This window comes from Paenibacillus plantiphilus, assembly GCF_927798095.1.
Lineage (GTDB): Bacteria > Bacillota > Bacilli > Paenibacillales > Paenibacillaceae > Paenibacillus_Z > Paenibacillus_Z plantiphilus.
In genome coordinates this window covers 1-57671 of the sequence record NZ_CAKMMF010000001.1, presented here as the reverse complement: position 1 = coordinate 57671, position 57671 = coordinate 1, and the positions used below count along the sequence as shown (strand labels likewise).

41 protein-coding genes are annotated in these 57671 nt (G+C 51.8%); 35 read left to right on the top strand and 6 right to left on the bottom strand.

Annotated elements, in window-relative coordinates; genetic code table 11:
• Positions 1-164 precede the first annotated feature (164 nt).
• The 3 genes from aroF to serC all read left to right on the top strand — a co-directional run bounded on the left by aroF (position 165) and on the right by serC (position 4223).
• Positions 165-1226, top strand: coding sequence for a 3-deoxy-7-phosphoheptulonate synthase (gene aroF / locus L6H65_RS00205; protein ID WP_236338204.1), 1062 nt, complete (start codon positions 165-167; stop codon positions 1224-1226).
• A 271-nt stretch (positions 1227-1497) separates the two neighbouring features.
• Complete coding sequence (gene glnA / locus L6H65_RS00200) at positions 1498-2922, top strand: type I glutamate--ammonia ligase (RefSeq protein ID WP_236338203.1); 1425 nt, start codon at positions 1498-1500, stop codon at positions 2920-2922.
• A 212-nt stretch (positions 2923-3134) separates the two neighbouring features.
• Positions 3135-4223: a 3-phosphoserine/phosphohydroxythreonine transaminase gene (gene serC / locus L6H65_RS00195; RefSeq protein ID WP_236338202.1), complete on the top strand. Its 1089-nt coding sequence runs from the start codon at positions 3135-3137 to the stop codon at positions 4221-4223.
• A 108-nt stretch (positions 4224-4331) separates the two neighbouring features.
• Here serC and L6H65_RS00190 read toward each other — a convergent pair whose 3' ends face one another.
• On the bottom strand, positions 4332-5048 hold the full coding sequence (locus L6H65_RS00190) for a response regulator transcription factor (RefSeq protein WP_236338201.1): 717 nt from the start codon (positions 5046-5048) through the stop codon (positions 4332-4334).
• 151 nt (positions 5049-5199) lie between these two features.
• On the opposite strand from L6H65_RS00190, the gene trmL reads away from it, so the two are divergent.
• A complete protein-coding gene (gene trmL / locus L6H65_RS00185; RefSeq protein ID WP_236338200.1) occupies positions 5200-5664 on the top strand; it encodes a tRNA (uridine(34)/cytosine(34)/5-carboxymethylaminomethyluridine(34)-2'-O)-methyltransferase TrmL in 465 nt (154 codons plus the stop codon).
• Between the two features lie 260 nt (positions 5665-5924).
• Positions 5925-6176, top strand: coding sequence for an AbrB/MazE/SpoVT family DNA-binding domain-containing protein (locus L6H65_RS00180; RefSeq protein WP_236338199.1), 252 nt, complete (start codon positions 5925-5927; stop codon positions 6174-6176).
• Between the two features lie 859 nt (positions 6177-7035).
• Here the strand turns inward: L6H65_RS00180 and L6H65_RS00175 are convergent.
• Positions 7036-7788 carry a peptidoglycan-binding protein gene (locus tag L6H65_RS00175; RefSeq protein WP_236338198.1) on the bottom strand — a complete coding sequence of 251 codons (753 nt, stop codon included), beginning with the start codon at positions 7786-7788 and terminating at the stop codon, positions 7036-7038.
• Between the two features lie 233 nt (positions 7789-8021).
• Between L6H65_RS00175 and L6H65_RS00170 the strand changes: the two genes are divergently transcribed.
• Both L6H65_RS00170 and L6H65_RS00165 read left to right on the top strand, forming a co-directional pair.
• Positions 8022-9215: an aminotransferase-like domain-containing protein gene (locus tag L6H65_RS00170; protein WP_236338196.1), complete on the top strand. Its 1194-nt coding sequence runs from the start codon at positions 8022-8024 to the stop codon at positions 9213-9215.
• Positions 9216-9328: 113 nt separating this feature from the next.
• Positions 9329-10444, top strand: coding sequence for a TlpA family protein disulfide reductase (locus tag L6H65_RS00165; RefSeq protein ID WP_236338195.1), 1116 nt, complete (start codon positions 9329-9331; stop codon positions 10442-10444).
• A gap of 121 nt (positions 10445-10565) precedes the next feature.
• Here the strand turns inward: L6H65_RS00165 and L6H65_RS00160 are convergent, their stop codons facing one another.
• The gene (locus L6H65_RS00160; protein WP_236338194.1) at positions 10566-11309 is read right to left on the bottom strand and encodes a DUF2161 domain-containing phosphodiesterase; all 744 of its coding nucleotides are present in this window, start codon (positions 11307-11309) and stop codon (positions 10566-10568) included.
• A 286-nt stretch (positions 11310-11595) separates the two neighbouring features.
• On the opposite strand from L6H65_RS00160, the gene L6H65_RS00155 reads away from it, so the two are divergent.
• From L6H65_RS00155 to L6H65_RS00130, 6 genes are all read left to right on the top strand, one after another.
• Entirely contained in the window at positions 11596-13491 is a 1896-nt protein-coding gene (locus tag L6H65_RS00155; RefSeq protein ID WP_236338193.1) for a PrkA family serine protein kinase, read from the top strand.
• 232 nt (positions 13492-13723) lie between these two features.
• Positions 13724-14176 carry a hypothetical protein gene (locus tag L6H65_RS00150; protein ID WP_236338192.1) on the top strand — a complete coding sequence of 151 codons (453 nt, stop codon included), beginning with the start codon at positions 13724-13726 and terminating at the stop codon, positions 14174-14176.
• Between the two features lie 53 nt (positions 14177-14229).
• Positions 14230-15225 (top strand): globin-coupled sensor protein, encoded by a 996-nt coding sequence (locus tag L6H65_RS00145; RefSeq protein WP_236338191.1) that lies wholly within the window; start codon positions 14230-14232, stop codon positions 15223-15225.
• 217 nt (positions 15226-15442) lie between these two features.
• Positions 15443-16900, top strand: coding sequence for a circularly permuted type 2 ATP-grasp protein (locus tag L6H65_RS00140; protein ID WP_236338190.1), 1458 nt, complete (start codon positions 15443-15445; stop codon positions 16898-16900).
• A 24-nt stretch (positions 16901-16924) separates the two neighbouring features.
• Positions 16925-17950 carry an alpha-E domain-containing protein gene (locus L6H65_RS00135; protein ID WP_236338189.1) on the top strand — a complete coding sequence of 342 codons (1026 nt, stop codon included), beginning with the start codon at positions 16925-16927 and terminating at the stop codon, positions 17948-17950.
• On the top strand, positions 17947-18870 hold the full coding sequence (locus L6H65_RS00130) for a transglutaminase family protein (protein WP_236338187.1): 924 nt from the start codon (positions 17947-17949) through the stop codon (positions 18868-18870). Before L6H65_RS00135 ends, L6H65_RS00130 begins: the two co-directional genes overlap by 4 nt.
• Positions 18871-18993: 123 nt before the next feature.
• On the opposite strand, the gene L6H65_RS00125 is transcribed toward L6H65_RS00130, so the two are convergent.
• Both L6H65_RS00125 and L6H65_RS00120 read right to left on the bottom strand, forming a co-directional pair.
• The gene (locus tag L6H65_RS00125; protein WP_236338184.1) at positions 18994-19296 is read right to left on the bottom strand and encodes a hypothetical protein; all 303 of its coding nucleotides are present in this window, start codon (positions 19294-19296) and stop codon (positions 18994-18996) included.
• 92 nt (positions 19297-19388) lie between these two features.
• Positions 19389-20831, bottom strand: a complete 1443-nt coding sequence (locus L6H65_RS00120) for a SpoVR family protein (protein WP_236338182.1) — start codon at positions 20829-20831, stop codon at positions 19389-19391.
• A 255-nt stretch (positions 20832-21086) separates the two neighbouring features.
• On the opposite strand from L6H65_RS00120, the gene L6H65_RS00115 reads away from it, so the two are divergent.
• From L6H65_RS00115 to L6H65_RS00095, 5 genes are all read left to right on the top strand, one after another.
• On the top strand, positions 21087-22697 hold the full coding sequence (locus tag L6H65_RS00115; RefSeq protein ID WP_236338181.1) for a helix-turn-helix domain-containing protein: 1611 nt from the start codon (positions 21087-21089) through the stop codon (positions 22695-22697).
• A 172-nt stretch (positions 22698-22869) separates the two neighbouring features.
• Positions 22870-23883 carry an ABC transporter substrate-binding protein gene (locus L6H65_RS00110; protein ID WP_236338178.1) on the top strand — a complete coding sequence of 338 codons (1014 nt, stop codon included), beginning with the start codon at positions 22870-22872 and terminating at the stop codon, positions 23881-23883.
• A gap of 387 nt (positions 23884-24270) precedes the next feature.
• A complete protein-coding gene (locus tag L6H65_RS00105; RefSeq protein WP_236338176.1) occupies positions 24271-26292 on the top strand; it encodes a sensor histidine kinase in 2022 nt (673 codons plus the stop codon).
• A 175-nt stretch (positions 26293-26467) separates the two neighbouring features.
• Positions 26468-36121 (top strand): fibronectin type III domain-containing protein, encoded by a 9654-nt coding sequence (locus tag L6H65_RS00100; protein ID WP_236338174.1) that lies wholly within the window; start codon positions 26468-26470, stop codon positions 36119-36121.
• 367 nt (positions 36122-36488) lie between these two features.
• Positions 36489-37460 carry a serine/threonine protein kinase gene (locus tag L6H65_RS00095; RefSeq protein WP_236338172.1) on the top strand — a complete coding sequence of 324 codons (972 nt, stop codon included), beginning with the start codon at positions 36489-36491 and terminating at the stop codon, positions 37458-37460.
• A gap of 329 nt (positions 37461-37789) precedes the next feature.
• Here L6H65_RS00095 and L6H65_RS00090 read toward each other — a convergent pair whose 3' ends face one another.
• A complete protein-coding gene (locus L6H65_RS00090; protein WP_236338171.1) occupies positions 37790-39832 on the bottom strand; it encodes a vWA domain-containing protein in 2043 nt (680 codons plus the stop codon).
• A gap of 438 nt (positions 39833-40270) precedes the next feature.
• On the opposite strand from L6H65_RS00090, the gene L6H65_RS00085 reads away from it, so the two are divergent.
• From L6H65_RS00085 to L6H65_RS00005, 17 genes are all read left to right on the top strand, one after another.
• Positions 40271-42439 (top strand): transcriptional regulator, encoded by a 2169-nt coding sequence (locus tag L6H65_RS00085; RefSeq protein WP_236338170.1) that lies wholly within the window; start codon positions 40271-40273, stop codon positions 42437-42439.
• A 114-nt stretch (positions 42440-42553) separates the two neighbouring features.
• Positions 42554-42979, top strand: a complete 426-nt coding sequence (locus tag L6H65_RS00080) for a membrane-associated protease 1 (protein ID WP_236338169.1) — start codon at positions 42554-42556, stop codon at positions 42977-42979.
• Between the two features lie 115 nt (positions 42980-43094).
• Positions 43095-43550 (top strand): DnaJ domain-containing protein, encoded by a 456-nt coding sequence (locus tag L6H65_RS00075; RefSeq protein ID WP_236338168.1) that lies wholly within the window; start codon positions 43095-43097, stop codon positions 43548-43550.
• Positions 43551-43690: 140 nt separating this feature from the next.
• Positions 43691-44263 (top strand): FHA domain-containing protein, encoded by a 573-nt coding sequence (locus L6H65_RS00070; RefSeq protein WP_236338167.1) that lies wholly within the window; start codon positions 43691-43693, stop codon positions 44261-44263.
• Positions 44264-44300: 37 nt separating this feature from the next.
• Positions 44301-44822: an FHA domain-containing protein gene (locus tag L6H65_RS00065; protein WP_236338166.1), complete on the top strand. Its 522-nt coding sequence runs from the start codon at positions 44301-44303 to the stop codon at positions 44820-44822.
• 13 nt (positions 44823-44835) lie between these two features.
• Positions 44836-45687 carry a PP2C family protein-serine/threonine phosphatase gene (locus tag L6H65_RS00060; protein ID WP_236338165.1) on the top strand — a complete coding sequence of 284 codons (852 nt, stop codon included), beginning with the start codon at positions 44836-44838 and terminating at the stop codon, positions 45685-45687.
• 67 nt (positions 45688-45754) lie between these two features.
• The gene (locus tag L6H65_RS00055; RefSeq protein ID WP_236338164.1) at positions 45755-47689 is read left to right on the top strand and encodes a serine/threonine protein phosphatase; all 1935 of its coding nucleotides are present in this window, start codon (positions 45755-45757) and stop codon (positions 47687-47689) included.
• A gap of 96 nt (positions 47690-47785) precedes the next feature.
• On the top strand, positions 47786-49072 hold the full coding sequence (locus L6H65_RS00050) for a normocyte-binding protein (RefSeq protein ID WP_236338163.1): 1287 nt from the start codon (positions 47786-47788) through the stop codon (positions 49070-49072).
• Positions 49063-49758 carry an iron-dependent peroxidase gene (locus tag L6H65_RS00045; protein WP_236338162.1) on the top strand — a complete coding sequence of 232 codons (696 nt, stop codon included), beginning with the start codon at positions 49063-49065 and terminating at the stop codon, positions 49756-49758. Before L6H65_RS00050 ends, L6H65_RS00045 begins: the two co-directional genes overlap by 10 nt.
• A gap of 26 nt (positions 49759-49784) precedes the next feature.
• Positions 49785-52436, top strand: coding sequence for a molecular chaperone (locus tag L6H65_RS00040; RefSeq protein WP_236338161.1), 2652 nt, complete (start codon positions 49785-49787; stop codon positions 52434-52436).
• Between the two features lie 62 nt (positions 52437-52498).
• Positions 52499-53290 carry a DNA and RNA helicase gene (locus L6H65_RS00035; RefSeq protein WP_236338160.1) on the top strand — a complete coding sequence of 264 codons (792 nt, stop codon included), beginning with the start codon at positions 52499-52501 and terminating at the stop codon, positions 53288-53290.
• Between the two features lie 36 nt (positions 53291-53326).
• The gene (locus L6H65_RS00030; protein ID WP_236338159.1) at positions 53327-53908 is read left to right on the top strand and encodes an RDD family protein; all 582 of its coding nucleotides are present in this window, start codon (positions 53327-53329) and stop codon (positions 53906-53908) included.
• A 59-nt stretch (positions 53909-53967) separates the two neighbouring features.
• Entirely contained in the window at positions 53968-54564 is a 597-nt protein-coding gene (locus L6H65_RS00025) for a hypothetical protein (RefSeq protein ID WP_236338158.1), read from the top strand.
• Positions 54561-55967, top strand: a complete 1407-nt coding sequence (locus L6H65_RS00020; RefSeq protein ID WP_236338157.1) for a phage baseplate assembly protein V — start codon at positions 54561-54563, stop codon at positions 55965-55967. Before L6H65_RS00025 ends, L6H65_RS00020 begins: the two co-directional genes overlap by 4 nt.
• 38 nt (positions 55968-56005) lie before the next feature.
• Positions 56006-56626: a hypothetical protein gene (locus L6H65_RS00015; protein ID WP_236338156.1), complete on the top strand. Its 621-nt coding sequence runs from the start codon at positions 56006-56008 to the stop codon at positions 56624-56626.
• Entirely contained in the window at positions 56623-57150 is a 528-nt protein-coding gene (locus L6H65_RS00010) for a hypothetical protein (protein ID WP_236338155.1), read from the top strand. Before L6H65_RS00015 ends, L6H65_RS00010 begins: the two co-directional genes overlap by 4 nt.
• Positions 57151-57175: 25 nt before the next feature.
• Positions 57176-57577 (top strand): DUF4280 domain-containing protein, encoded by a 402-nt coding sequence (locus tag L6H65_RS00005; protein WP_236338154.1) that lies wholly within the window; start codon positions 57176-57178, stop codon positions 57575-57577.
• Positions 57578-57671 lie beyond the last annotated feature (94 nt).

Genomic DNA, 57671 nt, shown 5'->3' with positions numbered 1-57671 from the left:
TCTTGACGAGGTCGGATTTTTCATGTATATTTGCTTTAGCGATTAAAAGCATAAAAGCTAAAAAGCAAAGAAGCGAAGAAGCAAAGCAGCGAAGAAGCTAAACAGCGTAGAAGCGCGAAAGCAAACATGGATAACTATAATGAAACTCAAGAGGAGTGTTGATAATGATAGCCATTACGAACAGCAACATAACGGAAGAGAGAATTAATGAGATTGTCGAGCAGATTGAGAAGGCCGGCAATCAAGCACATGTATCACGGGGCACGGATCGGACGGTTATCGGTATTATCGGCCAAGCCGAGCCAACGCTGGTCGAGCATTTGCGCCAATTGAAGGGTGTAGAGAGCGTCGTTAAAATATCGAAGTCCTACAAGCTTGCAAGCCGCGACTTCCATCCTGACGATACGGTCATCGAAGTTAAAGGTGTGAAGATGGGAGGCAAGCATCTTGTCATTATGGGCGGACCCTGCGCGGTGGAATCACCGGAGCAAATCGACGAGATCGCTCGGCTGGTAAAGGCAGCTGGCGGTCAGGTTCTTCGCGGAGGCGCATTCAAGCCACGGACAGGACCTTACAGCTTCCAAGGGATCGGTGTAGAGGGACTCGTTATGATGGCGGAAGCAGGCAAGAAGCATGGCCTGTTGACGATCACAGAGGTTATGACGCCGGAATACGTCGATGTGTGCGCGGAGTATGCCGATATTTTACAGGTCGGAACACGCAATATGCAAAATTTCGACTTGCTGCGCAAGCTCGGAACAATCAAGACGCCGGTGCTGCTCAAGCGCGGATTCAGCGCTACATATGATGAATTCCTCAATGCGGCCGAATATATTCTCGCTGGCGGAAATCCGAACGTTATGCTTTGCGAGCGCGGTATCCGCACATTCGAGACGTACACGCGCAATACGCTGGATTTGGCGGCCATACCAGTGCTTCAACAGCTTAGCCATCTTCCGGTCATCTCTGATCCAAGTCATGGAACAGGACGTCGCGAGCTTGTTGAGCCGATGGCCAAAGCTTCGGTTGCAGCAGGAGCGAACGGGCTGATCATCGAAATGCATACTGATCCGGACAATTCCATGACGGGGGACGGTGTACAATCACTGTTCCCGGATCAATTTGCCAAATTGCTCAAGGAGCTTGAGCAGCTTGGAAATTTGGTTGGCAAACGTTTTGATACGCCAAAGGAGCAAGCGGAGCGATTCGCAACATGGATAAAATAAGACATTTTGATTCAACCAAACCTAACATGGGAAACAGCCGCAGTCACCTTGATCTTCAAGGCCTGCGGCTGTTTTATATCTATTTTTGGCAGGGTTGTTCGAATAATTCAACAAATATGTGAAGATACCTCACAGCTCCCTTAAAAAATACCTGACATAGCTATTGACGATTGTTGAGCCGAAATTTTATAATAACGACATAGTTTAGTGCAAAACTTGAACAATAACTGTTCAATACATCGCAAACGTTCGGAAATGGAGGAAAAAATCAATGTCAGTAGAAAAAGTTTTAAACACAATTAAAGAAAATGACATCCAATTTGTAGATTTTCGTTTCGTAGACCTGGGGGGTCGCGCGCATCACATTACTCTTCCTTCGACAGAGGTCGACAGTGACACTTTCGTAAATGGTGTAGCATTCGACGGTTCCTCAATCGTAGGCTTCCGTGGTATTGAAGAGTCCGACATGGTAATGATGCCGGATACGGAATCCGTCTTCATCGATCCTTTCACGGATCACCCGACTCTTAACATAATGTGTAACATTCATACGCCAGATGGCGCTCGCTATGAGCGTGATCCACGCAGCATCGCTCAAAAAGCAGAAGAATATCTGCAAACTTCCGGAATCGGTACAGCAGCATTCTTCGCACCTGAATCCGAATTTTTCATTTTCGACGATGTTCGTTATGACAGCACAATGAATTCTTCTTTCTTCTCGGTTGATTCCGAGGAAGCGGCTTGGAATACAGGACGTAAAGAAGAAGGCGGCAACCTTGGATTCAAAGTTGGCGTTAAAGGCGGCTACGTTCCAGTAGCTCCTGTTGACTCCCAGCAAGATATCCGCAGCGAAATGGTTCGCCTGATGCAAGAAACAGGCCTTCGCGTTGAGCGTCATCACCATGAGGTTGCTACAGCTGGTCAAGCAGAAATTAACTTCCGTTTCGACACGTTGACCAAAACGGCTGACAACCTGTTGAAATATAAATATATTATTCACAATGTTGCTCGCCAATACGGCAAAGTAGCAACGTTCATGCCTAAGCCGCTTTTCGGCGACAACGGCAGCGGCATGCATGTTCACTCCTCGATCTTCAATGGTGACACGCCATTGTTCTACGAGAAAGGCGCTTACGCTAACCTGAGTGAGATGGCTATGCATTATATCGGCGGTATCTTGCACCATGCACCAGCTTTGATCGCTTTGACGAACCCGTCCACGAACTCGTTCAAACGTCTCGTGCCTGGTTACGAAGCACCGGTTAACCTCGTATTCTCCAAAGGAAACCGTTCCGCTGCAGTCCGTATTCCAGTAGCTGCTGTTACGCCTAAGGGCTGCCGCATTGAGTTCCGTACGCCGGACTCCACAGCTAACCCTTACCTCTGCTTCGCAGCGATGCTGCTTGCAGGTCTTGATGGCGTTAAGAAAAAATTGGATCCTAGTGCGCTTGGCTACGGTCCTTTCGACAAAAACATCTATGAATTGTCCGACGAAGAGAAGAAAGAAATTCGTTCGGTTCCAGGTACGCTGGACGAGGCGCTTGACGCTTTGGAAGCTGACTTCGAATTCTTGACTGAAGGCGATGTGTTCACTGAAGAGTTCATTCAGAACTATGTTGCTGTTAAACGTCAAGAAGCAAAAGCTGTTGCAATCCGTGTTCATCCTTATGAGTATGGTCTGTACTTCGACTGCTAATTATTCTTCGATTATTCAACTTTCAGCGAGTTCTCCTTAGGGGGAGCTCGCTTTCCATTTGTTCGCAGGCTGCATGACTTGAAGCGGGGAATAGATAAAAAACCGAATATTATGTTTGTTAAAGTTGGAAGCGTTCGACTTTTCCTACTTGATGCAAACCTCTAAAATTGCTATCATATCCATATGCAAATAGAAGACTGGAGTGAGTGACTGTGACGAAACGAGCATTCAACTTTAATGCGGGACCTGCTGCGCTTCCATTGGAAGTATTGCAGAAGGCTCAAGAGGAATTTGTCGACTTCGAAGGTGCGGGAATGTCTATTATGGAGATGTCCCATCGCAGCAGCATCTTTGAAAAAGTGAACAATGAGTCACAAGAGCTTCTAACAGAATTGTTCCAAATTCCGAACAATTACAAAATCATGTTTCTGCAAGGAGGAGCGAGCACGCAATTCGCAATGATTCCGATGAACCTGCTTAAAGCCGGTCAAGTCGGCGCTTATGTGATGACTGGCAGCTGGGCTGACAAAGCGCTGAAGGAAGCCAAGCTGATCGGCGAAACGGCTGTAGCAGCCTCATCTGAAGCGCATAAGTTCAACCGGATGCCAAGTCTTAGCGATATTGAAATTCCTGCGAATGCAGCTTATCTTCATGTCACCTCGAACGAGACAATTGAAGGAACGCAATTCAAGGAATTTCCGAATACAGGTGATGTAACGCTCATCAGCGATATGTCGAGTGATATTCTGAGCCGCCCTGTTGATATTAACAAATTCGGCCTTATTTATGCGGGTGCTCAGAAGAATCTGGGTCCATCGGGTGTAACCATTGTTATTGCGCGTGAGGATCTTGTATCTGAGAGCCCGAAGACGATTCCGACGATGCTTCGTTATGATACGCATGTGAAGAACAACTCGCTTTATAATACACCGCCATCCTTTGCGATCTATATGGTCGGTCAAATGCTCAAATGGGTGAAAGGTAAAGGCGGCGTTGCTGCTGTTGAACAATATAATGAGGACAAAACAAATTTGATTTACAATCTGATTGATGGCAGCGGCGGCTTCTATCGTGGTTTTGCCGACCCGGCAAGCCGTTCGCGGATGAACATTACGTTCAGAATTCATGATGAAGAGCTGGAGAAGCTGTTCATTAAGGAATCCGAGCAGCAGGGTTTTGTTGGGTTGAAGGGCCATCGCAGTGTAGGCGGCTTGCGCGCATCCACTTATAACGCGGTTCCATTAGAGAGCTGCAAGGCGCTTGCGGAGTTTATGAGCGATTTCCAGAAACGCAATGGTTAAGGGATCGAAAATTTTGCAAGGATTAGCAGCTAACTAAGTAAGAAGACCGCCGGACCTTCTCTTGTGAGGAAGGTCCGGCGGTCTTCTGCATGGTGAATGATTGGCAGGTTATGCGAACGAGGAGTCGACCGCGTTTGGCCCGGTCAGCTTGTAGCCGACATTGCGAACGGTCATAATATATTCAGGCGTCCTGGCATTGCGCTCAATTTTGTCTCTCAAGTGGCTGATGTGCACATCGACAATGCGCGTATCTCCAAGGAAATGGTAGTCCCAAACGCCATGCAGCAGCTGCTGGCGGCTCAGCACTTTGCCGCGGTGGCGGCATAGGAACAGCAGCAGCTCGAACTCCTTGGGCGTCAATTCAACCTCTGCGCCATCAACTCTTACTTCGCGCTGATCGGTGAGTACGCTGAGCCGTCCGACAGCATGGACAATATTATCGCTGGAGCCAGGGAGCGACTGGATGCGTCGGAAGATAGCCTGAATCCGCGACAGCAGCTCTTGCGGGGAGAATGGCTTGGTCATATAGTCGTCTGCGCCATTATCAAGTCCTGCGATCTTGTCTGTTACATCCTGCAGCGCAGTAAGCATGATGATGGGGACGGCATTATTCTGTTTGCGCAGCTCGCGGCATACTTGAATGCCATCCATCTTGGGCAGCATCAGATCCAGAACGATGAGATCGGGGCGAAAGGGCTTGAGCATATCGAACACAGCCTCGCCGTCATGAACGCAGCGGACCTCATAGCCAGCCAGCTTCAGGTTGAACTCTATAAGCATGGAGATGGAAGGCTCGTCATCGACTACTAAAATTTTCTTTTTCATCGTTCCTGTTCTCCTTTTAGGTATGATATTGGTTCTATTATGGCAAGCAACATTATTCACTAGATTAAGGGTACGTTAAACCTGTGTAAAATTGTTGCGATTGGCAGCCTTTTTAATCAGGCGTCTTATAAGGAAGAGGTGCAGCGAATTAATGTCCTTGCATATTGTGCTTGTTGAACCGGAAATACCGGCCAATACGGGAAATATAGCGCGTACTTGCGCGGCAACGGGAACGCATCTTCATCTGGTGCGCCCGCTGGGATTCAATACGGATGACCGAACGCTCAAGCGGGCTGGTCTTGACTATTGGCATGCGGTTAATATTCATTATTATGATTCGTTTCAGGAGCTGCGCGACTTGTATCCAGAGGGCAGGTTTTTCTGTGCAAGCACGCGCTCATCCAAACGATATTGTGAGCATGCGTATGAGGATGGTGATTTCTTCGTATTCGGGAAAGAAACGAAGGGGCTGCCGCAATCCATTCTGGATGCGCATCCCGATACTTGCATCCGGCTGCCGATGACGGACAAGGTGAGGTCGCTTAATTTGTCCAATTCTGCGGCGATTGTTATTTATGAAGCGTTGAGACAGAATGATTTTTTCAGCCTGGAGTAAAATTGCATTCTCCTTCATTCTCTTGTTTAAAGGTTTAGGTGATGTGGGTAATAGGGTATGGAGCGGATGCTGCGGAATGCGCGAATTGGTTCAAGATCTCGCTAGTAGAGGAAACCTTCCCCAGCTACATAGGTTCATTGTTGCAGGATATTAAGAAAATCTAAAGACGGGGAAGGAAAATGGAGCTACCTAGCGAAACTTATACGTGCAATGGTTTCGTATCTGACTTGCATATCATAGACACAGGAGAGGTGAAGTTTTTGAAACCGGCTGGAGTAGTGCGCAAAGTCGATCAACTGGGCCGTATCGTATTGCCCAAATCGCTGCGCAAAAGATATCAGATGAATGAAGGCGACCCCGTGGAAATTCTTGTCCAGGGTGACCATATCATTTTGGAGCGTTACCGTCCGCGTTGCGTGTTTTGTGGGTCCATAAATGAAGTTAGCGAATTTAAAGAGCGTTATCTTTGTTCCGAATGTATGAGCGATATGTACCAACTGCGTCGCAACTAGTTCCATGACGCAAAAAAAGCTTCCAGTGATTATAAATCGCTGGAAGCTTTTTTTGTGAGGATTAAAGTCCTTTGGTCTTATCGTCATTGTAGGACGAAGTGAGAATAGCGACGAGGAACAGTACTGTAACCGTCGTTATGATTAGAAAGTTAATTGTCATTCTGCACACCTCCCATACACCCTTTTATTATACCCAAGTAGGTTGAAAAAGAAAATGCGCAAAGTTGTGAACAAGTTGTTACACTGAATTCAAGGGATGTTACAGTTATTTGGTGAATACATTAACGATAAGCATAACAAAAATTTCTTCATAATGTAGCGTTTAAATGATTCATAGATTGTAGCATGCTAGTCGTACGAGTTTGAGGTGATAGAGCATGATTTCCGAGTTAATTATTTATATCCTACTTATTGCATGGCCTATATTGATTTTTTTTATGCTGTACAAAGATACTCTTTGTAGTGATAAATTTTGTGCTATAAATAAATTCGTCGCAGGATATATTTCTGACGAATTTACGTACCAGGCGGTGCCGACTATATTTCATATTCGCATTTATCAAAATTAGAGGGAGGCTGCCACATCGTAAGCAGGAAATAGCGTGTTATCGCTTCAACAAAGGCTGATCGGGCCACTCTCTATACCGTTTTACAACGGATGAGGCAGCATGCCGGGATGACCATCCATTCGCGTGAGAATGGATGGTCATTTTTTGCGTGCGCCCAGCATGGGCTCTAGTAGCCGCGACCGATTAATGGCGAGGCTGGAGGGGTTCGAAACGATATATTTTTGCTGAGGAGCAATAAAACGGTTGGTTACATAATGGAGTTCCGTTATTTCGGAAAGAATAGAGGAACGTTAATTGCATGTATGGATATGGAAATGATCCTGATGATGGGCATCAATAACAACTTTTCCTGAGGTTAGTCCATGCTTGGTATGAAAGATGATTCTTTTAACATTAGAGTGTGCGATACATAGTTCAAGCCATTTTTTTTCTTGTGCAGCTGTCATCCGATTATTTCGAATATCCATTTCTTTTCCGGATTTATGGGTCGAGTGCTCGGGTGACTGTACGCCGTCAATTAGCGAAGCATCATTCACCTCGATTTTTTTGCCGGTGTTCAAATAGAAGTCATACCCCAAAGCATGCAGCGTATCTCTAGTCGTGCTCGTTACCCAACTGTAGTCGAGCTTATATGCGGCATCTGCGGCCAATCCGTTTGGCGTGTCATTGTAATTCATGTAGCCTGGAGCGGACTTGAGGACCCTTACCCAGCCTTTTGAAGAAAGGCCGATTGTCCGGTGCATCGCATTTCGCGAAGCTGCACCATAAATGCCATCTGTAATCAAGTCCTCGTTTCTTTGGAAAACGGCTAGATTCGCTCCTGTGTCGGCATCGAATAAAGGGGATGTATTGCCGGACAAAGACGCAATTCCCGTCCAAAGATCGGAAGGAGTGCTTTTTCTGTAGGTTCTCAGATTGTCTTTAAGAATGACTACCTGAGCATGTGAAACGCCCTGGCTATACGAACTAAGAAAGCTTTTGGTGAAGTATGCATTTGAAGCGCTAGTACCGACTGCTGCAACATTATTGTGACCTGCTGCCATATATCATCATTCCTTCCTTAATGTTAACGTCGGGGCTAACGTATGCATTCCCGAAATGCATGCATTAGCTTTCGTTACTGATAAGAAAGTGCAATCAGGCAAGCAAATAACAACCTGATGACGGGATTCTTACATAGCCAAATTTCAATATAGAGTCGGCATAATCAGACTGTTGCCCCTTCACCCTTTTGAGCGTAAAATATGTCTTATGAAATAGAGGAGGCGAACGTAAGGTGGAGTATCGGTTTGCGAGACGGGTAGAAGCTCTTCAATCCTCAGTTGTTCGGGATATTTTGAAGCTGACGCAAGGGAACGAAATTATTTCATTTGCGGGCGGTCTGCCTGCGGAAGAGTTATTTCCTATAGAGGCGGTGCGTGAAGCGGCCGACCGCGTATTCACGGAGGGCAAGGGCTCGCTGCAATACGGGCTGACAGAAGGATATTTGCCTCTGCGGGAACAGCTGTGCCAGCGAATGGCAGAGAAGGGGATGACGGTTGCGCCGGATGAAATGATTCTAACGACTGGCTCCCAGCAGGCGATTGATCTGATCATTCGGGTTATGACTGAGCCTGGAGATGTAGTGCTGGTAGAGAATCCGACTTATCTGGCATGTCTTCAAGTATTCAGCTTCAGCGGACTTCGCGTTATTGCGGTCGAAAGTGACAAGGACGGCATGGTGATGTCGGAGGCGGAGCGGCTTATTCGTGAGCATCAGCCCAGAATGGTATATGTCGTTCCGACTTTCAGCAATCCAACAGGCCGAGTCTGGAGCTTGGAGCGTCGTAAAGGTCTGCTTGATCTATGCGCGCGATATGGTGTGCCGATACTGGAGGATGACCCCTACGGTGAAATCCAATTTGATATCAACGCGAATTTCCCAACTTTATTCTCCTTGGCAGAGCAAGCGAAAGTAGGCGGGGTGCTCTATACGAGCACATTCTCGAAGACGGTAGCTCCTGCGCTCCGAACGGGCTGGGCAATGGGGGATCGCAGTGTCGTTGCAATGATGGCCAAGGCGAAGCAGGCTGCAGACCTGCATTCCAGCTCGCTGGACCAGCAGACATTGGATCAGTTGCTTCGCCACTTCCCGCTTGATGCGCATATCCGCAAGATTGCCGATAATTATGGCGCACGAATGCAGCATATGCAGAAGCTGCTGCGTGAAAGCTTGCCGGATATAACATGGGTAGAGCCGCAGGGCGGCATGTTCCTATGGATGCAGCTGCCGGAAGGATTGGATGCAGAGGCGCTGCTTCGCTGTGCGGTAACAAAAGGCGTTGCATTTGTGCCGGGCGCGCCTTTCTTTGCGGAGGAGCCGCAGCGCAATACGGCGCGGCTGAATTTTACTTATACGCAGGGTGAAGTGATGGAGCTCGGCATAAGACGATTTGCTGAGGCTGTGAGCGAGTTTGTAGCTCGCTGCTAGCCATTCATTCCACGAATGTGAAGGCATCTGGTATCTTCCTTGTTATGAGGCGGATACCAGTTTTTTTATAAGTCATTTTTTGCCGTGACCATAACAAGAGGGAGTAGTCAAACATGCATATTTCCAAGAAACAAGTGACGATTATTATTATATTGGGGATTCTGTGCATGGCGATTTATTTGATTGCCAGCTATGAGAAGCCGACATATGCGCCCCTCAAAGAGGGTGGCAAAGGGGCATTAAGCTCATCCGCAGCGCTGACCAAACCGATTCCGAAGAAAACGACGCCGGATATCGAGCTGACAGGAATGGATCATGTCGTACATAAGGTGTTTTACAGTGACAAGCCTACGGTTTTGTTGTTTTTTGCATCGTGGTGTCCTTATTGCAATGAGGATGCGCCGAAATTGGTAGAGCTCCAGGAGAAATACAGGGACAAGGTGAACGTCTATGGCATAAATGTTATTAATCGAGATGAATATAAGGAAGTTGCAGCATATATCGACAAGCATGAGATCACTTACCCTGTTCTGGTGGACAAAAAGGATGAATACTACAATTATTACGGTCATGCGGGCTTCCCTTCATTATTCTTCGTGGACAGGTACGGCGAGGTCGTTGATTCGATCATAGGCTCAGCGGATTTTGATTTCATTGAGGATTCCTTCCAATACCTGATTGATGTTGATGAGATCGGGCAGGCATCCTTGAAAAATTCATTGCGGGAGGAGAGCTTCGAGGATGAGTCCGCGGAGAAATACTTGACTCGGCTCGATGAGGATTTCGACGAAAATCTTGCAGCGAGAGAACTAAAGGCTCAAATGGTTGATGTCGTTAAAGCGTTCGGTGCTATGCTGAGAGAAAAGGATAGCGCGGAAATGGAAACGGTTATCGATAGCATGGTTGTCGAGAGAAGCGCATCTGATGAATTGAGCGGTCGCAAAGCGAATAAAGAATTGTTTGAAAAAGCGATGGTTGACCGTTTGGCACTCGACAGCCAGGACGAGGCTGAGAATGAGTATGCTTCTGACGCATGGAGTGAAGAAGTCAAGCAATTGTCAAACATTAGCTTGGGAAAGCTTGTCTCTGTTGAATACGCCAAGGATGATTCGGCAGCGCAATTCTATTATTATCATAAAGGCTCTGACTATATCGCTTATGTTGAGTTCATTAGATCGGGAGATTCCTATCTATTGAATGAGGTGGATGTGTTTAAACCATCAGAGTAATGAGGGTGATAGGAGCTTCGCAGAGGTTCGGGATATGGACAAGGCTGTCTCATCAGCAGTTAATCTGCTAATGGGACAGCTTTATTAAATTTACACTGTAAGATGGGAATAAGGCCGCCGATCATTCCTTCGCTCGCTGATTTGCCTCCGGAGATTCCGCCCCCGCCCAGCTATTAATGATAGCGGCGTATTCGGCAACGGCCAGCTCGCCGTCAGCCTTCAAATGGTAGATGCCTCGTTGGACTCTTAGAAACCAGCCGTAATAATCCTGCTGAAGGATTTGGGGCGCACGGGCAACTCCTGTCAGCTCTGCCACCTTGCGAGGAGCCAGTGGACCGTTCGTATGAAGCGCCCAAGCGATCCGCAGCGCTTTCTCTCTGTAAGCGGTGACCAGCTTGCGCCTTGTGCTGCCGCCTATATTGTAATCGCCGCTTCGTTCTCGAAATTCATTCAATAGTCGAGTTTGACGCTTGCGCCGTTGTCCGCGAATGGGCGGATCTCCTGGCTGGCAGAGCAGCTCAATGACTGGCGCCTTGGTCTTGAAGAAGGTGATGGTCATCAGGCCAAGCCCCAGCATGCGGCAGAGCTCGGTCAGATCGCCGAATCGTTGGTTGTGAGCGCCGCTCTTCTTCCGATTGCGTTCGATCGCAAGCATCACCTGACCACTCAGCCGCAGTCGTTCGATGCCCTGCAGCAGCAGGGATAGGGTGAAGGTCTTCTTCATCTCGACAAGCACCGTTTCGCCGCTATCGGGGTGTATCGCGACAAGGTCGCAATGCATAATTTCGCTCTTGACCTCATAGCCCTGCGCTTCAAAATATTGCTTAATCGGTTGATATAGCTCAGTTTCGTGATTGACTGCCACCTGCAAGCGCTCCTTTCTTAGCAAAGTATATCATATTCCGCTGCGGCTGTTGACCGTCTGGAAGCGGAGGGCCTGTCATGCTCCGCTTGGTCGTAATTTGTGCTGGAAGTGCGAATTATGGGGAATTGTCGTCGAAAATATAGGGCAATTATCGGAGCGAACACGCATAGAAATGTAGTACTTCAACAATTTATCGAGCAGCATCGCTGGATGGATGGTTTGATAGATGGTTATCCGCACGGCATATGGTTGCGTGGAAGCTGCTAGTATCGGGAGGAGGTACGGCATGGACATTTTGAAGAGAATATCGGCGTACAAGGCGGAAAGCGAGAAGCTTGGGTGGACCGGCACGTTCAAGGAATACATCGAAATGTTGAAAAGAGATCCGGCTCCAGCTATGACTGCGCATGCTCGTGTCTATGAAATGATCGAGTCTTACGGGGTGACTGAGGAAGGCGGTAATAAGAAGTATAAGTTTTTTGAGCAGGAAATCTTCGGTCTGGATCGTTCGGTCGAGAAGCTGGTGGAGGAATATTTTCATTCGTCGGCTCGTCGTCTTGATGTCCGCAAACGAATATTGCTGCTGATGGGACCGGTCAGCGGAGGGAAATCAACGATTGTCACGATGCTTAAACGCGGTCTCGAACAGTTCTCAAGAACAGAGCGAGGCGCGGTCTACGCGATAAAGGGCTGTCCCATGCACGAGGAACCGCTTCACTTGATTCCGCATGAGCTGCGTTCGGAAGCGGAGAAGGAGCTGGGCGTACGTATAGAGGGCAACTTATGTCCATCCTGTCAGATGAGGCTGCGCACAGAGTTTGGCGGCAATATTGAGAACGTTATGGTGGAGCGTGTCATTATCTCTGAGGAAAGCCGTGTCGGTATCGGTACCTTCAGTCCTTCCGATCCGAAGTCTCAGGATATTGCTGATCTTACGGGCAGCATTGATTTCTCGACGATAACGGAATTCGGCTCTGAATCTGATCCGCGCGCTTATCGGTTTGACGGCGAGCTGAACAAGGCGAATCGCGGTTTGATGGAATTCCAGGAGATGCTGAAATGCGATGAGAAGTTTCTGTGGAACCTGCTCTCGCTAACCCAGGAGGGGAATTTCAAGGCGGGCCGATTCGCGCTTATTTCGGCAGATGAGCTCATTATTGCGCATACGAATGAATCGGAGTACAAATCCTTTATCAGCAACAAGAAGAACGAAGCGCTGCAGTCGCGGATGATCGTCATGCCGATCCCTTATAATTTGAAGGTGTCGGAGGAAGAGAAGATCTATACAAAGCTGATCGGCCAGAGCGATATGAAGCATATTCATATATCGCCGCATGCGCTTCGAGCCGCCGCTATATTCTCTATTCTGACCCGATTGAAGGAAACGAAGAAGCAGGGTATGGATTTGGTGAAGAAAATGCGGATGTATGACGGTGAGGAAGTGGAGGGCTATAAGGAAGCCGATCTGAAGGAGATGCAGAGCGAGTACATTGAAGAGGGGATGTCGGGCATTGATCCCCGCTATGTCATCAATCGGATTTCCAGCGCTCTTATTAAGCAGGATCTGCAGTGCATCAATGCGCTTGATGTGCTGCGCGCACTCAAGGAAGGCCTGGATCAGCATCCGTCCATTACGAAGGATGAGCGGGAACGGTATTTGAACTTTATATCCATCGCCCGCAAGGAGTATGACGGCTTGGCGAAGAAGGAAATTCAGAAGGCTTTTGTTTATTCATTTGAGGAATCGGCGAGAACGCTGTTCGAGAACTATTTGGACAATATTGAATCGTATTGCAACTGGGCGAAGATCAAAGACCCGCTGACAGGCGAGGAGATGGACCCGGATGAACGGCTTATGCGTTCTATTGAGGAGCAGATCGGTATTTCTGAGAATGCAAAGAAGGCGTTCCGGGAAGAAATATTGATCCGAATCTCTTCTTATTCACGCAAAGGGAAGAAGTTTGAATACGCCAGCCACGAGCGGCTGCGCGAGGCGATCGAGAAGAAGCTGTTCGCGGATTTGAAGGATATTGTGAAGATTACAACGTCCACCAAAACGCCGGACGAGAAGCAGCTGAAACGGATCAATGAGGTGACGAAGCGGCTGATGGATGAGCATGGCTATTGCTCGGTCTGCTCCAATGAACTTCTTCGTTATGTCGGGAGCTTGCTCAACCGTTGATTGAAGCAGGGATTGGCTGAAGCGATGCTGTAGAACACAGATGTGTTCACAGCATCGTTTTTTGTGCTGTGCAGTTTGGAAGGGGAAATTCGTTCGGCTGAATTGAAGGAGACGCAGGGGGGAAAGGTGTAGAAATAGCAAGAGAAGGGGGATATAATAGGAACATAAGTTCTTGTTTGGGGTGTGGGCGTGAATGGTTGGCGCTCTGACTCTGGCAATGGGGGTGGCGGATATGTATATGTTGGATGCAGCGGGTGAGAGGGCAGAGGTGAATATCGAGGAGGTTTGCATGATCGTGCCGAGAAAGGAAGGACCGCTGTTTATTACTGCGGACGGAGCTGCGTATCGCTTCCCGCAGACGACACGGGAGCTGGTGGGCTTGTTCGGAGACTTGGGCTTCGAGCTAATTGACCGGAATGCGATTATTAATATGAATAAAGCCGTTCGCTTCGATGCTGTGGATCGCAAGGTGTATTTCAATGAGCATGACGGCGGAGACGAGCATTTCTATGCAACGGTCTCGGCCGCCAATCAGAGGAAGGTGAATCATCTCATTCGGGAATCCAGCGCAGCCGCTATGGAATATACAATGTCTTGCGTTATGTATCAAGGATGGGGCGGGATTATGAACGTTTGCGTACAATTGCTCATAAAAGGTAAAGGTTTGTATGCAATTTGTCGATAATGTTTCTATATTACTTTCTTTAAGTATAGGAATTGAGGGGGACAACAGACAGCATGATTCAGATTTCAACGGAACGTAAGAGACAGCTCGATTTTACCGGAATTACTGAAGCGGATCTGTCGCTGTTGGCGCAGCATCGCGGAATTTTCAAAGAGGTATGTCATGAGGTTGTTGACCGATTCTATGCGCGGGTCGTGCAGCAGCCAGAGTTGAATGCAATCATAACCAAATTCAGCACGATTGAACGGCTGAAGGAGACGATGCGCGTCTACTGGATGTCGTTAACAGAGGGTGTGATTGATGAGGTGTTTATCCAGAATCGGATTCGGGTCGGAGCGGTTCATTCCAGAATTGGTTTGACGACGGACTGGTACTTGGGCTCCTATATGATTTATTTGGATATATCGACTCAAATTTTCCAACAATCATTGCCCGATAAATGGACAGCGATTATGCATGCCCTATCCAAAATGTTCAACTTCGATTCGCAGCTTGTATTGGAAGCTTATGAGGAGCTGGAGCAGGAGGAGATGAGACAGCTTGCTGAGGAACGCAAGCGTGTTCTGCAATCTGTAACGCAAGCCGTTCAGGATTTGGCCGGCATGATTGTGGAGTTGGATGAAAGCGCTCGCTCCATTGCAGAATCGGCTGTGTTGACGGCAGAATCGCAGGACAATTCGCATAGCTTGCTTGGCGAGCTGAAGGAGGATATGGATTCCATAGGCGAGGTCGGGGTTCTCATTAAGCGTATTGCCGATCAGACTCACCTGCTTGGTTTGAATGCGGCGATAGAGGCTGCTCGCGCAGGTGAGCAGGGCAGAGGATTCGAGGTTGTTGCCAATGAGGTGCGCAAGCTCGCAGCTTCGTCGCGAGAGGCGATGGGGAGTATTCAAGAGCGGCTGGAGCAGATTGAGAACAAGGTAAGTCATGTCCGCAAGGAATCACAGCAAACGTCTGATCAGGCAAGAGATCAGGCTGCGAGATCAGAAGAGCTGGCTTCCTTCGTTCATACGATTGAGAAAATATCGAATGATCTGAAGGGACTTTAAGCGGCGAAGCTGTTGCGATTAGACGACAGAACAAGGCTGATAGATATCGGCCTTGTTTTTTGTGGTTTTAATGTTAGATAAGTTGACATATAAATCGTTATTAGGTATGATTCAGGTAACATAACTCAAGGTTTAACGAAAATGAAGTGCAAAATCCGAACATTATATAACATCTATATTACATTAAGTTGACATTATGGCTTTGGGGGCGGTTGACATGTCCATGGCGGCGCATTCGCAATTTCATTCCTATGATTCACAATCCTTCTATGATGAAATGTTCGACAAGGAGTCATCGGTACGGACGCATTATGAAGGTGTTCATCGGCTATTCGGCCGTCTGAAGCCGTCTGAGCTTGCTGCCAAGCATGCGACCCTCCAGCAGCGCATGATGGAGGAAGGCATTACTTTTACGCTATATGCGCACAATCAGGCCGAACCGCTTGAGCGGACGATTCCGTTTGATTATATTCCGCGCATTATTCCCAAGCATGAATGGGAGGAGATTGAACGAGGGATGAAGCAGCGAGTGACGGCGCTGAACGCTTTTATCCGCGATATTTATCATGAGGGCAGAATTATTAAGGACGGGGTTGTACCCAGGGGGATGATTGTCGGCAACAAATATTTCAGGCCTGAGATGGCAGGGCTTGATGTGCCGCAGGACATCTACATGACGGCATCCGGCATCGACCTCATCCGCGATGAGAAGGGGAAATACTACGTTCTTGAGGATAATCTGCGCACACCGTCGGGCTTCTCTTACCTGTACAAAGGCCGAAGCCTGATGAGCGAGCTGTTTCCTGATTTGTATCTGTCCAGCCGTGTGGCTGATATTGAACGGAGCCTGAATGTTTTTCTAAGCTCGCTTCGCAGTCTGGCGCCATCGGGCAAGCGTGACCCGTTCATTGTTCTCTTGACGCCGGGAGCTTATAATTCGGCCTATTATGAGCATACCTTTCTGGCGCAGCAGCTAGGTATTCATTTGGTTGAAGGACGGGATCTCGTCTATAAGGATCATAAGATTTATCTTCGTGACCTGAGAGGCCTAAGGCAGGTAGACGTTATTTATCGCCGGCTTGACGATGAGTTTCTCGACCCGCTTGCTTTTCAGCCTGATTCGCTGCTTGGCGTGCCTGGGCTTATGAATGCTTATCGGGCAGGCAATGTGGCGATTGCGAATGCGCCTGGGACCGGTGTGGCTGACGATAAGGCGGTTTATGCGTTTGTGCCGGACATGATTCGTTATTATTTGGCAGAGGAGCCGATTCTCCATAACGTGCCTACGTATATTCTCGCTCGCAAGGAGGATCGCGATTATGCGCTGGACAATCTGGATCAGCTTGTGGTGAAGGAAACCTCGTTATCCGGCGGCTACGGAATGCTGATCGGACCAGCGGCTACGGGGAAGGAGATCGCAGCGTTCGCTGACGCGATTCGCCGCGACCCCAGTCGCTATATCGCTCAGACGACGATGAAGCTGTCGCGTTCGCCGGTTATGATGGGCGGTGCAATGGCGCCAAGACATATTGATTTGCGCGCTTTCGTGCTGATGGGCAGTGATGCGCATGTGATTCCTGGAGGATTGACGAGGGTCGCGCTGACGGAGGGCTCGTTAGTTGTGAATTCTTCACAAGGCGGCGGTGTCAAGGACACATGGGTATTAAGTCAATAACCGACTACAATGGAGGGATGAATCATGCTGAATCGCAATGCGGAGGCATTATTCTGGATTGGACGGTACATGGAGCGAGCGGAGAATCATGCGAGGCTTATTAATGTGCACTATCACCTGCAGTCGGAAGGAATAAGCGCGGGCGTTCTGCAAGCGGGAGCGAATGCAGATGCGAATGCGGATGCTAGTCCAGGTACAATGTGCAAATGGGAACGTATTGTAGATGCCCTTGGCAGCCGGAGCGTTTACGAGGGGCAGCATGACTCTTATAAGGAGAGCGATGTCGTTCATTATGTAACACTTGACCGCGACAATCCCAATTCTCTCGTCGTCTGTGTCAACCATGCAAGAGGGAATGTGCGCACGCTTAGGGAAAAGCTGCCGAGCGAGCTGTGGGATGTGACGAACGGATTATATTTGTGGCTTAGAGAGAAGGGAACGATCGATTTCTCGCGTGAATCGGCGCATCAGTTTTTTGGACGGATCAAGGAGTGGACTGCGCTCTTCCAAGGGGTATGCCAGTCGGTCATGCCGCGTGAGAACGAATGGCATTTCATCGAATGCGGACGGTATTTGGAGCGGACGGAGAATACGCTGCGCATTCTGCAATCCATCAGTCCGCACGGAAGCATCACGGATAACAAGGCGGCTGATGAAGCGGAGCTCGTCTATCCGCTGCTGCAGGCTGTGTTGAAGTCGGTGAGCGGCTATCAGGCATTCCGCAGATATTATGCCGATGGTGTTTCTCTGGATGCTATCATTGAATTCCTCGTGCTGAACACGGTATTTCCCCGCTCGGTTCATTACGCGCTGCATGCGATGGATGAGCATCTGCGCGGCATTGAGCTGCTGGACAAGGGACTCCGCACAGCGCATGACCGGATTATCCGCCAGGTCGGGAAGCTTAAGGCGGAGCTGGCATGCTTGGAGGGGGAGGAGCTTTCTCTAGATAGCGAGAGGGAGGTAACGAAGCATCTGCTGCAGTCTACGCAGCAGCTCGGCATTACGTTTGCGGGAACCTTTTTTCGCGTGGGGGAGGTTAGCGCATGAAGCTCTGCATCACGCACACGACACAATATACGTACCAGTCAGCGGTGTCGGACAGTGTCAATGAGGTACGGCTTACGCCATTCACGAATGAGCAGCAATCCTGCTTCCAGCATGCCATTCATGTTGAGCCGAATGCATCTCTGTTCAGCTATGAGGATTATTTCGGCAATCGGGTTCACGCATTCGCAGTTAATGAAGCGCATGGGCGGATGATGATTCGGACGCAGATGACGGTGGTGACGAAGGAAGAGGCGCAGCCGGAGATTAAGGAAGGCGGGATGAGCCCGGAGGAAGAGTGGGCTTGGCTTGCGGCGGATGAAGCGGGGAATGGGTTCGCGGAGTATTTGCTGCCGACTGACTATACAGCTATAACGCCTGAAGTAACCGCCTATGCAGAGTCAATTGCCGCTGGAGGGATGAATCGCTGCGGACCGTCGAACATCTCGGATATTTTGGATGCTTCGAATGCTTCGGGGGCAAGTGTATTCGACTGGCTGACCTGTTTGTGCGAACGGATCCGTACTGAATTTGTCTACGATCCGATGGCGACGGATGTGACGACGGTTGCAGGCGATATGTTCGTTCGAAGACGCGGTGTTTGCCAGGATTTTGCCCATCTGATGATTGCTGCCTGCCGCGCTTGGGGCGTACCTGCCCGTTATGTCAGCGGCTACCATTTTGTCGGTGATCTTCAGGGAGGAAGCGCAGATTTCGAGCAAGCAACGCACGCCTGGGTAGAGGCTTATGCGCCCGGCATCGGCTGGTGCGGATTCGATCCCACCAATGATGGACGGGTTGGGGAACGGTACGTCAAGCTGTGCCACGGCAGGGATTACAAAGATATCGTTCCTGTCAAAGGCGTTTATCGGGGCATGGGAGATGCAACGCTTGACGTTATCGTAGATGTTAAAAGGGTGTAGAGCAAGCTGGAGCGCCTATGCTCACGGGTTCGGGCTCGGCGGTGATCGGATGACGAAAGACCTGACAGCGGAAGGTTTAGCCTTACGTTGTCAGGTCTTTCGTCTGTTATTGCGCATAGCCGTCTAGCGCACAGGCGTCTGGGCCGCATAGCGCAGACTCTCATATTTGTTAAGCGCTTCCACGGCTCTTGATAGGTCTTCTTCATGAACGAGCAAGGCCATGCTTCTATTTCTTTGCCTGCTGCTTCTATAGTCGATTGCCAGAACGGCGAAGAGAGAGTGATCCTCTTCGACGCGCAGCCGGCTTTTCACTCCTTTATGCTGCAAATATTCATATTTATCCTGAAGCTCATCCGTCCCATGAGCGTTTGCGGCCAATATTGTTTTCCAGCGGTTTGGTCCGAACAAAATAGTGGCAAGAGACATTGTCATTCACCTCTTCGTATGGGGGTGTTCCCCCTATTTATCTACATCATCATCTACAATTGTGGCTGATGCCATCGACTGACTGAGCGGATCTATGAGATGAATTTACGGCTCGTTTTCTTGCCGTCACAGCTGAATACGATGCGTTTGTCTTCGACGATAGTCTCCAGATGAACCGTTTTGCCCCACAGTTGTACGATATGAGGAAGGGTGCGCTCGACATATTTGAGATCCAGTTCAACATCTTCATATTGATGCAGCAGGAATAGCTCGCCCACTTTATTGAAATCTCCATCTGCAACGACGATGCTCGGAAATCCGCCATTGACTCTGGAATAAACAAGCTGCTCGCGAACAGATTCCCACGCTTTGTCTGTAATTTTCCATTCTGCGCCCTTCTTCTCGAAAATATAGAGGTCCAGGTCGCCAACCAGTTCCTTGGTCAAATAATTTCTTAGAAACGAGGTGTCAGAATCTATCTCTCTTACCTCGAAAATTTTCTCGCGTCCCAAGCCGGGCTTGCGGCCAAACCGCTCCTGCTCCTCCTTGGTCGGATGATCCCAGCGCCGCTCGATATCCTCGAATATTTTCAGTCCGAGATAGTAGGGGTTGAGACTCTGTCTGGACGGCTGGACGACGGATGAATTGAGCTTGGCGAATTCGATCGTCTCCTCGGAGGTCAGGTCCAGCTCGCGCATGATGCGTTGATGCCAGTAGGAAGCCCAGCCTTCGTTCATGATTTTGGTTTCGATCTGCGGCCAGAAGTAGAGCATCTCATCACGAAGCATGGACATAATGTCCCGCTGCCAATCCTGGAGAATCGGTGAATATTCCTCGATAAACCAGACGATATCCTTCTCGTGCTTGGACGGGAATCGTTTCGATTCATTGGACTGCTCTGCGATGTTTGCGGCATGCGTATCGGGATCGAGGTCCCACAGGTCGTCATAAGCGGATTTGGCCGCCGATTTGGTCGCGCTATCGTCTTTGTTCAACAGCTCGATATATCGCGCTTTATCAAGCTGATACGGTTTGATTAATGTGGGGTCAACATGCTCTTGAATGGACAGCACGGCATCGATAAATTTTTCCACAGCTTCAGTTCCGTGAATCATTTCATACTGACTGACACGCTCAGCGGTCGCTGACATGCTCTCGACCATATTGCGGTTGGAATTGCCGAAGCGGGCGTTGTTCTTGAAAAAATCGCAATGTGCGAGAACATGGGCGACGATCAGCTTGTTCTGGATAAGGGAGTTGCCGTCCAGCAGGAAAGCATAGCAGGGGTTGGAATTAATAACGAGTTCATAGATTTTGCTTAGGCCAAAATCATACTGCATCTTCATCTTGTGAAACGTTTTTCCGAAGCTCCAGTGGCTGAATCGGGTGGGCATTCCGTACGCGCCGAATGTGTAAATAATGTCGGCCGGACAAATTTCATACCGCATCGGGTAGAATTCGAGGCCGAACCCTTGCGCGATTTCAGTTATTTCATGAATGGCTCGTTCCAGCGCCTTAATCTCAGTATGATGCATGAGATTGCCCCCCCTTTGAAGTACAATAATAGTGGTACAGTATCTATTCATATGGAAGTTGTGGAGGCGTTATGCTGACATAGCGGTGGAAGGCTGCAATTAACTAATAATGCTTGGTAAGGGTTGTCCATGCGGGGCATTGCAAGATTTGCCTGCAAGATGGTATGATCCATCATAGAAATCAATTTATTGATAATGAGTATCATTATTAATGATAGCAATGACAGCTCCTGCCCGAAGGAAGGTGATGCAATTGTGGGAAAAGCGGTTTATACGTTATCTAAACATTCTATTTGTCTGATGCATACAGTCGGATTGCGAACAAGCGCGAGCACCCGAAAGCTCCGGCTTCGTCCGGCTCCCGTCTACGTTCTTTATTATGTAGCTCGTGGCAGCGGCACTCTCCGCATGTGCGGAGAGACGATTCTTTTTGCAAAACAACAGCTGTATCTTATCCCTCCGCATTCAGGGGCTGTAGTAACCTGCCATACCGAGTCGGTCGAATATTATGTCGTGTCCTTCTCCTTCGTGACGGGCAGATTGCCTGCGACTGTTGAACAGCATAGTAGGGAAATCATGGAGGAGCCGGCTTTACTTCCGGCAGGCGCGCTTCCGCTGCTTCACCCCCCGCAAATTTGCCGATTGATCGAGAAATTGTACCAGGAATCCTGCCGACAGTGTGACGAATTCCGCATCCAGCTTCGATTCCAGGAGCTGCTAATTGCGCTGCTGCAGCAGCTTGAGCGGACAACGGCGGCTCATTCCTCTGAGCGGAGCATAGAGCTGACGATTGACTTCATGGAGAGGAACTTTCATGAGAAGCTGGATGTCAAGCGCCTGTCCGAGATGGCGGGCCTGACGCTTAGCTCTTTCTCCCGGCTGTTCAAGCAGGTGAAGGGGACGTCTCCGACGGAATATTTGGCGGGGATCCGCATGGAAAGCGCCAAGCGGATGCTGGAGCAAAACCGTTACAAAATCAAAGATGTAGCGTCCGCTGTTGGCTATCGGGACGAATTTTATTTCAGTCATATGTTTCATCGCATGGTCGGCGTATCTCCGACGCTGTACATGAAGCAGACCCGGATGAAGGTAGCGGTCGCTTCCTGCCTGCAATATTCGGATTGCCTGCGCTCCCTCGGTATCGAGCCGGTTTCCAGCGTCAACTGCTTCCGCTATCCGGGCATGAGCGAGGAGGAGTATGAGCATATTTACCGGTCCAGAATGGATGAATTGCGGGCAGCAAAACCTGATCTGATTATTTGCGACCGCCACCATGGCCGTTTCGAGACGGAATTCAAGTCACTCGCGAGCCAGGTCGTACTCTTGAAGGAGATGAACTGGCGGGATAATTATGAAAAAATAGCGGAAATTCTCGGACTGCAGGCCGAAATGGACAATCGTCTCCAAGAGCTGGAGATGCGTACAGCGGCAGCGAGACGCCAGCTCCAGTCAGCCTTGCGCGGGGAGTCCTTCATCGTCATTCAGGTGACGCATTTGGGCATCCGGCTGCAGGGCATGGTCGGCCATCCGTTGAATGAGCTGCTCTACAGCGAACTGGGTCTGCTTCCCGGTAAAAATATGCCGATGAGCACCGCGAGTCTGGAGCTTGCCCCCGAATGGCTGCCGCAGCTGGAGGCGGATCGTCTGCTGATTCATATGAACCATCTCCGGGCCGGAAGCGAGCAGATTTATGCGCGGATGGAGAATACTCATGTCTGGCAGACGATCCGGGCCGTTCAGCACAAACAGGTTTATTTCATTCCCAATTGGTTTCGGATGAGCTGGTCGCCAAGCGGTCGGGAGGCTGTATTGGAGGAATTGCTGGAGTTGACGGGCGCAGCCGAATTGACAGGCCCTCAGGCTTGAAGATTTCGGCTGGCAAGCTCGCCTGCCATCGCAAATGAATAAATGGTTTTGGACAAATATCTATATGGACAGTAAACATCTCCTTCATTAAACTTGTAAATGATAATAATAATTATTATCAATACAAAGGAGAGAACCGGTCGGCCTGCCGACGGTTGAAGGGGAGAGAGCAATGAAAACAGTAAAAGTGATGATTGTTGCACTGGCGACGATACTCATTTTGGCAGCGTGCAGCAGCGGGGAGAAGAGCAGCAATGCCAACAAGCCAACAAGCCCGGCAGCTAATCAGAACAAGGAAAAAGAGCCTGCAAAGCCGAACGATGGAGCATCAAGCTCGTTCCCGGTTACGATAAAGCATGAGCTGGGCAGTGTAACGCTGGACAAGGCGCCTGAGAGGGTCGTCTATCTGTTCCAAGGAATGAACGATACGGGAGCTGCGCTTGGCGTGAAGCCGGTCGGTGCGGTTGAATCGGTGTCAGAGAAGCCGTGGTTTGCCTATTTGGGAGATATGAGCGGGGTTGAGAGCGTTGGTGATGAAGGGCAGCCCAATCTGGAAAAGCTCGTAGAGCTGAAGCCTGATCTCATTATCGGCACGAAGGTTCGCCACGAAGCTATCTACAAGCAGCTTAACGCGATTGCGCCGACGATTGTGACAGCGGATCTGGCCGCTTGGAAAGATAATTTGCAAATCGCCGGACAGGCGCTCGGCAAGCAGGCGGAGGCGGATAAGCTGATTGCCGATTGGGACGCTCGGCTGGCGGAATTCCGGGAGAAGATGGGCGACAAGCTGGCGACAACCGAGGTTTCTGTCATTCGCATTCAGCGCGACAACAGTGTGAAGGTGTATCTGGCTGGCTTCCCGGGACTGTTCATGAGGGATGTGGGCTTCGCGGTGCCGAAGGCGCAGCAGGTGGAATTCACCGGCTCGGGGCTCGATATTCTGTCCAAGGAATATATTCCGCAATTTGATGCGGATTATATCTTCGACATTACGACAGAGCTTCCCGGTCAGGAGAATGTTCCCCAGCTCTATGAGGAATGGGTATCCCACCCGCTCTGGAAAGAGATGAACGCCGTTAAGAACGGAAATTACATTCGTGTTGATCCGATTGTATGGAACTTCGGAGCAGGCCCGCTGGCCGCTCGTCAAATGCTGGAGGATTTGTTCAAGGAGTTCAAGCTGTAGGTTCATAACCGCATCGGGTAGTGATCGCTTCAAGATTAGTGAATAAAGCGCGAGTGTGAGGGTCATTTCGTCCCTGCCGCTCGCGTTTTTTGGTTCATGCGTGGAGGGGAGCCGTTTAAGATTTTTGGCGTGCCGGGGAGTTGTATGCGATAGCGTCGACTATTGTGACAGCATATCTGGCGGGCTTCTCGAAGTAGTTCATGAAGGAGGTCGGCTTCGCGGTGCTAAAAGGGCAGCAGGTCGATTTCCCCTATACGAGCCTTGCGGGATTTGCTACACTTTCATTAAATGGTACCGGAACTTGGAAATGGGCGATCAGCGATTGCTTATGGAAAGACGATACGCATGAAAGACGACGGATGAAGGACGAAGGAGTTATGACCGCTTATGAACATTCAACGCTTCTCCCCGGTGCTGTGGTGCCTGTTATGCCTGTTGGTTCTCGGAACGTTTCTGCCGATGGTTATGCTGGATCAGGAGCATCGGTATAACGGCGACCGGAATTCGCTTACGGTTCTGACGAAGTCCTGGGAAATCTCATTCGGGACGGATGATCCTGATAAAGCCCAGTGGCTCCCCCTTGACCAAGCGAGAGAGCGGCTGGACGGTTATGTGGGGCCGGTGCTGCTGCAGCGCTTTATGCCGGATTTGACCTGGGATAAGCCGTATTTGTATTTTTTGCTGCTGGACAGGTTCGAAGTGTATTTGGAAGGCAAGTCGATATATGCGTTTAATCGGGAAGACTCGAATAATCATATTAATCCTGATCTGGTCTTGCATGCTGTGCCCGTCGATCCCGAGCTGAACGGGAAGCATCTGCTCATTCGGACGGAGTGGAATGGACGCCCCTTGTTCGGCCATGATCTTGTGCTGGTGGGCGAGCTGGATCAGCTGCTGTATCTTTCTCTGGTGTCCGAGCTGTCTTTTTTCATCTATGCCTTGCTCAGCCTGATTGCCGGTATTATTGGATTCGTATTGTTTATCCGCCGCAAAGAAAGAATATATGGCTGGTTTGCATTGTTCTGCCTGTCGATGGGCTTCCTGCTGTTATTTTCTTGCCGCTCTCTGCAATGGTTCCTCAATGTGCGTGAGATTTATTACTGGAAGGAGCTGAATGTGCCGATTGCGATCTGGGCCTGCATCAGCTTCTACGCCCACGCGCTCCGCACGGAGCGGCAGCGGATTGTCCAAGTCGTTCGCCTCGCAATGGCAGTGTATGTGCTGGCACTGGTTGCGATGGCTGCAGTGGTCCCTCAATGGTTCCTGAACGTTCAGGGGAACGGCAATGTTATTGCGGCCATTGTTGCTTTTGGCGTGATGACCTATTCTCTTGCGCGATATTCGCGCAGCAGGAGAAGGCAAGGCGGCGGGGACGGAAAGGCTGTCATGCAGCCGGAGCAGCTGTGGCTTTTTCGAGGCTACTGGACGTTTACTGTCAGTACCCTGTTTTATTTGCTCGCTTATCTGGAGCCGGGTCCGATGACTTATCTTTTGAATGCAGCCCCTTACTTGTTCAGAGTCATTGAAGGGCTGCTGCCCAATGCGCTGTTTCTGTTTATGATTTGCATGGTGATGACAATCGTGGGGCGTGTTCGCAGCGTTCATCTGGAGTCGGAGCGCAATGCGGCGGAGCTGATGGTGAAGAATGGGGAGCTTGAACAGTTCCACCGCAATTTGGAAGGGCTTGTGGAGACGCGCACGGCCGAGCTGGAGAAGGCGAACCGCACCTTGGCGGTCACGCTCCGCGAAAAGGCGGAGACGTTCGCCGAGATGTCTGTTCTGGAGGAGCGGAACCGGATCGCTTATGAGATGCATGATGTGGTAGGCCATACGCTGACTGCAGCTATCGTGCAGCTGGAGGCGACGAGGAGGCTGGCCCAGCGTGAAGGCGGCGTGCCTGAAGGGAAGCTCGATCTGCTTGAGGAGCTGGTGAGAAAAGGGCTGAATGATATTCGCAAGGCGGTTAGGCTGATGACCACGGATGACGAGCAGGAGCTTTCTCTGGAGGCGTCGCTGCGGGAGCTGATTCAGTATACCAAGGACACGATGGAAATTGCTCTGGAAGCCGATATTGTGCTGCCCCCCGGCTTGCTCATTGGCAAGTTGACAAAGAATGTCATCTATCATGCGCTGCAGGAAGGTCTGACCAACGGCATACGCCACGGACATAGCAGAAGCTTCCGCTTTACGCTTGGCATGGACGGCGAGCTGCTGCGCTTCTTGCTTGTCAGCGATGGCGAGCCTCTGGGGACGGCTAAGCCCGGATTTGGCCTTGCCTCGATGATGGAGCGGGTGCAGCTGCTGGATGGAGAAATGTCGCTGCGCTCCTCTGTCTCGGATGAAGGCGAGCCAAGGGGCTGCGAATTGTCCATTGCGATTCCGCTGCCCTCTGCAAGCATAATAGAATAGTGGATACGATGGCTGACTGCCTCTCCGAAATCATTCGGTGAGGCGGTCTTTTGTTTGTTCGCAGTGTATGACAGAAGTGACAAATATGACTAAAGAGATGACTGGGGTCACTTGTTGGGGGACTGGCCGTGCCTTACGCTAAAGGGAATTTGATAGCAAAAAGGAGACATGTCATATGCGTCGGGGATTTCGTAATAGTGGAATAGAGTCGGCCGCGAATCGGCTGCGCAAGCGCGGCTGGAGGAGCTGTCTTGCCGGTTTGCTCGTGGTTGTAATGCTGGCCGGCGGGGCGGGGCAGCCGGTTTACGGCGACCGTCCTGTTTGGAAGAGCGGGGAGGCCGAATCGATCGAAGGGCTGCTGGAGCAGCTGGCCGCGGAAGCGGAAGAGGGAGGAGTATTAGAACAAGCGGTAGCGGGGGGAGTGTCGGTAGAGGATGCGGTATACGGCGAGGCGGCGGAGCCGCTGGAGCTCGCGGATGCCGGAGAGGGCTTCCCGGTCAAAATCAGCGCTGCGCCGGGCGGAGCGCCGGGGACAGGCGACAGCAAGTCTTCGTCTGTCAGCGGGGACGGTCGATATGTCGCCTATGCGTCGGCATCCGGCAATCTGGTTGACGGGGACACGAACGGCAAGCAGGATATTTTCCTCTATGATCGCGTCGCAGGCACGACAAAACGAATCAATCTTGGAACTGGCGGTGTGCAGGCGAATGGAGACAGCTACGCTCCTGCTGTAAGTCTGGACGGCGCTTACACGCTGTTTACGTCTAAGGCTACTAATCTGATCAACGGGGATACGAATCTTAATGAGGACTTGTTTCTCTATGATAATCGCTCGGGCGCGCTTCAGCGGATCGCGGAGACTGTACCGGGCTCTGAGTTTGCGGGAGCGGGAAGCTCCTATCAGATTAGCGCGGACGGCCGTTATGTCGCTTACGCCGGGAAGAGCAAGGGGAGCGGCGACTGCGATATTTGGCTGCTGGACCGCAGGCTGAACACGGTCAAGCTGATTGCACGGCAAAAATATATTTATGAGACTTTCAGATCGCGGGTATCGATCAGCGCGGACGGTCGTTTCCTCGCCTTTGATTCCTTGTCGCCCGACATTGTGCCCGACGATGCGGGGACCAGAATAGGGGATAAGTTTCGGGATGTTTATTTGTACGATACCGCAACGGACGAGATGAAGAAAATCAGCCGTTCTCCATCGGGCGCGACCGGCAACAAGAACAGCTATTATCCTATCATTAGCGCGGACGGCAGCTATGTGGCCTATCTCTCCCGCGCGACCAATATCGTGCCAGAGGATACGAAGGCAGCGCAGGATCTGTATGTCTATAACCGGCTGACCGGCGCGACGGAGCTCGGGAGTCTAGACAGCGGCGGCAATCAGCCAGGCGTAGATGTCTATGATCCTTCGATCAGCGCGGACGGTCGTTATATCGTCTTCCATACCGATGGAGCCTTCGACGCGTCGGACAGCGGACGAACCGATGTATATGCGAGAGACCGGGCAGCTGGGAAGACATACTGGATCAGTCAGGCGGCCTCCGGCGGGAATGCGGACGATCACAGTGACAGAGCGGCAATCAGTGCGGACGCAAGCACGGTGCTGTTCGAGTCGAAGGCGACGAATCTCGGAGCGGCACCGGACGCGGACGCGTCGAAGGATATTTATGCCGCGCCGCTTGAACCGCTGGCCACAGGCCCGGTCTGGCCGGAAGAGGCGCAGGTGACTGTATCGCCCGGTGCATCCTATGTTGCGCTGACATGGCCGGCGGTGTCTGGCGCCATCTACTATAAAGTGCTGCAGGATGATCGTTTGATCGGAATTACAGCATCCGCATCCTTCGCGGCGGAGGGGCTTGCGCCCGGATCGGAGCATCGCTTTCGGGTAGCGGCGGGGAGCAGCGGCTACCTCTGGTCAGAATGGTCGGCGGAATTGGCGGTGACAACGCTGACGGCTCCCGAGACGACACCGCCCGGCGGTGCTGCGGCGCAGGTGGTTCCGGTGCTTGGCGGAGCGCAGGTGTCCTGGTCGTATTCTGGCGACCCGGACATTGTCGGGGCCAAGGTGCGGTGGCGCAAGACGGGCGGCGCAGGCGCGGACGGAACGATTCACGAGACGGTTCTGTATCCCCGAAGTGTAACGTCAGTGACGGTGCCGAATCTGGCCAACGGGCAGTTCTATGATTTTTCCATCGCGATAATAGACGGGGACGGCAACAGCTCCGCCGGCGAATGGTCGCGCGTCAAATTGCCGCAGGGACCGGAGATTGTGCGGATGGACGTTCGCGCCGCCGATGGCAAGCCTGCTGCAAGCGACAATGCGATGGTGGAGGATATTTCGCCGGACGGCCGCTGGACGCTGTTTATGACGACTGCCGAAGGGCTGGATGTCAACGATGGCGGGAAGTTCCCCGGCAGCAATACGACACCAACGATTGACTTGTATCTCTATGACGGCGCGCTTGGAACTGTTCAGCTTATTAGCCGAGGCGCGGCGGGCAAATCAGGCAACGGCAATTCGCTGTCGGGCTCGATCAGCGACGATGGACGGCTGATCGTCTTCCAGTCCTCGGCATCCGATTTGCTGGATACGCCGGATACGAACGGGAAGTTCGATGTGTTTCTGTATGATCGGGACATTGATGAAGATGGCATTTTCGATGAGACGCTTGGAACTGAATTGATGAAGCTCAGCACGCCGCAGGACGGCGGACATGCAAGCGGAGGTAGCGGCCCTGGGGTAATAAGCGGTGATGGGAACAGGGTTATTTTCAACACAGATGCGCGAAATTTGGTTAATGATTCACCGGAGTCAGGGAGATATACGATTATTGCCAACCCGCATACCCGGGAGCTGAAGGCGCTGATGATGCCCGGCGGACAGCATCTCGATGCCTTTGACATGGGGATCAGCACGGATGGCAAGCAGATTGCCTTTGAGACTTTCAACTCCTATTCGCAGGAGGATAATAAGTCGGATGATCCGGATGTTTATTGGTATGACCAGAGCGATGCGGACCATGGAAAGCTGGTCTATGTAACCGGACAGATCCCGAATCGTTACTGGAGCAGTCTGGGCGGAATTAGCGGTGATGGGAAACTGGTATCGTTCAGCGTTACTCAGCGGGTGCCGGAGAATCCGTCGCAGATGAGAACGATGATCTATACCTACGATAGCGAGGCGCCGCCGGGAACGGGGCCGGAGCAGCTTCTGGAGCAGCCGCTCGCCTCTCTGACGGGGCATAACATGAGCGATGACGGTCGTTATGTGCTGTTCTCCACCTCCGAGAAAAATATCGTTCCCGGAGATACGGACAGCTTCAGCAATCTGTTTGTTCGGGACCGCGCGCTTGGGACGAACATGCTGGTCAGCCTGCCTTACGATCCTGCCTTGCCTGTAAGAGACTACTCAGCTTCAGGACGGCTTGCAGGCAATGGCGCTTATGTGGCCTTCCAGTCCAATATGATGGATATGGTTCGGGGCAGCGAGCGGACAGTGTCCGGGCTGTATTGGCAGCGTATTGCCCTTGCGGAGCTGCCTGCGTCGTGGCCTTCGGGCAGCGCGCTGACGGCAGCGGAAATCGGCAGCAGCAGCGTCAGGCTGAGCTGGACGGCTGCTGAGCGTGCGAATGGTTACCGGATTACGGGAGGCCCGTCGCCTATCGAGGTTCCTGCGGGCACGCTGGAGACTGTCGCAGCCGGACTTGCGCCGGATACGGATTATGCCTTTGAAGTGCAGGCCGTTTCTTCCGACGGCGGATGGACTGCGGACGGACCATCTGCTGCGGTGCGCACGGCCCCCTATAGCGGGCTCGCCGATTTGACGATTACGATAGACGGTACTGAGGCGCGACTTGCATGGGGAGACCCGCAGCCGAGTTCTGGTACGATCGCGGCGTTCCGCGTGCTGCGCCGGAGCGGTTCCGGCGACTGGACGGTACTGGCAACAACCGCCAGCGCGAATGTGCGGACTTTCATCGACAGGACAGCGCTGCCGGGCAAAAGCTATACGTATACCATACGCAGTGTGGATGCGAGCGGTCAGGAAGCACCGTATTCTGTAGAGAAGACGGTCAGCATCGGGGGCTTCGCGATTGCTTCGTTCCAGTATGCCATGCCGCTGTATTTCCGGCAGCATGCCGCGCAAGGCGATGCGGTGAAGCTGACGCTGCGCGGACCGGCGGAGGCTGAAGCAAAGGCCACACTCGACTATGAGGATATTTATGGTATGCCGGGAAGTCTGACAGTTGAGCTGATTGAAGGTGCAGAAGCGGGGCATTATACGGGAGCGCTGTCGGTCCCGGAGGGAGCCGTCAAGCTAGTGTCGCTTAAAGCCCGGATCGAGGGAGCTGGCAAAACGGCTGAAGCCGAGGCGCTGCGCGGAGAAATCAAGGTGGGCGGCAAGGTGGTCATCAAGCTTGGTGGATCACTCGCGCTCCCGGAAGACAGCACGTTGACCATCTACAGCAAGAGCGCCAATGCGTATCAGACGACGCAGCTGGCAGGCCGGAAAGAAATGACGATGAAAGGGCTGCCCGCAGCCGACGATTATAAGTTTACCTTGCTTGGGGCGGGAGGGCTCGATCTGTTCGACGATTCGCCGATTGCGCCGGTCACAGTGACAGCAGGCGGCAGTCATGAGGTCAGCGCGGAGCCGCTGCTTCCGGCCCAGCTGTCTGTCGTTGTTCACAAGCAGACGGGGTCGGCCTCCGATGTCCGGGTAATCGTGACCGATACGGACGGACATCCGCTTGCCGCCGGGACGACGCCGCTGAACGGCAATCTGTACTTCCCGGCGTTCAAGAAGATGGTCGGCAAGAAAGTCATGATCCGCGCCGTTCCGGCGGATGGCGAATACGCGCCGTACGAGCAGGAGGTAACGCTGGCCAGCGGAAGAAACAGTCAGTATGTGGAACTGGCACTCAAGACAAATGCAACGTTGGAGGGAACGGTTGTTGACCGCGAGGGCAAGCCGGTGGGACAGGCGACGGTGCAGGTCTCTTATCGGGGATTCTATTATAAAGCGAAGACGGATGAAGAAGGCAGGTATACGTTGAGCGTGCCTCCCGGCAGTGTAACGGCACAGGCTTTAATCGGGGAGAGCTTCAGCTCGGGAGCCTTGCGTATCGAGATGGAGGGCGGACAGACCCGGAGCGTGAATTTCCGTTTCGCGGAGCGGATTCCTGCCGAGGTTACTATCAAGCTGTATACCGAAGCGGGAAACGGCGCATGGATCGGGCCTTACGATCTGGATTGGCGGGAAATGGTTCATTTCAACGTGAGCGTCTCCGCGAACCGAGTCACCTGGGGCAATGTGCATCCGATGCTGGTCGAGGCCAATCCCGGGGAAAAGGTGACGGTATGCGTGGACGGCCGCGAGGGAGGATATTCGAAGGCCTGCGCAGAGGCCGTTATCGGAGAAGACCGGAGGGGCGAGGTCGAATTGCGACTTCCCGACCCGCGCAGCACGGCGACGGGCAAGCTGGTCGGAGCGGAGGCAGTGCTTAATCTGTATCGGGTGGATGAAGGCGACCGTCGTTCCTATGTGACGAGCCGATCGGCTGGCGAAGGCGATCTGACGCTTAAGCTGCCTGGGGCCGGAACGTATGAGCTGAGGCTTGTGTCCCGGGACGGGAAGTCCTCCTTACTGCGCACTTTCTATGTGCGTGAACGGGAGCGGATCGATCTGGGCCAGCTGGATTTGACCGCGAGCGGCCTGTTCTACGGACAGGCGGGCAATGCTGTGCTGCTTGGCTCGAATAGCCCCGGACCGGGGGCGGCAATTCAGGTTCGCGTCAATTATGCCAATTCGGGCAGCGCAGCATTAAGCGATGCTGCCGTAGTGCTGGATGTGCCTGCAGATGCTGAGCTTGTCTCAGGAAGCGTCGTATGGAATGGCGCTCAGGTTGCCCCGAAGCAGGAGAACGGGCAATATATTGTTCCGCTCGGGGCGCTTTCGGGAAGAGGGAAGGGCACGCTGCAGTACCAGCTTCGCATCGCCGACGAGCCCGTCGAAGCGATACTGGATGTAGCCCCGCGCATGCGCTACCGGACGGGCGAACGAAGCGCGGAGGAAGAGATCGGGCTTGCGCGGGCAAGTATTTCCCGGATCGCGATATCCGCGCCGTCGCGCACAGCATATCGCCAGTTTGCGGTGAGCGGAACGGCGCCTCCGGGCAGTCTGGTTGATGTCTATGCCGGCGACCGAGTCGTAGGTACGGCGGAGACAGCACCGACTGGAAGATGGTCGACATCTGTAAGGATCGAAGGAGAGGGGCGGACGGCTCAATGGGAGCTGAGCGCGAGGGCGGCTCTTGCAGGGAAGAGCTGGAGCAGCGCTCCGGTTGCCGTGCGTTATGACGAGGGTATCGCTGAACCGATTGCATTTACTATGAAGCAGATCGACGGAAGGATGATCCAAATTGATCCAAGGGAAGGGGAGGCCCGTTTTCCGTATGTGTTCGTACCGAACCTGCCGTTCATACTGACGCTCACGTTTAATCATCCGGAGTTGGTGAAGAATGTGGCGTTCCACTTGGGCCAGACCCGTGTTCCCGCCAGCCTGAAGGACGGCGTCTATCAGGCGGTAATATCCGGGGTCTCGCATCCCGGGCCAATCGGAATTGATTATGAGACGCGGGAATCAGCGGCTGGCATCGAAGGTTTCCCGCCGCCAGCCCAGGAGCTTAGTGCGCAGCTGCCGCCTGCATTCAGGGGCGCTGTGCAGGAAAATTTGGTCGTCTCGCCAAGAGAGGCGGGGGACCGCAAGCAGTCGATGAGCTATACGGGCAAATTGCCGGCAGCATCAGGCGGCGGCGCGCAGTTGACGGTCAATGCCGCACTGGAGCGGACGACTTATACGCCGAGTGCGAATGATCTGGCGCTGGAGAAGGAGACAGGCGTTCCGTTGTACGGCTTCCAAATGAAGGAGTCGTTTGTCGATGGGGTGCTGAAGCTGGAGCTGACGGGCTATCTACCTGCCGATCAATTTGCGGACGGACTAGATATGGGCAAGGCGCTGGGGCTGATGTCGCTCGGAGCGGAAAGCCATCCGTATGCCGGACTTCCGGACTCATTTGCAGCTAGGAAGGCGCAAGTCCGGACGCTCAGCTCGGCGATAGGCGTAGTGTCCGCCAGAATCGGCCTCGCCTTCAAGTCTGTGGAAGGGCAGAATACGTGGAAGACGATAGACGCGGCCTATTCGATCTATGACGGCAGAGGCAGCGTCGGTACGCTCGCAGAGCTGGAAGATATGATGGATAAGGTTGCGAGATATTGCCGCCCGGAAATGGTATCGCCTTTTATGGACCATATTCAATTTTTGAAAAACCATCTAATCGCCGTCGAGTTGACCAAGGCGGGTATTATGGTCGCGTCTGCGGTTGCCGGTCCGGCGACATTCGGCATCGGCACCATCGCGCTGTTTATCGCGGGGAATGCGCTCGGTAAAGTGTTGGACGCCCAGCTTGGGGGCATGATGGACCAATTGAAAGCTGATATCGGCAACAATCCTTATTGCAAGATTCCTGAGAAGCCGAAGCGCAAGCTGGCCGATCCCGAATGGATTTACGATCCGAGCGGATATGTGTTCGAGGTTGCGGAGGATAACCGGATTGAAGGCGTAAGGGCGACCGCACTTCGTTGGAATACGGGCACGATGCGCTGGGAGGTGTGGGATGCGGACTGGTACGGACAGGACAATCCGCTATACACGGATGCTGCGGGCCGATATGCCTGGGATGTGCCGGAGGGCAAGTGGAAGGTGCTGTACGAGAAGGAGGGCTATTTGCCAGCAGAAAGCAAGGAGCTGACCGTGCTTCCGCCGCATTTTGACGTCAACATTCCGATGATCTCCACGCTGCCCGCGAAGCCGCTTCGCATCGAGGCTGCTCCCGGAGGGGCGGCAGTCGACATTCTGTTCGATCGGCATGTTAAAGGAGCCACGGTGTCGGAGAAGCTCTTTGCGGTCATAGATTCGCAGCGCGATGCGGACGTTGCTGGTCAGTGGGAGCTTGTCGCCCCGGTTAACGCGGGCGGAGGCGAGGCTTCGCAGCACATTCGCTTTACGCCGGACGCCCCGCTGGCAATCGGACAGACGTACAGGGTGTTCGTGGACAGAGCCGTGCAGAGCTATGCCGGTATTCCGATGACTGAAAATTATGAGGGCGAAATTGTTGTTTCAGAAAAGGATGCATCGCCGCCGGCCGCTGTAACAGAGCTGACGGCTGAGGCGGACAACGACGAGGCGCTGATCGCCTGGAAGCTGCCTCAGAGCGCCGATGTGGCGAGGCTTGAGGTTGTGTATAAGGCGCAGGATGCAGCTGGAGAAGGCTCTGCAGTGGAGGTTCCCCTGCATCAGAGACATGCTCTGCTCCAGGGACTGTCGGCGCATACGGCGTATCAGTTTGAGGTTCGCGCCTATGATGCGGCTGGCAATTACAGCGTCGCGAAAACGACGGCGGACACAGCCGGTACGCAGCCGCTGACCGGAGATATTGCTCCGCCTGCGGCGGTTGCGGCAATGACGGCTGCGCCGGATTCGACAAGAGTGGAGCTTGCGTGGCAGGACCCGCCGGACAGCGATTTGTCCGCGACTAGGCTGCAATGGGCAAGAATGGACGGGACATCGGCGAATGATCCGGTGACCGTCGCCACAGGCGCAGGCCGCTATACGATTACGGACTTGACGCCTTCCACAGAATATGAAATTCGAATCTGGGCCGTCGATCACGCGGGCAATGCTTCCATAGCGCAAGCGCTGATTGTTAGAACGAAGGCGGCTGGAGGCGGGAATCCGGTTCCTGGCAGTTCAGGAGGTGGAGGCAACGGAGGGCAGTCCGCTTCCTCCACGGAGAGCGCTGATCTGGGCGAGGCAGGAGGCGAGTATAGCTTCTTCGGCGGCAAGCTGAAGCTGTGGCTGGCGGGAAGCGGCACTACGGCGGGCATGGCGAGGAAAGCGACAATGTCGGAGGAGACGCTGCACAAGCCGACCGATTCGCGCCTGCGGCCTGTGTCAGGAGCGTACCGCTGGAAGCTCGATGCGGACGGCAGTCTGCTCCTGCCCGGCAAGCTGACGATGGCTTATGAGCCGGAGCTGCTCAAGGGGGCGGATAAGCGCAAGCTGGGGCTGTACCGCCAGCATTCATCGGATGCGGGCCACTGGATTTATGTGGGCGGCATCGTGGACGGACAGAATGGTACAGTCATTGCCGAGGTGCAGGAGCCGGGCGTGTATGCGGTGCTGCTTGCGGAGCATACGTTCAGCGACCTGAAGACTCACTGGAGCCGGAATGAAGTCGAAATATTGGCAAGCCGCGGCATTGTAAGCGGCAATCCTGACGGTACATTCCGGCCGAATGCCAAGGTGACGCGCGCCGAGTTTGTGAAGCTGCTGCTGCCGCTGATCGCGGACACTGCAGAAGAACCGGCTCCGGCTCCCATATTCGCCGATGTGCCTCAAAACGCATGGTACGCGGAGGCTGTTGCACAAGCCGCAGCGGCTGGCATCGTACAAGGAGCGGGCGGCAAATTCCGTCCTGACGATCACCTTGCACGGGAAGAAATGGCTGTTATTCTCTTCCGCGTTATGGGGATTGATGCGGACATCAAGCTGAACGCAGAAAGGCTGCTGGCCAGCTATGCTGACGGTGGAAAGGTATCTGGATGGGCCAGAGTGTCGATGGCCTATGCCGTCAGCAGCGGACTGTTCAAAGGAAGCAGCGGCAAGCTGAATCCGGGAGCGTCAGCGACGCGGGCCGAATCTGCGGCTGTTGTGCTGCGGACGCTGGAAGCGATGGGCACAGTGGTGGCGGAGCAGGAATAGTTCGCCACAGCTGTAACGAACGAAGGGGATAATTTCCCCAGATGCCGGCATGAACGGCACAATCGCGTTGAAATTAAAGAGCCTCAGTGCCCGTTGCCGCGGGCCTGGGGCTCTTTTGCCAAATGCCGACTGAGTGACAAGCAGGGGGAACAGCGCATGCAAGCGCTGTATGTAGTTGACTGCCAACAACTCTTGACGATTCTGCACAGGCTAAAGCCGCTTACAAAAAAGATTAAGGAATAGACAAATTAATTCCATATCTGCATAATGGGAGAGGAATGACCGAGATTGATATGAAGCGAGTTAATACGTAAACATGATAGATCGCGAGATTGTGAGATTGCGAGATTGCGGGAGCAGGGGGGCGATGAGAGTGAATGTGAAGCTGGAGTGGGATGAGGAGTGCTTGGGTCGGAATACCCGGCTTCTGCAGTCTTATCGGATTAAGAGTATCGTATCGCAGAGTGAATTATCGATTGTCTATACGGCCAGGCATGGAGATAGCGGGGAAATGCGCATTGTAAAGGAATTTTTCCCCAGAGCACTGACGCAGCGCGGCGCTGATCGGCGAACAGTAGATAAACCGAAGTCCAGCAGGGTACGACAGTACGAGATTCTTAGGGAGTTGTTTCGGCAGGAAGCGCTGCTGTTGAAGGAGATCGAGCATCCCTATATCGTCCGATACAAGGAGCATTTCGAAGAGAATAATACGCTGTATCTGGTCATGGAATATTGCCAGGGGACAACGTTGGATCGTTTGGTGAGGGAAGGAAGCGGTCAGGAGACAGAAGGTAAGCTGCCTTCTGACCTCAACTCCAGATTCATGAGGCAGACGTTCAATCCTATTATGAGTGCGCTGGCCTATCTGCATAACGAGGGGATTATCCATCGGGATATTAAGCCGGGCAATATAGTGATTGACCGTGACGGCAAGCCTAAGCTGATTGATTTCGGTTCGGCGGTACGCTATGCAGAATGCCGGCAGTTTCCTATTATGACGACGTCAGGCTATTCGCCGCTGGAATTATATTCTGAGAAGTCTCAGCAGGGACCTAGCTCTGATATCTACAGCTTGGCAGCTACGATGTACTTTGTATTGACAGGACGACCGCCGACAGATGTAACGGAGCGATTGTTTGAGGATAAGCTGCCTCCCCTTCGTGCTCATAATCGGAATGCCAATCCTGCGCTTGCCTGGATTATTCACTGGGGACTAGCTTTGGAAGTGAAGCGCAGATGTCAATCGCTTCGATGGTTCAGAATCGCGGCAGGCTTGGGGGGCTGGGGTGCAGGAAGGGGTGAACGGCGGCGTCAGCGTGATGGTGCGGACAACGTCTGATTCATAAACAAGCAAGAGGGCTGTCTCAGGTCAATGACCCGCTGAGACAGCCCTCTTCGTATTATGAGGCCAACCAGAGCTAGTAGGTTGGCCTTCTTCGTACTGCGGGGTCAACCAGAGCTAGCAGGTTGGCCTTCTTCGTATTGCGGGGTCAACCAGAGCTAGCAGGTTGGCCTTTCGGTATAATTACAGCGGAGGGTTGGAGGGATTCTGAAGAAACGATAGTGTTCGCCTTTAAAGCCCGATTTCAACCTAAGTAATCACACTAGCAGATAAGAAATCGGGCTTTAACAGCGATCGAAAGAACCCTCCAAACCCGTAGCAAGCATTTAAGACGCGCTTTCTTCCTTCTGATAGATGTTGGTAGTCGGTTTGACCGACTTGTATCTGAGCTCGATCTCGGTCATGCCATCCTCGAAAGTAATGTACAGCTTATCGTTGAAATGCAATGTTTCTCTGCGTCCGGCTTCGATCGGCGACCTGCCCTTCGATACGGTGCAGCGTGTGCGATGAGTAATATGCAAGGCCCCGTCCTTCCCCGCTTTGAAAATAATATGAGCGCTCTCAGGCAGCGGCTCATGAATATCGAGACTCTCAAAAAGCTGACGCAAGGTTACCCGCTGCTGCGAGAACGATGTGAGCGGCCAATATTTGACCGGGATATCGTTGCCGCTTGCGGTGCTGAGGAAGTACCCCTCAAGCCTTCCCTTGAAGGGAGGTCTGGGACGGAGCTTCCAGAAGGCAACAGCGGCCGCAATGACAACGGCTATCGCAATAAGCGCGATTCGAATAATTCCATCCCACATGTTGCTGATCGCAACTGCAATCTCAGTCGTAACGGTACCGCCCTCATCATCCGTTGCGCGCAGAACGAGCTGCGCATTCCCTGATTGCAGCGGATCGATGGTCAGCTTGCCATTCTGCACAACGGCGCCTAATGAATCAGCGGCAGAATTCGAGACGAGCTCATAAGCGAGGGCATCGCCATTGGCATCATTGAAATAATCGCTGAGCGGAAGCGTTACTGCTCCGTCCTCCTTTGCCAGTGCTAAGCCGCCCTTCTCTAACTGTTCAGGCGCTGTGTTCGTGACATCCAGTGTGTTGACCGGATAATTGCGGTAGAAGTCCGGCCCATCCAGCCGCGCCTTCCAAGTGTAGCTGCCCGACTTCTGGAAGGTATAGTCCGCTGTAAGGGCATCCCCTATATTTTTCAAAGCGATATGCTCGGTGCTATTGGTTTGCTTGTTCGTGATGATCAGATCAATCTTCAGCGTCTTGTAAACGTCCTTGTCCAGCAGCTTCTCTCCGTCAGGCGTAATCAGGTCTGCATGGAAGACGGCTGGTTTTCCTTTGATCACACCTTGGGCGGGCAAGGTAATCCGAGGCTGCACATCGTAGTTGTCCAGCAGATTCACCTTGATGAGATCGCCCCGCGCACCACGGAATTTCAACTTGAATGCGCCCTTCTCCGGCTTCAAAATCTTCAGCAGCGCGTATTTGTCCGATACGGTATACCGTATATTCTGCGAGGTGTAATACAGCTGTGTTTCTTCGAGCGGGTGATCGGAGAGCAGAACGATATTCGTCTCCCTCATGCTCGAATTCGGTATCGTTACTGTAACCTCCTGCATCTTGCCGGTTGCAGTTACAGCGGCCACAGGAACGAAGTTGGATTGGAATTGATCAGCGAATATTCGGTTGAATGTCTCGGGCAGGTCATCGGCGCTATTGGCCATATAGGATTTGCCGCCCGTTAATTCTGCAATGCGCTCCAGCTCCTCCTGGTTGACCGTTCCATCATGATTCAGCCCGATTGTATAGATGGGGTAGCCGCCTGCGCTGGCGGCTTGAATCGCCGACTCCACATCCTGGCTTGAATCGCTCACGGTTCTGCCGGTAGGCGCTGGTCCAAAGTCGGTCTCGCCATCAGAGAGCAGGATGATGAATTTGTGATTGTCGCTGGCGCCTGACAGCAGCTTCGTTCCTTTGCGCAGTCCCAACCCCAGATCGGTAAATCCGGAGCGGCGCAGCTTATCCAGCTTGCGCTTGAGCTCCTCGCGTTTTTCCTTGACTGTAATGGGGGTGAGCGGCATGGAATCGACGATGGTGTGGTTGTATGCCGCAAACCCTATGCGAGTCCGCTTCGCCTCGGTCATATCGATAAACATATTGATAACCTCTGAAGCGATATTGTCAGGGTCAGTATCATTCATGGAATAGCTCGTATCAAGGACGAATACAGCATCGTATCCTGGAAGCGGGGCCCGTTTCTCTTCAGCGGCTACAGCTGCGGGTGCAAGCAGAAGTAAAAACAGGAGCAGAAGAGAGAGGAGGAAAGCGATTCGTTTATTAATTCCAATTAAATTAAACATAGGATTATTAACCCACCTTTTCACACATATGAAAGATAATTGTTAGATTATGTTTTATTAAGATTTCGGGATATTTGTGTCGAATGGGAATTGATTTTCGAGTAACAGCAAACCAATGTAGGAAGCATTTGGGGAATATACATAATTATATGTCGTCAATCCTGACGAAAATGTGATAGAAATTACAAAAATAAGCTAAAAGTCATACAAATTTCTTACGCCAGATTAGGAAAAAAGACCCTTTTAATATTTATTATTTGACAAAAAAGTAAACGGGTGATTAAGATAATGTCGAATCGAACAGGGGAATTATGTAAAAACAAATGTGTGTTGAGAACTACGTAAATTGGCGGTGTGGGTCCAGACGATTAGTTGTGATACTGAGAGGATGATCCCGGCACTAGCTGTAAACCAGAAGATGAAGGGAGTTATACCGTCGTGGATATCATTCAACAAACGAACCGGGCAATGCTCTTTGAAGAGATCAATCCGGAGAAGCTGGATTTGATCACTCTCGTAGGAGATGTCAAAGGCATTGACAGCTTGAGCGACGAGAAGATCAAGGAAATTAATCGTCATTTGCTAATTCGGAGCTTCGACGAGTTTCTGGACAAGTTCCTGCCGACCGTATACTCGTTCTACAATGCGGCTAACCAAAAGGTCATGTACACATTGAAGAAGCCGGAAGGTATTGCGGATGATTGCATCTCTGAGATTCGGATCGACCAGAATAATGATTTCTTGAAAATGCTGTTCACGCTAATCGATACGAAACGCAGCCAAGGCATTACGAATGTGGATTTCAAATTCGAGAATTTGCTGGATATGATTTCGCCCAAGAAGGTCATGGATGACATTCGCCAGGTGCGCAAGGAAATCCACTATTTGCACACGCAATACGAGAAGCTTGATGAGGGAGATCCGAAGAAGCTGGATCTCGGCGACAAGCTGAACGGTCTCTTCGAGGAAGCGAGCGCCAACTACAACAACGTAATGGCGATGCTGCCGCTGGCAATTGAGGATATTAAAACCCGCTTGCTGCTCGGAGGCTCTCAGGAAGAGAACCAGTCGGAGGCCATTCAGATCGGCATGCTGACGATTGCGGAATCCGGTGAGCTCAAAATTATCGAGGCGCCGAAGAGTGAGAGCACGGAGCTGATGCTTCTTGAAGAGAGCGCTGCAGGCGAGCTCGTCAATGTGTTCGGCGATGATTATGACAATATAACGGAAACGCCATCTGCGTATGTGAAGGATCTTGTTGTGCGCACCTTCTGTCCGCTGCCGGTTGTGCAAGCAGAGATAGATCTGGGTACAGAGGTGCGGAATTACAATACGTATCTGGAGTTCTACAAGAATGCCAAGGATGATTTTGTGAAAACAGTCAAGCCGCTGGTAGAGAAAATTCTTGGGGTCAAAATGTTCTTCGATCAATACGCGATCAAGAATAAAGGGATGACGCCTTCCATGCTCATCACGAACTGCAAGCTCGACATGATGGTGAAGAGCAGCAATATTCCGCGGCTGGAAACGTTCTTGAACACGGTCAACTCCAAGAATGACTTCAGCGATACGATCTGGTTCGGCATCGTTCCTTCTCTGGAGATGGAGACGGCGAGCAAGGTGAAGGTGTCCCGCGAGCGATTCCGGGGCAATGAGAAGGTTGTCAAGCAGGAAGGCAACAGTCTGGAATCGTTATCCATGCTGCTGCAGGTTGTGCATGACTACAAGCTGCAGGTGTTCTTCAGCTTCGAGTCTGGCGAGGAGACCACCTTCAACAGTGTGGCGACTGCCGGCATCGACAAGTATATCGACAAATGCTCGGTGCTTGTCCGCAAGGAATACAGCGAATTCGCGATCCCTTGCATGCCGAACTTCACGATCATTCCGAAGGATAAATCCGGCGTTGTAATCGACAGCAGAATGCTCCAGACGGAGAACGGCGTTCAGCTCTCGCAGGAGAAGGAAGATATTCTGAAGCTGTGGATCGAGGGTGTGTATGTCGGCGGCGCTTATGTGGCAGCCGGTATCGTAGCCGCATACCAGTGTCCGGAATATTTGCGCGAGCATTACAAGTCGATCAGCAAGGAGTATCCGGGCGTTCGCTTCGACATCGAAGCAGGAGACAACAGTCTGCGCGTAGTGACGACGATGGCGAAGGAAATTACCGGATTCACGAACAATATCAAGGATTCTATCAACAGGAAGAATTTCGGCTTTGTATTCTCTTCCGAGAACGCACAGCTTCAGGATCGAGATATTAAACGAATAACCGTCTACAAGGCGAGAAGTCTCGCGATGTCAGAGGACGGCTTCGATTCCATATACAAGACGCTCGTCAGCACTTATATCGAGCGGATGCTCCGGTTCCAGACCGGCGATTTCAAGCATGAGAACATCGTCAGATTCTTCAGCAACAATCCAAGCAGCCAGAAGAGCAAGTGGCTGGGCACTCGCGGTTATGTCAACTCCATTATTCAAGATGGGGACGATATGAGCTACATTATCGATGAGAAAAGCCATATGTGCCACATTGATCTCGTGTTCAACGGCAATGTGAAGAACCTGGATGTCACCATCACGAAGGGCACAACTCCTGTCAAGGCATAATTTTCGACCATTGGTATGTTAGAGGCGGGCTTACATCCGTAAGTCCGTCTTGATACATAAATCCTAGTGGCCACTACGGCCGAAGGAATCATACATTTCAAGGAGGAAATAAACATGGGTTTCAGATTGAAGGTAGAAGGCGCAGAAACGATTGAATTGGGCTTGGACAACATCCAGAAGGTTATTTACGACACAGATACGCCAGACGATTCCAATGCAAGATCCACTGATGTGGGTGCAACGCTTCGCATTTCAGGCAAAATCATTACGGCAACAGATGGCGATAGCGCTGATGATTCGATGAAGCTGGCGCTTTGGTCGCTCGTACCTGCTGAGAAAGCAGATTGCTACCGCAAAGTTACGCTGGAAGTTATCGCGGCTGACCAAGTTGTCCGCAAAGTGTACTTCCCGAACGCATTTGTCGTAGATTACACCGAGTCTTTCGGAGATACCGAAGGCGTAGGGGAATTCAGCTTGTACATCAAGCAGAAGAAAGACAAAACAGAGTTCGCTGCTATTAGCGGCGGCTACGCTGTTTAATGTCATCTTGCGGCAAGCTGTAAGCTAAGCCTGCTCATGGACGGCCGGGCAATTATTGCCCGGCCGTTGCAGGAGCAGCGGGTATTCCCATCCTATACATAAAAGAGTTGAGGCTATGAATTATTACGAATTGCTGGAGGTCAGTCAGGCCGCTACGGAGCTGGAGATTAAAACCTCCTATCGGCAGCTTGTAAAGCGTTATCATCCTGATGTCAATGGCGGGAGCCAGGAAGCGGAGCAGCGCTTCAAGCTGATTAAGGAAGCGTATGAAATATTGCGCGAGCCCAAGGAGAGAGAGGCGTATGATGCCCGATTGAGGGGCAGCTCTTCGGGGAAAGCAGGAGCGGGCGCATTTCATTCAAACGAGAAGACGAAGGAGAGCAGGCAGCCAAACGGCGGACAGGGCGGCAGTGGCGGGTTCGATCCTGCTTCCGTGGCCGAGCAGTTCGGGAAGTTTTTCGGATTTGACGCCAAGGGCAACCGTTCTTCCGAGCAGAAGGGCGCATCACCTCGCAATCCAATTGATACATCAGATATGTTCAATCGGTATTTTGGCAAGAAAAACAAGTAAAGGCGATGCGGCTTATTCCCGACATCCTCGGGCGGTCTGTGAAAGACTGGCATCGCGGATTCGGTTGAGGAAGCGGTTTTTTTGCGTTATTCCGGCAATTGAGTCCTGGAATGAGAGTTAATGGAGCGGAGGACTGCACAGTGACACATACGGGCGAATCGGCTGTAAGCCAGAGCCGCAAGCCAGCCTCTATTATCGCCGTCGATCTGATGATTGGCTTAGTCGCGGCCGAAGCGCTCTATTATGCGTTCGGAATGAATACCGATGCGGTATTGCAATGGGCGGTTGGCATATTGTTGGCCGGATTGATCGCGGTTTATGGATGGAGGAAGCTTCAGCCTATTCAGCTAAGCGCAGGGCGGAAGGGGCAAGCGAAGATAACGAAGCTGGTGCTGCTTGACGAGGATAGCGAGAGCATCAAGGAATGGTTTATTCAAGGAGAGGTTTCTCTGCTGATTGGGAAGACGACGGGACGCAGCGAGGTCGATATTGATCTGGCTGATACCGAATATGCATCGCTCATTAGTACACAGCATGCTGTGCTTAACTATACATCCGGCCGCTGGTATATCGAGGATCTGGATTCCCGCAACGGAATCGGTATTCGCAAGAGCAATCGGAGCTCGGCAGTCAAGCTGGAATCCGATGCGCCTTCACTTATCGAGACAGGCGACATGATCTATATCGCGAATACGAGAATGCTGGTGAAATAATTGCAGCCTGTACCAAATTAACGGGGGAATGACGGTAATGAGTTTGACGAGATGTCCGAACGGACATATGTTCAGCACGAGAAAGCATGGCAGCATATGCCCCTACTGCAGCATATCGGTGGAGCAGGCTCCCAAAGCGGATAAACGCCCGCCGCTGCTCATGGAAGAGGAAGAAAAAACGATGCCGTATCTGGGTGAAACGAAAGGCATTGATCCGGTCACAGGCTGGCTTGTCTGTATTGAAGGTCCTCAGCTCGGACAGGATTATCGGATTATGGCGGAGAAAAATTTCATCGGCCGCTCCGAGGAGATGCATATTCGGATTATTGGCGACAATGCGGTCTCCCGCAGGAATCATGCGGTCATTGTATACGATCCTAAGAAACGCCAATTTTATCTGCTGCCTGGCGACGCGTCAGGACTTGCCTATCATAACAATGAAGCGGTGTATTCGCCTGTAGAGCTGACGGCGTATGACGTCATCCAGCTAGGACGCAGCAAGTTCATATTCATACCGCTGTGCGGCGTTCATTTCGAGTGGGACAACAATCTGGGTTAAGAGGATGATAGCAATGCTTGAAGGATTGGACATAACGCCATATCTCGTTATGATGACGTTCATTGCAGCCATCGCGGCGCTTGTGGCGATTCGGGGCCGGCTGCGGCTGCGGAACGGTCAAGCTCCTGCGCTGGACATCATGATCGGCAATGGACAGACGATCGGAACACGGGAGGAGCAGGACGATTATTTCGCAAGCGCCTCTACTGCAACGGGCACGATTGCGGTATTGGCTGATGGGATCAGTGGTCTGTCGAATGGCCGGATGTCCAGTACGATTGCAGTGAAAACATTCATTAAGGAATATTTGAAGCTGAGTGATTTGAATGACGTTCCTTCGTTTTTGACGAAAGCGGCGCGCCTTACGAACAGCGAAATATTGCGCAATCTTGCGGGATCAAGCGGCGGTACGACGCTCGTCGCGGCAATTATTAAGGACAGTCGGCTCTATTGGGGCGCTGTGGGCGACAGTGTGCTGATTGTGTATCGGAATGGCGATTTCATTCCGGTCAACCGGAAGCATGTGCTGGAAACGGTGCTTGAGGAGCGGGTGCTGTCAGGCGAATTGACGCGGGAAGAGGTGCGCGGCAATCCTATGCGCAAAAGGCTGGTTAACTATCTGGGATTCGACAGCTTTCAAAATATCGAGATCGGCAGCGAGCCGTTTTCGTTGAAATCGAACGATAAAATTTTGTTGTTGAGCGATGGTGTATACAACACGCTGTCCGAGGTTGAGATGGAACAGGTGCTGAGCAAGAGACTGACGCCTGACGAGGCAGCCGATCAGATGATCGAGGTCATTGAGCGCAAACGGCTCAAGCATCAGGACAATGCGACCATTCTTATTCTGGAGCCGGCGGTGTAATTGTGACAGAGAAGCATGAGAGCCGGGCGAAATGCGGGCTATTCAAGGGAAAAGGGTGCGTGTACGGATGAGAAAGGAGAACAGTGATTTCAAGACGGAATTTCTCTCCGAAGCGGGCACGTTCATGGAGAATCGAGATTATTTTGCCTTTGTAGAGCTGGATGATATGGCATGCTGGGTAGCTGCTGACGGTTTGGACTCGGATCAGGAAGCGCATAGCGCGGAGATGGTCGTTCAGCTGCTGCTGGAGAATTTCACGGACAAGCCGACGATGTCGCGCAGAAAGCTGGATGAATACTTGCAGGAGGCCAATGATTGGCTGCGATATGAGAGCCGCCGCGTACGGCTGAAGGCCAGCCTGATTATGGTTGTGACGGACTATACGCGGATGGTGTGGGCAGTGGCTGGCAATGCGCGTCTGTATCATTTTCGCGGCGGGAGATTGCTTGGTGTCAGCAGGGATCTCAGCCTGGCGCAATCGATGGCGGATGAGCTGAGAATCTCCCAGGCGGCGGTGGACCGTCACGAGGAACGGCATAATTTGCTGGAGTATGTGGGCAAGCCGGAGCAATTTCAGCCGTTTGTCTCCAAGAAGACGCTGCTCGCAGAGGGTGATGTTCTGTTGCTCGTTACGTCTGGCCTATGGGAAGGGGTCGATATTCCCGAAATGCTGGACGTACTGGAGGAAGCGAAGGAGCCGACCGCGATGGTCGATATGCTGGAGGAAGTGCTGCTCAGCAAGCAGCGGCCGACTATTGCGAACTATACGGCAGCGGCTGTCTATGCGGACAAGGTGTTCAAGGAAGAACGCAAGAGCAAGAAAAAGATGATCAAATGGATCATTATTACGTTGATTCCGCTGCTCATTATGCTGGGATTTCTCATCTACTACAAGAGTCAAGAGGCGAAGCGCTTGGCGGAGACGGTCGCAAGCATGCTGGAGCATGCGGAGAATGGCGACGAATTCGCTGCTGAAGAGAACTACGCCGAGGCGATGAAGGAATTCAGCGAGGCTCGGAATGCTTCGATCAAAATCAAGGACAAGGTTCATACCCTTCTCTATACGAAGAAGTACAAGATCGCGCAGTCGATTGTTACCGGCGACAGCCTGCTCAAGGATGGCAGCTACGAGAAGGCGGAGGAGCAGTTCGCGAAGGCGAAGAAAAGTGCGGAGAAGGATGAGCATTTCGATCCGCTGGAGCTGGATAAGCGAATTCAGCAGGCAGCCGCCTTCAAGGGCGTTCAGGAGAAGGTGAAGGAAGCGGATCTGCTTATGGAAAGCCAGGATTATGCCGGCGCCATCGAGATTTATAAGAAAGCGCGGAATGCAGCGATTCATGCGGGCTTCGCCAGCGGCGAGAAGGATATTAAGAGCAAGCTGGAAGAGGCGGAATCCAAGCTCAAGGCGCTGGAGAAGGAGCAGAAGAAGCTGCTCGCGGAGAAGCAGGAGCAGAGAGGCGACCGCAGCAATGCGATGGAGGATTATGCTGGAGCGATTGATGCGTATGCGAAAGCGCAGCAAACGTATCAGGAGATCGGATTGCTGGAGAATGTGCTTGCTATGGAACGCAAGATCGCCAAGGCGGACGAGATGCTGAATCCCATTCCGCTGCCGTCAACCGGTAATGGGGGATCGAATGGGGAACCCGGAGGGGCATCCGCAGCGGGGACGGATTCGGATACTAGTGCGGGCGGCAGTTCAGCGGGCAGTTCTGGGGGCGGATCAGCAAGCGGTACGAGTGGCAACTCGGCGAGCGGTACGAGCAGCAATACGGCAAGCGGTGCGAGTGGCAACTCGGCGAGCGGTACGAACAGCAATACGGCAAGCGGTACGAGTGGCAACTCGGCGAGCGGTACGAGTGGCAACACGGCAAGCGGTGCGAGTGGCAACTCGGCAAGCGGTACGAGTGGCAACTCGGCGAGCGGTACGAGCAGCAATACGGCAAGCGGTACGAGTGGCAACACGGCAAGCGGTGTGGACAGCAACATGAGCGAGAGCTAAGGCAGCTCTGCAAGAGGCAATAAGGATGCCGATTCGGGTTCGAATTAGAGCTCGCGATAGATAGTTGGTCACAGCAGGTGAGGAGGGGCAAGCAGGATGAAGGATATCGTACTGGAGCGACTGGGCCGGATGGAGGATCTTGAAGGACGCAGGCTGCTCAAAGGGATCATGACAAGCGTCTTCCTGAATCTGGTGGAGCATCAGGAGGAGATGACCCGAAGGCTGGAGCAGCGTGTATTCGACGAGTTGGAGGATCTTGATGATAAGAACGATATTTATGTGACGCTTTGTGCGCGCGAGGATATCGACCCTATTCATGAATTTCTTTATCCGATGCTGCCCTCGGATGTCAATCCGCCCTCTTATGATTTGACGACGATTGTCAGCCGCCTTAGCCGCAATGAGGAGTCTACGCTGTTCACGATGTTTATGCAGTGTGATTATATGTCCTTGAAGAAGCTGTTTGAGAGCAAGCGGACGTTTCGCGGCCAGCTGGTAACAACGGGAGGACGCTGCGCTATTGAGGTTCGGCTGCAGCAGAATCTGACGTATGTCCGGGAGATTGAGAAGCTGTATGAGACGTTTCAGAAGAACGGTATTTCGTGGAAGACGGTTAACCATCCCTATGCTTACAAGTTTGTTGATATTATTCTGACCGGCTGCGAGCGAACGCCTGATGCTAGTGAAGAAATAATGGAAATTTCGGTTGATTGCGAGGAGTATGAGCGCAGCAAGCGGCTTGATGTTGTGCCGCTTTGGAATATTGAGCGGCTGTCGCTTAAGAATAGCGGATTTCCTGTGCCTGCAATGGACAGGATCAATTACGAGCATGTGCTGTCATTGCGCAAGACGGGCTCGCAGAACGGCTATCTTGTGGATGCGGATGAGTCGGATATTCGCTATATGAAACGGTCGGAGGACGAGCTGACCATTGTAACGCCTCTGGAGAGGTCGGGCAACTGGAATGTGCTGAAGCTGACCCAGCCCGTTCCTTCGAGAATCGGGAAGCTCGAATATTCGCTTGTCTCTAATCGGCGCAGCAGCGATTTCATTGGCAGCTATGCACGCAAGCAGGCAACGGTCGTTCGGGCCAAGGGTGAAATTATGCGGATCGCTCATTCCTTCGAGGCTGCGGAAGCATTAGAATTCGTGGATGCTTCTATTCAGGAGAAGCCTGGTAGCGAGGGGCAGACGTATGGGATGAACCCGTTCATCAGCGACCATGTCCGGACGGAGCATGATAAGCGGCTGCTGCGGCTGTCTTTTCGGCGGAAGCCGGGGAAGCAGTGGGACGAGTTCATTATTTATGATTTGATGAGCTTCCTCGTATCAGAGGTGCAGATGTATTTTCCCGAATACAAATGCGAAGGGGTATGGGCTTGAATTATATATGGGATCTGATTATTAAGTCGGAACGAGCAGGAATAGCGAAGCGGGACATTAGCTTTGCGGTTGCAGAGGTCTATTCGCCCTATATGGAGCTTAGTCTGGAAAGCTTGAATGCCCGGACGGCGGAGCGGAGGGTGGAGCTCAATCCGTATTATCGGTTTGATCATATTTTTGACGGGATGTTCGACATTAACAATGATGAGGATGTTGAGCTGCGGGAACAGCTGTTTGATATTCTGATTCATTTTCTCGCGGATATTGATCTGACTCAAGGTTTGAACAAGCGGGAGTTTTATATTCGGTTCGCGCTGCGTGATCTGGAGAACGGCGCGTATGGCGATAAGGTGATGCGGTCGATCGGACTGTTCGGGCGGGAGGAGCGTGATATGATCGCGCTTAATCTGCTTCGGCTGTACGAGACTGGCGAGGCGGTCTATCTGCTGAAGGATACGATGCGCAAGGTGTTCAAGCGATCCACGATTTATGCGAATTGCGAGGAGAAGGATGAGCTTCTTGTCTATGTTGGACAGGAGGAGACGGAAGAGGCACGCGCTAAGGTTGGTCTTATTATGGATATTTTTCTGCCGGTTCGGTTTCATGTGGAGTTCTATTGGAATCGGCACTTTGGCATTCTCGGTCTTGAGGATACGATGCGGCAGGACGGCATTGCAATGTATTGATCCGGCAGAGAGGGGACAGGGCACAGATGGGTGGATATTCGTACCGGCTTTACAGGGATGGCGCATCTAGCACAAGCAATTCCGGCAGCGCTCGTTTCAGACGGGCGGAACTGGAGGAGATGACGACTTATCAGCTTCGCAATATTTGTCAACGGGAGAGGCTGATTGAGGGGCTGGTCCAATCGCTGGATCAGGAAGAGATGATACGCACGATTCTGAAATTCAGGAACGCCGAAGAGAGCCTGCTGATCCGAAAGCCATCCATCAGCGGGCTGGAGCAGGTTGAGCAGGCGATTGGGATGTATCTGAATACACCGCTTAAGGAGCTGTCGACGATCTCTATTCCTGCGAAGATCGTGCTGTACAACGGTCTTTGCACGAACAAGCGGGATGGCTACGGAATTGAAGGCGGCCCTGTGCTTACGGAATCGAATGTGCTGCTTGTCAACGAGAACGGGGAGCTGTGCGGCATTCTGAATGCTGTCAAGGACGGACGCGAGCCCGGCGTCTATTGCCTGTACAAGGACAAGGACACGGAGTTGAGGAGAACGACGAACCGCAACTACAGCCTGCTTTTCTTCCGCAAGCAGGATTCGGACTATCTGTATAAGGCCTATTATGCGAAGCATCCGATGCCGCCGATCAATCTGCATTACGGCAGGGTAGATGTGGCGGAGCTGGAAATTCGCGAGCTGGAGCAGACATCGGCTGTACTTGCCGTTGACTTCGGCACCTCCAATACGACTGCGGGCGTGTATCTGGACAGCAGCTATGTCAGCTCGCACTGCAGCCATGATCTGCTGAGCGGCAAGATCAGGCTGAACGAAATCAATTATGTGAGCTTCTTCGACGCGACGGAGGAGGAGACGCTAATTGAGATGCTTCCGACGGTAGCCAGTGTGGATGACTGCTCTGATCCGTCCTTGGTACAATACCTGTTCGGATATGATGCGCTCAAGGCGCATAGCAGGAACGGCTATTCCGGCCATGCAACGGTATTCCGCGGCATGAAGCGATGGGTGAACGGCTACGACAAGATGGAGGAAGTGAGCGACCCTCGCGGCAATGCGGCACAGGTCAAACGGAGCGATATTATCCGTGCTTATTTGCTTCATGTTATAGGGACGGCTGAGCATCAGTTCAAGTGCCGATTTCGCGGGCTGCATTTGACTAGTCCGGTAAAGCTGAAGAAGCAGTTTCTGGAAATGTTCGTGGAGCTGCTGCCGGAATATGAGATCGAATGTGATCAGGCGCTTGATGAAGGGATGGCCGTCCTATACAATACGATCGCGAATCAGATGGAGAAGAACGGATTTACGGATGGCGACGAGTATCAGGCGCTTGTTATCGACTGCGGCGGCGGCACAACGGACGTGTCCTCCTGCCGATTCCGCATTGAGGACGGGCATATCTCGTATAAGATCAACATTGAAACTTCCTATGAAAACGGCGATACGAACTTCGGCGGCAACAATTTGACGTATCGTATTATGCAATATATGAAAATCGTGTTCGCAAGCTATTACAGCAGAGGCGCTGCAGTGACCGATATTGATACGCTGATCGATATTCCGGGGACAGATTTATTCCGTCATGTCGATGAATACGGCATTGATGCTGTCTATGAAATGTTCGATCGGCGTTACCGTGAAGCGGAGGCTATTCTGCCTACACGGTATAAGGAATATGAGAACAGAGCCCGTGATGATTACCGGCGGGTGCGCGGCAATTTCTACTTCCTGTGGGAGATCGCCGAGCGGATGAAGATGGATTTCTTCCGGCGCACAGGAACGCTGCGCAGCCGGTTTCTCAGTGAGTCGGATAGTGGAGCGGAGAATGATCTGCGCATTACTGCTGTAGAGCGTTGGTGTCTGTCTGTCCGCGATCAGGACCGGTTCCGGGATATTCATGAATGCCCGAATGTGGTGTTCACGATTAAAGAAATGACGCAGCTGGTGAAGGCGGATATTTATGAGATTGTGCGCAAGTTTCTCGATGAGTTTTATCGCGATGGACGGCTGCAAAATTACTCCATTATTAAGCTGACCGGCCAGTCCTGCAGGATTGATGTGTTCCGCGAAGCGCTGAAGGAATTCGTCCCCGGACGAAGCATTGAATTCCGTCAGAAGGCAGAGCCGACGGGCTTGGTGCCGGAGCTGAAGCTCGCTTGCCTGCGCGGTGCGATCCGTTATGGCACTGCCCTCAAGGCGGGATATATTGAGACGAGCATTACGGATCATGCACCGATCATTCCTTATGAGGTGGCCGCATATACCCATAATCGGCGGGAGAAGACGCTCATGACCAGTCTGGATCGGAAAAGCCAGCCGCATGGGGCGATATCGAGGCCGGTGGGCGCATCGGAGGTGGAGTTCCACTTGAAGGGCAGCGATGGCACTGTTCGTCAAACTTATATTTATCTCAATCGCATCGACCAGTACAAGCCGATGCTGTATGAGGATATCAGGGCCATATACGGCAGCCGGATTCCACAGGATGAGACGGATTCTATCATCAACGGTGAAGCGAAATTTTTCGTTGCAGCAGGCGAGAGCCGCTGGGGTTTCGAGGTCGTGCCAGTCGCGCGGATCGGCGATCAGCTGCATCTTGGGAAGAAGCGGTTCTTCGCGTTCGAGAATGATAATTCGGAGCTGGATTTCTTTGACGGATTGAAGTAGGGCGAAGAATCGGTGAGGAAGATTCGGGAAGTTAAAGGAAGGCGAAGGGAGGGTGATGGCTTGTGTTTGCTGATCGGTATCCGATGTTTCAAAAAGGGCGGATTCTAAAGACAGAGATGCTGGAGAGCTTGCGGGACTATCCCCGTCATGTCATTGATCTGTACTGGAGCGGCTATTCGGATGGTATTCTGGCTGGGGCAGAGGTGCGGACCAGCGACGAAGGGAGCTTGACGATAACACAAGGAATCGTCAAGCATGGCGGTCATCTGTATGTGCTGGCTGCCGACTGTAAGCTGCCCTATAAAGCAACGGGCAGGGATCTCGTTGTCAAGCTGCAATTTCAGGAGTCTGCAACACGCGGCGATATGGTCTGCTATGAGTCGGAAATCGTGCTGGATGACCATGTTGAGCTGCGTCCCAATGAGCTTGAGCTTGGCAGGTTCAAGCTCAAGGAGGGCGCACGATTGCGGAGCGATTATCAAAGCTTCGCCGATATGGCAACGGAATACAACACGATTAATCTGCTCCATACAGAGTATGCAGGTCGCGGACGAAGCACGCTGGCGCCAGCGGTCATCCACTACTATGCAGCTGAGCTGTTGAAGACGGGCAGCTCCGATATTTACGATATCGCATTCGCCATGCAGTGCATGAACAGCGGGACGGTGGAGCGCCAGGTGATTGAGCATTATATCGCCCACCGGCTGCGAATCGAACGGAAGGACTATAGCAATGTGCAGTTGCACCGGTTCCTGGTGCGTGTACTGGATGAGTCCGGAAGCGGCGGCGGACGAAGCGGCGGTATGCGATCGGACTATCGTCATGGCGGACCGCAGCGGGTGCTGGTGGATTGAAGTGGACTGAAGAAGAAATGAAGATGGGGGTTTGGAATGTACGCAGGATTTTGGAAAAGATTCGCTGCTAATTTGATAGACAGTATGATTCTTAATATTGTAATTGTGGCTCTCTTCTTTATCTATTTCATTATCATGTATACGGTAATTGGAACCTATCAGCTATCCGAAGTCTATAGTGAAGGAACGTTTTCGGAGATGTTCGCGGCTGGGGCCGGGACTGAGACTACTGCTCTGGCTGTTTGGGTTATTCTGATGCTTTTGTTTCTTTTCGTTTTTCCTTTTATTGTTTACTGGCTCTATTATGCCTTCATGGAGTCTTCCAAGCATAGGGCGACTGTGGGCAAAATGGCGCTTGGCATCGTTGTGGTAAATAACAGCTTGGAGCGGCTTACCTTTGGACGGGCAACAGGGAGATGCTTAGGCCGAGTCGTCACCAACTTTACCTTCTATATCGGGTATATAATGGCCGCATTCACTGAGAGGAACCAAGCTCTGCATGATCTGATAGCAAGTACCTATGTCGTGAACAAGGAGCATCTTGAGTACGAGAACAAGAGAGCTGAATACGATGGCGGCCAATATGCAGGCGGGTATGGGGACGGCAGGGAGAATTAAGCAGATGGCAGAGCCTCGTTATCGATAGAGGAAGTATACGGTTGAGGAGATGATGGTTGATGTTTAAGGATGAAGAAATATTAGCTGCGCTAAACGAAGCTGAAAGATTAGCCACACCGAATGATATTCGAACAGGGCCTGTTAAGATTGGCAGGCGGTTGTATGAATTTGAAGAGCAATCATTCTGGGACGATAAGCTGTTTCTATACATCCCTAAAGACTTTACAGATATGCCTGAAAAATTCAGAAAAATCAAATATCCGCACGAGAATCGTCCTGCTGTCATTAAAAGCGATGAAACAGGAGCTATTAATTTCACCCTTAATCTGATTGATCAGGAGCTAGAGGAGGAATGGGTGAAGGAGCTGACCGACGGCACGAAGATGATGCTGAAAAAGGTGAATCCGACGAATGTATTTTTCTCCGATGGTATAGAGGTGGTGGATGAGAAGCAAGTCGGGTACTTTGATTTCAAAAGCGCAGCGATGGATGAGTTTATTTACCAGCTGATGTTCTTCTTTGAGTTCAGCGGTCGAACGATGATAGGAACCTTTAATTGCAGTTATCGCGAATATGCGGATTGGCGTGACTTTGTGTTTCAAGTCATTCGCACCATTCGAGTCATACGAGAGGATCGAGAGGAGGAAGAAGTATGAGTCAACCGGTCTATACGTATTCCAATATGAGTATCTCTCCCTATGAATTTGAGAGCTTGCAAGCATGCAGCCTGATCCAGCAGGTAGGGGAGCATGCGCATCTTCGCATCAGCGGAATCGTGCCAGAAGACAAGCTCGATCACTATGTGGAGAGAGCGGATGACCAAGAAACAATTGTAGTCTCTGTGCAGGATGGGGAGCGAACGATCACATTATTCCAAGGCATTGTAACGAATGTAAGTGTACAGGCTGTTCGAGGCGTCAGAACGCTTACGGTGGAAGCCTATAGTGCGACTTTGCGGATGGATCTCCAAAAACGAACCCGTTCGTTTCAAAATGCTCAACTGGCTTACGGCAAGCTGTTTACACAGATTACGGAGGGGTATCGGGATTTCGATGTGATGGATGAAGCTTCTCGGGGCAAAAGCATCGGGGGTTTGCTCGTTCAGTATGAGGAGACAGATTGGCAGTTTGCTCGCCGGATTGCCTCTCAATTGCATGCGCCATTGATCCCAATATGTACACAGAGCGGCGTGAAATATTCAGTGGGCTTGCTGGATCAGGGCGAGCCGAAGAAGCTGGAATCTTTCAACTATACGATCAGGAAAGATTTGAAGAGCTATAAGCTGAAGTCTGAGAACGGCATGGGTGACTTGAATGAACAGAACAGCATCAGCTATGAGGTTACGGCCAGTACAATCTTAAATCTAGGCTGCCCCGTGAAGTTTCAGCGGCGAACACTCTATGTAGCAAGAGCAGAGACTGTAATCGAGAATGGCGTATTGACGAGCCATTATGTGCTAAAGGACAAGGAGGGGATGAATGTTCCGACCATCTATCCCTATGCGCTTGTAGGCGCTTCTCTCTTTGGCAAAATTCTTGATGTTGCAAAGGATCAAGTCAAGGTGAAATTGCATATTGACGGGGAATCGAGCGGTTCGATGTGGTTCGCCTATTCAACGGTATATTCATCTCCAGATGGAAGCGGCTGGTACTGCATGCCGGAGGCAGGGGATGAGGTTAGGGTGTATTTTCCGGATAAAGAGGAGAAGCATGCTTTTGCAGCTAGTTCGGTGGATACCGCATCATCTGATCCTGTAAAGCGCAGTGACCCTGCAGTGAAGAGCATTAGCACCAAATATGGCAAGCAGATTGTGTTCCAGCCAGGATCAGTGGAAATCATCGGCAGCGGCAAGCTTCTGATGCGACTGACAGATGATGGGGGCATTGAAATCAACAGCGATAAAAAAATTATGTTGAACGCAGAGGATGATATTGAAATTACAGGCGGGGCAAAGGTGCTGATCCAAGGCAGCGAAGGCATTGATCTTCAGCAAGCGGGCGCTAGTCTTCAAATCGCGGATCAAGTGACAATCGGCGGCTCTAAGGTCAACATCAAATAAGCTCATGGCGAACTTGAATACGTTTAAGGGAGAGCAAAATGGATAGAGATACGGTTCTGGACAAATTTCTGGAGGAGCATGTTTTTGACCAATGGCTGGATGATCTCATTCCGATCGGAGATGCGCTGAATGAGCGCAAGGAAGAGATCGAGCACGGCTTATGTCAAACCCTTGATACCGTATGGCGTCAGGTTGCCGAGCAGCAGGAGCAAGGGGTGAAGGGCGCGATCCACTATGTGTACATCTCTTTGCTGCGAACAGGAATTATGGAGAACATTCCCCATTATCGAATCGATGCCTATGACGAGAACTGGATGATGGACAAGGTGGAATGCACAGCCTTATGGCGGGCGGATTTTATCTTTGAACCGTTGTTCCGCCGGATGAAAGATCTGGAGCAGGTGAAAAAAGGGTACGCGCGCAAGATCACTTCGCAGGATCTGGACCGGATCAAGCAAATCGAAGCTGTTAAATATCATCTGCTGGCGATTGAATTTATAAAGTCAATGATGCCTGCGCTGCTGAGCAGCATGGAATATTCTCGTATTGCGAAGTCGCTCGGAATCAATTGGATGGCAGGCGAATTTCGAGACCAAAGCGTGCGGCTTACTGGAGCGGAAGAGGTTACAAATGAGGCAGCAGGGGCGGTTATCGAATGAAGGAGTATTTTGTGCTCAAGCAGGATGAGAGAGAAACGGATGTCCCCGTTCTTGTGGATATAAGAAGGCAAATCGATGTACGGGATATTCATTGGGCAAGCGCGCACAAGCTGGCGGAAATGATTGTGATGCAGGTCAGAGCAAATCAGGAGAGTACCTGCCCGGATGTGCTGGATGGTCAGCTCTATTTGATCTCTGACCGATTGAAGAGACTGGTAGAGCTATATGCACCGGATACGATATTCAAGCAGACCCCGCTTATTGATCTCAAATATCGGAGGCAGCATCATTATTTTCTTCCTATCTTCGAAGAAGTGGAGGCGCTTAGTTCGCACAGTGAACGAGTTGGGGACGGAAGCGTGATCCGCAAGCTGGTGCTCAATGGAGAGTTGCTGTCAGGAAAACGCATCGTGCGGATCAAAGAGAGCGGCAAGCCGCTTATTGTGGTCCGGTTGGATGTAGCGGAGAGCATTTTGCGGCGGGATTTTGCAGGGGTTCGATTAGAACGGGTGCAGGTGGAGTGAATGCTGAGAGTTGGAGGTGGAAGGGATGCAAAATAGCGAGTACTACATCGTTCGCGGGGCCAAAATGTTTTGCAACTGCGGAACCCATGTTAGGCGGATTAATTTGCCGCAGAGCCACGGGTCGTTTGTAAACGACAAGCCGATGATGAATGAGGAGGATAATAAATTCACAGCAAATGTCCCTCATTTTGGCATTTGTGTGAGTCCGCTCAACCCTAGTGGTGAAACAATCTATTTGATTCGGGAGGAAGACGGTCAGAATATTGGCGGTAAGCCATGCGAGCCGCTATTTTTAGACAAATGGCTGGGGGCCAAGGAGTCGGTTAAGGTCGGAGGGCTGCCAGCATTAACGAGTGAGTCAGGCCTGATCTGCGGCTATGAGGGCTGCATTAGGTTTGGGACTAACGGTCAGCATGATGAAGACTGATGCGGAAGCGTGGAACGTCATGCAGCGAAGCACCGCGCGCTGGAAGCTGCGCGCGGTGCGGAAGGAACGAGGTTATGGAGGTGATTATGCGTGA

Coding starts and splice junctions, on each gene's coding strand:
- L6H65_RS00155 (WP_236338193.1), top strand. CDS start 11,596: ATGGACATTTTGAAGAGAATATCGGCGTACAAGGCGGAAAGCGAGAAG.
- trmL (WP_236338200.1), top strand. CDS start 5,200: ATGTCCTTGCATATTGTGCTTGTTGAACCGGAAATACCGGCCAATACG.
- L6H65_RS00065 (WP_236338166.1), top strand. CDS start 44,301: ATGAGTTTGACGAGATGTCCGAACGGACATATGTTCAGCACGAGAAAG.
- L6H65_RS00100 (WP_236338174.1), top strand. CDS start 26,468: ATGCGTCGGGGATTTCGTAATAGTGGAATAGAGTCGGCCGCGAATCGG.
- L6H65_RS00015 (WP_236338156.1), top strand. CDS start 56,006: ATGGATAGAGATACGGTTCTGGACAAATTTCTGGAGGAGCATGTTTTT.
- L6H65_RS00120 (WP_236338182.1), bottom strand. CDS start 20,831: ATGCATCATACTGAGATTAAGGCGCTGGAACGAGCCATTCATGAAATA.
- aroF (WP_236338204.1), top strand. CDS start 165: ATGATAGCCATTACGAACAGCAACATAACGGAAGAGAGAATTAATGAG.
- L6H65_RS00030 (WP_236338159.1), top strand. CDS start 53,327: ATGTACGCAGGATTTTGGAAAAGATTCGCTGCTAATTTGATAGACAGT.
- L6H65_RS00050 (WP_236338163.1), top strand. CDS start 47,786: ATGAAGGATATCGTACTGGAGCGACTGGGCCGGATGGAGGATCTTGAA.
- L6H65_RS00095 (WP_236338172.1), top strand. CDS start 36,489: ATGAGAGTGAATGTGAAGCTGGAGTGGGATGAGGAGTGCTTGGGTCGG.
- L6H65_RS00005 (WP_236338154.1), top strand. CDS start 57,176: ATGCAAAATAGCGAGTACTACATCGTTCGCGGGGCCAAAATGTTTTGC.
- L6H65_RS00140 (WP_236338190.1), top strand. CDS start 15,443: ATGTCCATGGCGGCGCATTCGCAATTTCATTCCTATGATTCACAATCC.
- L6H65_RS00060 (WP_236338165.1), top strand. CDS start 44,836: ATGCTTGAAGGATTGGACATAACGCCATATCTCGTTATGATGACGTTC.
- glnA (WP_236338203.1), top strand. CDS start 1,498: ATGTCAGTAGAAAAAGTTTTAAACACAATTAAAGAAAATGACATCCAA.
- L6H65_RS00090 (WP_236338171.1), bottom strand. CDS start 39,832: ATGTTTAATTTAATTGGAATTAATAAACGAATCGCTTTCCTCCTCTCT.
- L6H65_RS00145 (WP_236338191.1), top strand. CDS start 14,230: ATGATTCAGATTTCAACGGAACGTAAGAGACAGCTCGATTTTACCGGA.
- L6H65_RS00150 (WP_236338192.1), top strand. CDS start 13,724: ATGTATATGTTGGATGCAGCGGGTGAGAGGGCAGAGGTGAATATCGAG.
- L6H65_RS00025 (WP_236338158.1), top strand. CDS start 53,968: ATGTTTAAGGATGAAGAAATATTAGCTGCGCTAAACGAAGCTGAAAGA.
- L6H65_RS00110 (WP_236338178.1), top strand. CDS start 22,870: ATGAAAACAGTAAAAGTGATGATTGTTGCACTGGCGACGATACTCATT.
- L6H65_RS00130 (WP_236338187.1), top strand. CDS start 17,947: ATGAAGCTCTGCATCACGCACACGACACAATATACGTACCAGTCAGCG.
- L6H65_RS00135 (WP_236338189.1), top strand. CDS start 16,925: ATGCTGAATCGCAATGCGGAGGCATTATTCTGGATTGGACGGTACATG.
- L6H65_RS00165 (WP_236338195.1), top strand. CDS start 9,329: ATGCATATTTCCAAGAAACAAGTGACGATTATTATTATATTGGGGATT.
- L6H65_RS00105 (WP_236338176.1), top strand. CDS start 24,271: ATGAACATTCAACGCTTCTCCCCGGTGCTGTGGTGCCTGTTATGCCTG.
- L6H65_RS00010 (WP_236338155.1), top strand. CDS start 56,623: ATGAAGGAGTATTTTGTGCTCAAGCAGGATGAGAGAGAAACGGATGTC.
- L6H65_RS00175 (WP_236338198.1), bottom strand. CDS start 7,788: ATGGCAGCAGGTCACAATAATGTTGCAGCAGTCGGTACTAGCGCTTCA.
- L6H65_RS00055 (WP_236338164.1), top strand. CDS start 45,755: ATGAGAAAGGAGAACAGTGATTTCAAGACGGAATTTCTCTCCGAAGCG.
- L6H65_RS00040 (WP_236338161.1), top strand. CDS start 49,785: ATGGGTGGATATTCGTACCGGCTTTACAGGGATGGCGCATCTAGCACA.
- L6H65_RS00080 (WP_236338169.1), top strand. CDS start 42,554: ATGGGTTTCAGATTGAAGGTAGAAGGCGCAGAAACGATTGAATTGGGC.
- L6H65_RS00075 (WP_236338168.1), top strand. CDS start 43,095: ATGAATTATTACGAATTGCTGGAGGTCAGTCAGGCCGCTACGGAGCTG.
- L6H65_RS00190 (WP_236338201.1), bottom strand. CDS start 5,048: ATGAAAAAGAAAATTTTAGTAGTCGATGACGAGCCTTCCATCTCCATG.
- L6H65_RS00020 (WP_236338157.1), top strand. CDS start 54,561: ATGAGTCAACCGGTCTATACGTATTCCAATATGAGTATCTCTCCCTAT.
- L6H65_RS00045 (WP_236338162.1), top strand. CDS start 49,063: ATGGGCTTGAATTATATATGGGATCTGATTATTAAGTCGGAACGAGCA.
- L6H65_RS00125 (WP_236338184.1), bottom strand. CDS start 19,296: ATGTCTCTTGCCACTATTTTGTTCGGACCAAACCGCTGGAAAACAATA.